Raw genomic sequence first — 47,340 nt, forward strand, 5'->3', positions numbered from 1 at the left:
CCTCTGACGCTGTCGCCAATTTCGTAGCTGCTGAAGCGACCGCCAGCGATGAGGTTCAGAGGTTCAGACAGCGATATCCGGGTTGCGCTATAGACACCGCTTTGCTTGATTTGGGTGCGAGTCGGTATCGAAACCATCGCATCGAAGTTGGGGCGTGGAAAGGCCGGGCTCAGGTCGTAGACATTGACCGGCGCGAAGCCAGCGTAGAAAGGCGCTATATCTTCTTGACTGGCCGTACGGCGCGAACTCGTTGCCCCCACCACCAGGTCATGTTGGCGCCCCAACAGCTCGAAGGGGCCGCTCGCCATCACGTCGAAGGTGTTTTGACGGCTACGGCCTTCAGAGGCGAGCGCTACTGGATAGGCTCCGTTGGGATTGGAGCCGAGCCCCGTGGCACGATCGGGTCGGCCGACTAAACCAAGAAGTTCGGCATTGAAATCGGTACGGTACTTGTTAGCGACGGCCCGGAAGTTCCAGCCGTTGTCGAAGCGGTGCGCGATCTCGGCGAATGCCGTCTTGAGCCTATTGTCCCAATGGCTCCAATCCTGCGCGTAGTTCTTGGAGCGTGAATACACCGCCTGCGTGCTGTCGCTGAACCATAGCGGCAAACCTCCCCAGGTCGAGCCCTGCGGCGTGATGTTCTGGTAGTCATAGCCCATGCTCACCGTCGTGTTTGATGTCAGGTCTGCCTGGACGATCCCGTACAACGCTTTCCTCTCGGGCTTATAGCCGTCGATGTAAGAGTGCCCGTCTTGGTACGTCCCTACCATGCGCGCGCGAATGCGGCCGTCCTGTGTCAATGGAGTCGATACGTCAGCCATTCCCCGGCGGGTATCCCAGCTCCCTGCACCGAGCGAGGCGGACGCCGAGAAGTCACGAGTCGGCCTTTTGCGCACGAGGTTGACTGCAGCCGAGGGATTGCCGGTGCCGGTCAGCAAACCGGAGCCGCCGCGCACTACCTCGACACGGTCATAGAACGCGGTGTCGATTGAACCGATGCCACTCCCATTGACAATGTTGCCAACGACGGTGGGTATGCCGTCATACTGAACGCTATTGATCAAAAAACCGCGTGAGTAGAAGCTCGTCCGTTCGCTGTCGGACTGGTACGACACGACACCGGTGGTGTTTTCCAGCACGCCCTGCGCCGTATTCAATTGCTGGTCATCCATGCGCTGGCGTGTCACCACTGTGACCGATTGCGGTGTTTCTTCAAGCGACAGTGGCAAATTCGTTGCAGTTGTCGTCTGGCCCGTGGTGTAGGAGCCAGTACCCTCGGTGGTCGCCGTAACCATGCGGCTCGTTACAGTGACGTCCGGCAACGGTATCTCTTCTTGAGACGACCCCGATGCGTTGGTTTGGATCTGCTCTGGAAGGGCGGCGAATGCCCCCTGCGCGCTCATGAGAAAAGCCACCGCCGAGCCGAGCACGGCGCAGGATGTATTCCTGATGTTTCCCTTTAACGGCCCGCCCTTACGAAGGTAGTCGTAGGGCTTGGCGCATATATCCAGTGTCTGAAGAGAGTCGCCTGTAGTTGAGATGGCGGACATAAACAATACTCATTTGTATTTAGATGCCTTATTTGACCTTGGCGTGCAGAGAATTGATTGCGAAGCTAAGCCAGATTGTTTTGCGATTGGGCCAATCGCAAGGCTTCCAGCGAACTGACTGTCATGAGAGCGTCCTGGCGCGCATGTGACAGCACACATGCTGCAACCAATGGGGCCCCGCGCTGGGCGCAGCCGACGATCCCAGTCAATGGATTCGGATGGAGTCAGGGGAGTGTTTCGTCGGGGAGAATGATTGCGGACACGGGAGTAAGCTCTGCGCCATTCGCGCGATCAGAGAGGTATCGCGCTGGAGGCTTGCCTACTGCCTTGCGGAACATGGTGACGAACCCACTGGCGTTTTCATAGCCCAAGTCCAACGCCACCGCTTGTACGCTCTGGCCCTTGGTCAAAAGTTGAAGCGCAAGGATCACATGCAACTGGCGACGCCAGCGCCCGAAGCTCATCCCAAGTTCCTGTAGCAGAAGACGGCTCATGCTTCGCTCGCTCATGCCCACGCGAGTTGCCCAATCGGCCTTCGAGGTTTTGTCCGTTGGGTCATCCAGCATCATTTGCGCGAGGCGGCGCAATCGGAGATCGCGCGGCATGGGTAGATGCAAGTGCTCTACCGGCGCCGCCACCAACTCATCGAGCAACGTGGCAATCAGCCGGTCTTCTCGGCCCCCCAAAGCGTACAGCTCAGGAACACCGGCCACCTTCAGTAGCAACTCGCGGAGCAATGGAGTTACCGAAATGGTGCAGCAGGTTTTCGGCAGATCTGGTGAGGCGTCGGGCTCGACGAACAAACAATAGCATTCGGTTTCACCAGCTCCACGCGCCGAGTGGGGCAAGTCGCCCGGAATCCATATGGCGCACTGCGGCGGCACTATCCAGACACCATCTTCAATTTCACAGTTGAGGATGCCGCGCGCGGAGTAGATTAGCTGCGCCTTACGGTGCCGATGCTGGGCATTTTCCCAGTCCTTTGTTACCGACGTGGCACTCAGTGCGACAACTGGGCGCGGGACGCAGTCCAGGTCCCTAGACACAGTGAACCCGGCGATTGAAATCTTTGACATGACGTTTACAGCTATGTAGAAAGTACGGGGCTGGCCCAATTGGAAAATATTATTCCAAAATTACCCAGTACTGCACATCAATCCCGTAGTTGTATTGCGACCAAGAGCCGGCCGTTCTTGTCGCTTGGTGAAGGGCCTCTGGCGTGTTGGCGCCGATGCAGAAACAAGCCACCTTTGACTCATGTGCCGACGACCCCGTGAGCCACGCGAGTGGCTCTATCCCCACACGCCTGTTGGGTGCGGGGGCGGAACAAGTGGCGCAGCGCGGTGGCTCACTCCGGTCTCGGCGGCAGCAAGCCTGACCGCCGGCATCAGTCTGGTCCGGCCCGAGGCACGACCAATCAGCCTTCGCGGAAGGCGGCTGCCTCAACCCGGTGTCTTCCCCGACTTGGTAGACGCCGCGGGCTTCACCAGCCGCGAGATCTCACCACCGCACGCGCTGAAGTTGCGGGCGTATTCCTCGGGGTTGTCGAACAGCACCTGGGCTTGCATCAGGCGGTCGAGTTCCTGTTTTGCGTAGAGCAGGATGGCCGCGCTGCTGCTGCCCGAGGCCCAGGGATAGTCCAGCTCGCGGAACTGGCGCGCGATGTCGCGGTGAATGCGCACATGCATCTGCTCGTGTCTCATCACGTGCGCATAGGCACAACTGCCCGGCGGGATCTCGCTGGCCACGCGCAGCACCGGTTTGATGTAATCCAGCCGCACGACGACGCCCTGGCAACTGGTCTGCGGCATCACCGCCAGCTTGGTCTCGACAACGACGTGGCCGAGTTGCGTACCGCTGCGGCCGGCGCCCGCGCCGATCTTCGTCAGTTCGGCGGCCGGTTTGGCGTTGCCCACTTCCGGGTCGGCGAACCAAGCCGCAGTGAAACGCACCGCCTTGTCGCAGGGAGGCAGGTTGGCGGACTGCGCCTGGAAACAGGCGCTGACCAGCAGCAGAGCGAGGAGGCTTTTCATCGTAACCTTCTGGTTATCGGCAAGACGCGCTCGTCCTGAAGCGGTGGCCGCAAGGCGGCTAGCCTGACCGGGGGCGGACGAGCATGCCCGGCGCCGGCTGGTCGCCAGTTGGCGTTTTTTCAGCCTCCGATCGCATTGCCTGAAATCGTATTCGACCTGATTTGGCATCTACGCAATGACTCGCAGAGTGCTCGGCATCGTTGTGACCAGATACCCTGAAGCTCGCTGATAGAGGAGCCGCGCTGTCGCCCAAACGCGATGCGCGACGCTGTAAACCGGATGGCAAATGGAGCGAAGCCTAAGGCGCTTGACTTGTCATGCGAACTCAGGGCTTGCTGCTGCCAGTGAATGCAAACATTCGGCGAGTGTTTTCTCAAACCGCCAGCGGCAGTTCTTGACCGATAGTACCCATTCGTGACCCACATGCGAACGGCTGCAATCGCTGCTAAACGGACTTCGAACCGACCCACGAAACTACCCAGTACCCAGATCAACGCCCAAGGGCGAGTACGTGCTCGATGAAGCCGTGACAAGGGTGGGTTTTGTGGGCCAACACGTCCGTCTTGACCAATACGCCGAGCGGTCCCACACCTTGCGGTCTCCACGATAAAACGGCCAGATCCCTGCGCCGTATAAACGGCAAAACAAGGCTCGCTGGCACGCAGACCAGCATGTCGCTTTCCGCCAGCATGGCGTAGATGATTTCCGTCGAGCGGCTCGACACTCGGCACAGTTCCGGCACCCCGCCCAGATCGTCAAAAAGGCTATCAACCTGTTGAGGCCCCAGCCCCGTGAGTGGCGGGGCCAGCCAGCGTTGTGACAGCAGTTCAGCGCCCGTGACGGTGGCCTGTTGCGCCAACGGGTGCTCAGGGCGGCAGGCGATGACGAATTCATCCTGCAGCGCGGCGTGGAACTCGAACCCCTGCGGCAGCGGGGTCGGCTCGCGGCAGATCGCCAGGTCCAGGGTTCCTTCCTGGATGCTCTCCAGCAGGTTGTCGATGGTGACTTCGTGAACATCGATGGCGGCGCTGGGGTGCAGGGCGCAGTACGACGGGATGGCCACAGTCAGCAACCCGTTGATGCCCGCCGCAATGCTTCCGATGCGGATCAGCGCGGACGCGGCCCCTTGCTGCATCAGCGCCGCATTGCCAGCAGCCGCTTGCAGGGGCACCAGCGAAGCGCGCAGCAGCGGCAGAACCGCCTCACCCAGGCGGGTCAAGCGCATGCCCTTGGAGTGCCTTTCAAAAAGCGGGCCGCCCAGGGAGCTTTCCAGCTCCGCCAGCGCATGGGTCGCTGCGGGTTGGCTCAAGCCAATGGCAGAGGCCGCCCGGTGCAGGCTTTGCAGGTCGGCAATCGCGATCGCCAACTGCAGGTGCTTGAGGCGCACGCGCCCCAGGATGCGATTGAACAGGACGGAGGGCGTCAGGTCTGGCATGAAGTATTCAAAATTTGAATCATGTTGAAAAAGAAGCATTGGCCCTGTCGTGACTGCTGTGCAACGATCACTGGCCTTGGGGTAGACGCAAGCCTGCCCTGGGGCCATTCAACTAACGAATCTTATTCCCGCACTGTGTGCAAACCAGTGCGCAGGAACTCAGGAGACAAAACCCATGCCGTCATTGCAGCGCCCCACTTTGGGCGAGATCACCTCGCGCCCGTCCCGTTTTCTCATCGCCCCGGTGATGGCGGCCATCCTCGCCATGGGCCAGGCCAACGCGGCCGATACCCTGGACACCGCGTGCAAGACCACGGCCGAGTGCCAGGCGCAGGTGGCCAAGATTCAGGGGGTGGTCAAAGGGGACGCCACCAGCGCCTTGGCAAAGTCGCAAGACACGTTCTACTGGTTTGGTCGCATCAACATGGCGTCGACCGTGGTGAATGCCGAGCAGGGCATCATCCCCAAGGCCCAGGCGGGTCGCATCGCGCGCGGCGTCGAGCTGTCGATCACCCAGGCCACCACGCCCGGTGGCAAGCGGCCCACCGATGTGCTGCAGGTCGAGAAAATCATCACGGATGCCGTGGGCCCCGAGGCGACGCTGATCCACACCGGGCGCAGCCGCCAGGACATCCATTCCACCTTGAATGCCGCGCAGTTGCGTCTGGAAATGCTGGACTTTGCCGATGCGCTGGACCAGGTGCGCGCGCGGCTCATCACCACGGCGCAGGCACACACCGCCACCTATGTGCCTGCTTACACCAATGGCGTGCAGGCCATGCCCATCAGCTACGGGCACTACCTGATGGCCTGGGCCGATTCGTTCGCTCGCGATTCGGCGCGCATTCGCGAGGCCTATGCCCGCATCAACCTCAGCCCCATGGGCACGGCGGTGCTGTCCAACTCCAGCTGGGGCATCAACCGGGAGCGCCTGGCGCAGTTGCTGGGGTTCGACGGGCTCATCGTGAACTCGCTGGATGCGGGGCAGATCAGCACCTACGACATTCCCATCGAGGCCACGTCCATCGCCAGCTCCACCGCCATCCGCGTGGGCGCGTTCATGCAGGATGTGCACACCCAGTACCACCAGACCCGGCCCTGGTTGCTGTTGGCCAGCTCCAAAACGTACACCAGCAGTGCCATGCCCCAGAAGGCCAACCCCGGCATCATCCAGAACACGCGGGCCAAGGCCAGCGACGTGGTGGCCTCGGCCCAGGCGTCGCTGTGGCGGGCGCATAACGTCACGCCCGGCATGATTGACTACAAGAACACCTGGAGCCCGGCCAGCGCCAAGACCTTTGTGCAGGGCGTGGAGATGCTGCAGCAGTTTGCCGATGTGCTGGACTCATTGCGCATCGACCCGGCACGTGCGCTGGACGAACTTGAATCCGAGTGGACCACCTCGATGGAGCTGGCCGAGGCGCTGCAGCGCAGCCATGGTGTGCCGTTCCGGGTGGGTCACCACTTTGCGTCGGATGTTGTGGTGTTTGCCAAGGAGCGCAACATCCGGCCGAAAGACTTTCCTTACGCCGAAGCCGTGCGCATCTACCGCGAAGCGGGCAAGAAATACGACCTCAAGGACCAACGCCTGCCGCTGGGTGAAGCCGCATTCCGCCGGGCTTTGTCGCCCGCAGACATGGTGACCACCCGCACCGGCACAGGCGGGCCGCAGCCGCAGGAGGTCACGCGCATGGCGACCGTTGCCAAAGACATCCTGGCCAAAGACCGCGTGTGGTCGGGCGAGGCGCGGCAGCGGCTGCTGGCGGCTGAGGCTGCGTTGAATGCGGCGTTTGAGGGTGTGAAGTCGCTGCCCTGAGCGGGCGCCTCGGAGGCAAAAGAGGGGCGCAGCGAGCGCCGCCCTTGAAGCTTGGGATCGCAAAGTGCTCGAGCGGCTGAGCCGCCCGCCGATACTTCAACCGACTGTTACTTGGGGGTTAGTGGGTCACTTCTACGCGGAAATCAACAGTCAGTCCTGCCTTCTCGCGGACTCAGCTGCCATCTCCGCTAGGAATGGGCCCTCTTGAGTCCTTGGGCGCTCTATCAGGAAATCGTCACGGTTCTTCCCGGCAATCCAGGCGGGCGCCCTACCTCGTCCTGTCCAGGTCGCGCCGCTCTTTTCGTCCCGATACTTTTGGGCGACCTTTTTGACGATGGGCTTCCAAGGGAAGACTTGCTGGGCAGTGAATCCAAACTCAGCCACCAGATCGTGTACTTTCCTCAGCGCGTCCTCAGATGCCTCTTTCCGGGCCTCTGAAATCGCGGCATCCAGCTGCGTTCGTTGTGCCAAAAGGTCCTTCAGTGTTGTTGTCATCGCTTTGAGTTTTTCGCGGAATCCCGCCTGTGGCTGAATTATCCAGACTCCACCGCTATGGGCTGTCTTCGATGGCAAGTTCAACGCCGAGGCTGTTAGCGGCAGCGTCAAACTGAACAAACTGCCGATGCAGTATTGGGGAGCCGGATGCACTTGCAGGTTAGCGGAAAATTCGGCGCATCTCACTGCAGTAGCCTTGGCCGGCTCCTAGCGCTTGGCTGGGCACGCGATCGGATTAAGCAGTCGCTTGCCTATTTTCAATCAGGTGGTCCCGGCGACCACCTGGGCGACGATCGATGTGATCGCTTCAGCCTGAGAGCGCATGTCTTGCATTCGAGGGTTCGTTGCTGCCGTTGCAATTGCAAGCTTCAGCGAGGGAACAAAGAGCGCAATCTGCCCGCCGTATCCCCACGCCCACACTACATATCTTCCCTCCAGTGTTCCCGTGAACCACAGCAGTCCGTAACCGACGCTGGTTATTGGGGGATTGGGCCAGACCCCTGTGACTTCTGTGCGGGAACTCGCCGCTACCCAAGCAGAAGGCACCACCCTGGTGTTGAGCCACTTGCCACCGTTGGCCATCACCCACGCCAACTTCGCGAGGTCGCGGGTCCGCAGGCTCAGACCCTTGTACGACATGGCGCGACCGCCCTTGTCGCGATCCCATAAGAAACTCTCGACACCCAATGGAGCGAACAGATCCCGCTTTGCAATGTCTTCTATGGGCATGCCATGGGCACGCTCAAGAATCGGGCTCAGCAGCGAGACTGCTGCATCGTTGTATGACCAAGTATTGGGCCCTCTGCCATCGTTGGGCAGACTGAACACGAATTGCACGGGATCTGGGGATGTCGTCAGATCGTTGTACTGCTTCTTGAACTCGTAGGCGATACCTGTGGTACCAGCCAGTATTCGGCCGAGGGTGACTTTGGATGCAGCTGAGCCTGGGTATCTTCTTGCCTGATCGGGCAAAAGTTCGCCCACCGTTTGGGCAAAACCCTTGAGCTTTCCTTGCTCGATCGCCTGACCGATCAGCAAAGAGCAAATGCTCTTGGTGACCGAGTTGATGGGGAGGAGATCGGTGGGTTTGGCTCCCCCAAAGTAGCGCTCGCCGACAAGCACGCCGTTTCGTACAACCAATAAACTTCGCAAGGCTCCGATGGTTGATCCATTTGCGAACGCTAGTTCCAGAGCGGCGGACGATATTCCTTGGCTTTTTGGACTAGCCGTCTTCCATTGGGAGGATTCTCGGGCTAAGGCGCGTACCGACAGTATCAGAGCAGGGCCGCCAAAAATCACGCTCCTTCGAGAACTCGTCATTGGATTGCACCCTTGGTATTTTGCTGTTGCGTGAAAGTAAGTTGCCTGTTCACGCATAGGGTCAAAGAGTCGCGCTTTGGTTCCACTCAGTGAATTCCATGAGAGATCGCTTGCGTCTATTGCTGATGAGCTTGATCCTAACGATCTAAGACGGTTTTAGGCCAGAAGCGGTCGTACGGACGCCTCAAGGCGCTCTTTTGCTCAGCACAAATTTATAGAAGTGTTCCGCAACGAGCAGCGCAACAAGAAACGTTGGAATCGTGAGGAGTGCGGCCCATAAGACCGAGTCCAACAGTAAGTAAGGGCTGGAGCAAATAGCCACTATCAGTAGATAGCTGCTCAACCGAATAAACTTTTCCGTCATGTGCCTGAGTCCTGAAAATTACCCAGTTGTCTGGTATTTCAAACGCGCCTTGCAGACTACCGGTGAAGCGAATCCTGCAAGGTCCGCTTCGGGCCCGCTAGCGCCCCTCAACGTGGGGCAGAATTCGGCCACAACCAGCCATTCGCCTCAACCGTTCAATTCACGCCCATCATGAGCAGCATCGGCATTATTTTCCGCGAAGACAAAGAGCTGACGACGCTGTCGCCGGATTGGACGCCTGTACCACTGGGACCCAGGCATTTGGTCGATGCGGCGGTAGAGCGCGCCCTTGCCGGCGAACCATCAGAACTGTCGCTTCGCCTCACCATTGAAAGCCAGGATGAAAGTCCGGACCCTAGAACAATCTCGGCGGCAGGTATTTGGGGCCCTCGCGAGAGTGCGGTTATCAGAGTGATTTGTCGGGAGCTTTCAGCCCGCTTCTATGATGCTGAAGCTGGCGAATTCATCGACATTTGAGTTTCGCTTTTCGGCCGAATTCTGACGATCATTAAGGTCGGCAAGCCGCGTAGATGAAGCAGTCACGCGGCATAGCGGAGATGTTTGGATGCACGGTATGGCTAGCGAGCCGCCCTTCCAACAGAAAGCCGCTTTTCTCTAACGCACGAGCTGAGGGTCGATTCTCGACATCGCAAGTCGCTTCTACGCGGAAGATTCCTGGAAGTTGAAGCGCGAATGTTGTAAACGCCTTGATCGCTTCCACCATCAGACCTTGTCCCCATTGGCTGCGCGTGAGGACATAGCCAATGTTGACGATGTGGTCGCGAGATCTTGCATCAAGCATGCCAATTAGTTGACCACTTTCCTTTAACGTGATGATGTACGCAAGCGATGAGCCAGTCGCCCATTGAGCGACACAGTGAGTGATGAAGTTGCGGGTGGTCTGCAAAGAGGCATGCGGCTGCCAAACCATGTAACGAGCAACATCTGCATCTTGGGTATAAGACGCGAACATTTCCTCGGCGTCTGAGAGGTGCGGCGCGCGCAGCCTCAGGCGCGGGGTTTCAAATGAATCGGAAAATACCGGGACTGTTTGTTCCATTAGAGATACGCTGGAAATGTCTGGTTCTGGCCGATAGTACCCACTCGTGCCCAAGATGCGAACGGCAGCAACCGCTGCAGAACCGACCTCCGACGTGGCAGCTTCAGGCTGGTTAGAGTCCTTCGCATACTGGTTGCGGATAGGTACTATCGGCCACTGGCAGCCCGTCTGAAGCCAACGCTCGCCTGCCATAAGACGGGCCGACTGGACGCTCACCTTTCTTAGTCATGAAGACTGACATTCGGAACGATCATTACTCATCCGCGAACTACGGCGTCTACATGACGCATAGCTTCATTTCAATCCTCAAGCCTGAAGTAGACCTTTCGGATCGCGCGAATAGCGGGGCACTGCCAACCCATGTTCACGAGTATCTCCACTACCTCCAAAACATTTCAACGACTGCTGGATTGACCATCAATCTTTTAATGCATGCAATCATGGCAGCAGTCGTCAATGGCTACCGGTTTTCGGGAGGACAAATCGGTGCGAGAAAAGACGATAAGATTTGGTCGGAACTTGTCAAAGACAGCTTTGACGCCATCAATTTCGTACGTGGAGACTCTTTAGGTCTCAAGGGACCGTGCGAGATCATTGCAACTGAGGAATTCCACTACCGTGGGATGCTTGGCAACCAGAGGGGCCTCAAGGTTACGATTCAGCAAAATTCTGAGTCAATGACAATTACAGTTGGGTCAGATCTGATCAACGAAGGCATCGCTTATGAGGTCGAGAAGACCATATGGAGCGAAGCTCAGTTAGTGAGCGTGGAGCCTGCAACACCGTACTTCCCCTACAAATTCTTTGGTGACTTGACGGATCATCTCGCAGGACGAAAGCTCACGAGCGAGGAGAAAATTTCTCTCGGCGTGATGGCACTGATGGGCCAGAGCCCGGGATACTCTCTCAGGGAAGGCTGCCGGAGCATAGTCAGCACAGAGGCATATAAAAAATTTGCAGCTGTGCAAGCACGATTGTTCTCAGATTTCGCTGGGAAAAAGGTCCCAGAGCTGATCGCAAATGCCGTCTTGTTCTATCAAAACTCCGAGTTCTTTATCCACCCATTCAGGGCTTATGCTTCAATCATCGTTGACGCCTGCAAAAAGCGCATCAAGGATCCGTTTCTCGAAAAGAGCTTCATCCATCTGAAAGAACCTAGTCAATTTTTGAGCCTGGTGAGCGATACCATGCCTCACCTGTTCATTCAGAAAAAACACGACGGTTCGTCGACGAGCGACTTGGTTGGTGCATTCGATTGGGAATACAGCCTTGATGGCAAGGCGAAAGACCGTCTGTACGTTCTTTGCTTAGCCATTAATTTTGTGGCTCAGCATTTCAATAAAACCACTCAAATCTCTTCAACAAGGGATCTCCGGCCGAAGCCCTGCCCATTTTCTGGCGGCTGCGAAGTTGAGTCAGCCCGTGGCAACTTGAGTATTTGCAAAACCCGGCCGTGGATGTATGCGAACGTCCTGTGGAACAAGGACAAAGGAAGTTGCTGGTATCAAGCAGCGATCTATGCGTTGACGCCAGAGCCCGGGAAACTCGCAACCGATGATCCTGCACCACGTTGACGTGGGCCGAACCGGCGGCTCGGGCATTCCACACTTTTCGCTCGGCCGAAGCTGATTGGCCAAAATGCTTCCAGACTAGGCTAAGGAAGCTCTGATGTCGCGGCGAGACCTGTTGCTCCTTGCGTTCGCTTGTTGGCGGACCGCCTCCGCAACTATTGAGGCTCGGCAATATGCTTGCGTCATGCGTGAGCTTTGTGGGTACTTAGATGGGGCCACGTTGGCTCCTTAGCAGCCGTCGGAGGCTCGTCCTCGATCGGCCGCACCCGCGACGAAGCAGGCCGCCGCTGTGACTGCCTCAGTCAGGTTGCAGCCGATCTCCTCAGAGACACCAACGACTAAAGATGTAAACAGCAGACATTGCAAGACGCTTGACCTGAGTTTGCCATCTGGGAGCAAAAACTGCTCTCGGACTACTGGGACGTCCAAGGTGCGCCCAATGACAACTCTAGCAATTGTCAGCTAGTGCAATTGCGGAAAAATCTACTTTGTGACAAAAGTCATCTTCAGATCAGGTCGCCCTTGGCAGTTTGCGCTTAACTTATATAACCGCCTTTCGACTTCAATCCGGGCATGAAGCTAAAATATTGAGCTTTCGCTAGTAGACGACACTTGAAGCCTTCTTTGCGTGCCAAAGCCGGATACTGCCATCGTCTGCTCTCAAGGCAACAATGACCAGTTTGGCTCCGGATGTTTCGTCATAGGATTTTGACGAGCGGTATTTCCAAAGCGTGATCGTCGTTACTAAATAGCGCTTCAAACCCGACAACGTTCCCTCAAGCCATGCCGGTATCGCCCATAGGATCTCGCCTCCGGACTGCTTGCGATGTTTATGATGGTCAGGATCAGGTTCCCATTTTCCCCAAACTTGGCTCTTCAGGACGAGGCTGCCACTGGCATCGTGCCACTCACCGAATACGGTCCCCTCGGTCAGCGACAGCTGCTTCGTTAGTTCTATTCCAAATCGTGGTCTAGATGCTGCATCGTAAGCGGCGAGTTCATCACCTTGATCGATACCAAGACTATTGTTATCTGGCGCCCAGACTAGTGGCTCGAATGGGCTCATCTGCCGAAATTGGCGATCATAGTACCCCCCGTCCCAAAACTCAGGCAACCAAAAATCGTGACGTGGAACTTTGGAAAATGACGCGCACCGTTGCACCGCGCCCTTCCGCTCAGACATTGCTGATGTGATGCTCACCGAAACGCCGTCCGGCGATGTCCATCGTCCATAAAGGGGAATGAGTTCGGCGGGGATATTGCAGATGATTCCAAGCTTTTTTAATACAACGTCCTCAGCCTGAAGCGATTCATTTGCTCCCTCGCGCGGTCCAAGAAAGTTTTCAAAAGCGCATCGAGGGGTTTCGTCCTTGCGGTCGGAAAGCCAAGACCCATCATCAAAGGTGATGTCATAACGGTCACGCCACTCGCGCCACTGATCACTTTCATAGTCATATGTTCGCGCTACGATGGGGTGGGAAGCGAGCAGTTTAGTGGCGGCACCAAACAATGCATGCTTTTGAACGTGCTCCCTGAAGTATTCGTACCGATCTTCATTATCACGGCGGTAACGGTCCTGGCCGGGGAAATAATTCATGTCCTTAGCATCAGGCCATTGCGCCACAATCTCGCTCGCAAGAAGGTCCACGACCGCTCCAGGCGCCAAGCCAAAGAGACGCGCCAAACCATCAATCTCGGTTTTTTTGAACTCATAGTCAAAGGAAAAGCCGGATGTAGCCTTCGCGTGCGCCGGCCATTGGTCTGTCCTTACCGTACCGTTCGGGGGGGCGTCGATTTGCGCGCGCAAAAGTGCAAGCGCGCTATCAGGGCCGTCTCGATTGCCGATATTCTCTAGACAGCGCGCTATATGCACCTTATGCATCACGTGGACATCGTCCCGCTGCGCGAGTGCTAGCAATTTGGGGCGCAAGAATGCAAGATTGCTACCGTGCCGCTTTGCAGCCCGAGCGATACCTATGAGGAGCCATTCCCGTGAGTTTTGGAAAGGTAGAGACCGATCAGTCGAGGCAAGCGCCTGCACCTCGTGAACGTCGAATCGATCGAACAGGAGATCCAGCTCCTCAAGCAAACCCAGGTCGACAGCGGTAGACAGGGAGCGTGACGCCGACCACCTGACATACGCGTCGTCATCACCTAAGAGATGCCAGAAAATGTCAGCCAAAAAATTGGGCTCATGCTGTGTAACTTCGAACTCGGTTCTATGCGGGCCTTCACCGATTTCATCAGCGAAACGCGAGGCCGTGCCAGACAAGAGTTGCTCGAAGGCTTCGAGTGCGGCAGCACTGGAAGCAATGTCACACAGCGATGTTCCCAGCTGCAGCCATTCATCTCCATCAAGTTCTACCTCGTCGATCGCAACCTTCTTTAGTATCTGCTCGAGTACAAAGCGCTTGTCGCCGGATAGTTCTGAAAGCTGGCGAATGCTTCGGGCTACATTGGAGTATTGATTTTCAAAAAGCTGCGCTCCCTTGTGCTCGAATAGTGAAGCAATCAAGCCCTTCACATGCGATCGTAAATGGGCAGTTTCACTTGACCATGCATCAATGCACTCAATGGTGAAGTCGATAGTTCGGTCCAACTCAAACTCAGTTGCCTCACAAATGGCGAATAGGAATTGCAGCCGTTTGTCGTAGGGGCAAACTCCTCGCACACCTGCCACGAACTTAAGACGAGAGCCGAATGAAAGGCGCTTATCCTCATTGATCATCCTGATCGCCTCGTCTATCGACGTAGCCGACGTCGGATCGCAGCGCTGAACAAGCGCTGCAATGGTTTCGTCGACTTGTTCTTTGGTAGGTTGAGCAGGCGTACGGGCGAGAAATTCGTTTGAAGAGCCATTGCGGTGGTTGAACTCGTCCTGCTTCTGTTGCGCAAGTCCCCTCGTTCGTTGAATCGCGGCCTTGTCCTTCCCGGTAAGCGTCCCTGGATAGCTATCTTCAGCCTTGAGGATGCTTTCCCAAAGCGTCGGCCAAGCGCCTCCCGCATGTTCGACGCGCAGTTTCCCAAGAACCACATCCATGATGACCCTACGATCAGCAGGATCGCAAACGCTTAAAAGATCAAAGATACCTTCGCCAACCTGCCAATCCCACCAACCGTGATCCTTACACAGTACGAGCAGCAGCGCTGATCTCAGTGGCGAGAGCTTCCCCCGTTTCGCCAGGTAGCAAACCAGTTGGGGCAGACCGTAGGACAGTTCAACAACATCCTGGTCCTTCCAGCGCACGAGCTTTGCGACGGCTGCAAGGCCAATTGAGTTCGCTGCCGAACGTCCGAATAGTGTCCAGCCGAACTTTCTAGGTTCGTCATGAGCGATTGCTTGGCAAAGGTTCATGAGGCGCTGCGCGGCCACGGGGGACAGTTCTCCACCCAGCTGAGCGCCGCCGTAGTGGAGCAGAGAGTAAATTTGTTGGAAGTCCTCTCCGCCCATTTGGTCGAGCTGTGAAAGGCCCTGGCGGTAGTATTCGCGGGCCTCGTCGACGCTCATAGCAAGCAGCGTTGCAGCGAGATCGGCATACCCTTCACCGCGGGAGCCTATGTTCTCATCTTTACGGATTTGCTCCGAGACGTGGCGTGCGAATTCTCCAGCCAGGCTGTGCAAAGCAGGCCTGCATGCTAGATGCTCCAGAATCCTGAGCTTCTGAGAGGACATGAAACGGTCGGAAGAAACAAGGTCGATGATGGCTCGAGCCTGCACCGGCGTGACATCAACTGCGTAGGAGAAAAGCAATTCCACGCACGCGAGGCCTAGTGTTCGCGATTGCGAATCTACCGCGGCCTCAGATCGCCAGTGAACGCTACTTCGAGTCTTCGACTGCCAGATGGAAATGAATGCGTCTATGGTGGCAGCGCTTATTGGCTGCTTTGAGAGAATTGCCTCTTGAATAGGCTGCATCAGCGCCAGTGCGAGTTCGATGGAGCCAACGATCCCGCCGCACTCAACAGAGTCGTATCGAGCCTCCTTCTTCAGCGCCTTGTGCTTCGTGCCGCCTCTTGTCGATGCTGTGGCAACGGTCTCCTCTGCGATGAATTTGGCCAGCTCCATCCTATTGCTGATGGACTTGGCGCGCTTCGTGATTTTCAACTCGCTGGGAAGGATATCGTGATATGCGAGTGGCTTCCCGCTAGACCAGGCGCGCACGCAAGCGCCAAGCAGAGGTTGCCAGACCGTCGCATTTCCATAGCGCTCGCTGTAGTCATAACCTGAGGGGCGCAACTTTGGGACACTACGTATGAGCGAGGCTCCGACCGACGGTGAGCACATCAGTAGCGCGGTGAAGGCAGCTTGGGTGATGTCTCCCGCGATGCTTCTATCCTCCTCTCCAAATGAGTGGACCTCGCGATCTTTCCTTTTATCTTGCGCAGGAAATGCCTTGAGTGACGCTGAAAGTGCCTTGGCTTGTGCTCGTGTGATGTATCGTGGCCGCTTCAGCAAGCTGATCTTCAGCGCGGCGGACTTGCACCGATCGCTCGCCGCGAACTCTACGAGCTTGGCGAGCGCCTCATCGCCGGTTGTCAACTTCAATTGATCGAGCAGCGAGAGAAGAGCTTCACTCACGGAAAGTGAGAAGCGAACAGTCCAGCGGGTGAGATTGCTATCGACCATATCGAGGTCGCCATGCAAGACGCTGGCGAACGACGCCGCTGCAAAGTCGGCTGTCTCAGGTCCAACACGGTCATGGGGCGGGTCATTCTTCGGTGACTGTGCATGCCAATTGATCCACCGGATCGTGCTTTCGCGCTGAATCATTGCTTCTTCAGCATCGCCCGCAAAGCTATGCGATATGGTGAGGCGCGCACTCCGTGCTCCTCTCCAGCCCGACCTATCGGCAAATAGTCGGCGCTGTGCGTCGGGATCCCCTAGCTTCACCGCTAGGGCAGGAGAGCGGCGGATGAACTCATCGCCTCGCATGTTTGCGGTTGTCACTTGCGCAAGACGCATCGCGAGATTAAGGACCCGGTCGAAGTCTCCTGCCGCTACGGAAAGGCGAAAGGCCGCTCGCAAGCGCATGAGCAACAATCGTCGACGGCCGAACTCAGACTGCACAACTGAAGGAAAGTTAGAGGAATCTGCCAGGGCGAAAGCGCGATCACTGTCATTAATGACGACGAGGAAGTGTGGAAGCGCCTCGGCAGCATAGGACGATGATGCCTGGCTTGCTAACAGTCTGTCGGCGATCGCTCTTTGTGCATCTACTCCACTTGAGTAGGTCTCACGGATGTATGTTTCGGTCGGCTCATCGCGGAATATGGCTCCATGAGGCGTAACCTCCAGCATGGGAGCTAGGTCCGATACTGCAGAATTCACCTGAGACACTGGCCAGCCCAAAGCACCCGCCAAGTCGTCAAGGGGAACGGGGGGCGGCAGTAGCGAGAGCGCCAAAAATAGCTCGCGAACCTCGATCTCAGGCCAGCCAGCGATGTGAAGGTCATTAACGATCTTCGAGCACTGCTGGGTAATAATTTCTTTGACCGTGATCGTCGTAGACAGTCTCGCTCCAGCAACGTTTGTGTCCCAAGTCCTCAGCAAGTAGTCGAGCACTCGCGCGTTTCGGCCTGACCGGGACAGTGCAGTTGCAAACTCTACCTCCGGGATGCTTGGCCTTCGCGTTTCCAAAAACTGACGCGCTTCGGTACCAGAGAACGGCAGCAGTTCGAAGGGCTCGACCCTCGCACGACCAATGACGGTGTCTTTGCGGTGTGTGCGGGCCGTGATCACCATCTTCATTCCGCAAATCGGCTCGTCGTCGAGCATCGATAGAAGTAGTTTGGGAAATGCCTCCTCATGACGAGAGTCTGCTTCTAGCTGGGCATTGTCGGCTGCATCGATAATGATAAGTAGCCCTTGCTTTTCCGACTGGGTGTAAACGGCAGTGACCGCTTGGTTGAACCTCTTTCGAGCAGCTTTCAGAATCCCACGGGTGTTCTTCTCCGTGGGAAGAAGTAGATCGCAAAGCCCCCTAGATGCGAGCTCGTTGACGATCTGAACGATGCCGACGCTCGGCAGATGGCGAGAGTGTTCAGCGGAACGGTAGGCGCCTCCGCCAAAGCAATCAAAGACAATGACCTCGAAGTCGTTGCTCAGGCGTGCGGCGATGCTCTGCACAAAAACCGTCTTTCCAACCCCCCCTTCGGCATGCACGAAAATTGGTACTGATAGCTGTGCGAGCTTCGCGCCGACGGTTTCCAGTGCTGTACGCTCAACCACCACCCCAATGTCGATTAAGCGCGTGTCTGCGGGAAACAAATCCTCGGGCTGGCAATCAAGCGCGTCGAGCACATCCTCACGCCGGATTAGGTTCTTTCCTTGACCACTGGGACCTGCCTTCTTCAAAACGAGGTCTTGCAAGTCGTGGAGGCGCAGTTTGGCTTGAGAGTCCGCACCCGCCGACCAATCCGTTAGCGTTCGACGGAGCGCGTTGCTCTGTCCTTCAAGGTTCTTCTCGGCCGCACGAAACGCTACTCTGGAGAACAGGCGCCTAGGATTTTGGACACCGCTTTTCGTACAGATTGCCGTGAGGTACTCTACTGCCCGCAGAACAGCGCCACGGCTTGTCTCAGGAACACCGCGCTGAAGAACTGCGAGTGCGTCCCATAGATCGGGGGCAAAGGAGGCGTTTGTTACGAAGATGAAGGTAGCCTTGGCATCGATCTCTTCAGAGGTGAAGTCATTTTCATAGCCCACGATCGTCGCGCAGAATTTCTCGATTGTTTTGCGGAGAAAGGAGGCGGTCACCTCATCGGGGCGCAGCTTGTACTTGAACTGCACTGTTTCAAGCCGATCGCTGTCGGCGAAGTTGTCGCCACCGCCGTAGTACAACACGAGATCTGCAACCTCCTCGGCCTTGTCGCCGGGCGTCGCCGTTTCGGTCGAGGAAAGACCTTCGACGGCTATCGCAAAGAGCTTGTCCCTGGGAAATATAAGTTGGAGAGCCCTTCGTGCGGTCCAACGCTCATGAAAAGTATGACCGGCCCGCGAAGCTCGAACGGTATCGATTTCATCACTGGTATTAACTGTCAGCATAAACCTCTACTGATAAAACCGAGTACATCAGGCACACATCCAATGATAGGCCTATTGAATTGACTAGATTTTTTAAATACTGGTCATCCTCAAAAGAGAGCCTCTATGTTGATCGCTGCGGATGTCTGCGATACAGCCATGATCAGACTTTCGGCGACTGAGCAGGACAGGCAGCAACCGCTGCGTAGCGGTCGCACGACTGTCCGTGCGTGTAGATAAATGAGAACGCCGATGACATGAAAGGCATAGCCAAAGTGCCCAAGCGTCGACGGTTGGATGCTGAAGAACGCGCCCTGATGATTGCCGCTTCTATCGCGAGCTACCGATCTGGTGAGCTTGGCGCTCAAGAGGAGCAGCGGAACTCCAGCTCAATCTTCCCCGGCCGTCGCCGTATTGTTTTGGTCACCAGGATCGTCACATCGTGACCAAGCATCGCAATCCATTCAAGCATCTTTGCTTCACTCGCACCGCGGAACTGCCCACGAACAATCTTCATGATGTCTGCTTGATCTATCCCAAGTAATTCTGCAGCTGCCTCATGGGTCAGATGTCGCGCCTTGATCGTCCAAGCGATATGTGCTGCCAACGAAGCCTTTCGCTGCAACGCCTCAGCGTCTTGGTATCCAAGGTCGGCATATACATTGGTGCTTCCCACTTCAACTGCGTCTGGCATTTCTGAGCCCTTGGTGCCTAATGATCCCAATCGCAGGTTCCAACGACACGGTGATTGTTCCCGCCATGAGCTCCCGACAAGGCCTGCCAGGGCGATGTGTCGGATTCCGCTAGCGCTTTCATTATGGAATGACTTTCCACTCACCGTCTCAGATGAAGCTCTTCAGGCTTCACGACGACAGATCGCCGCTTAAATTCGGTTCCAGAGCGTTCTGCAATGTAGGCACCGGGCTGACCCGCATTTTCAAATCGCCCAGAGAGCAGATTCGATGAAGGCACCACGAGTAGCCGTGTCCTAGTCTTCACCGTGACCGTAGGGGCGCTTGAACGCGGAACGCAGAAAGAAGTTGCGGAGCTAGGAGCAAGGGATGTACTGAAGATCTGCGAGATTAATGAGGCCTAGGGGGTCAATAGCCCTCAGCACGTGCCACTTCAATTACACGGGCCAGATGACCCTGCTCTATCGCCTGACGCGGTGTCCGGCCGCCCAAAGCGCCCGATGGTGTCTCCAAGAAGGCGAGTAGTGCCCAGCCCTCAGTCGTTCCCAAGGCTTTTGAAAGCTTGGGCAATGCATCCCATAGGGCAGCTTCAAACTGCCAACGAGGCAACTTGAATCCACGCCGGGCCTGGGTCAATCCGATCGCCCGCCCTTTGGTGACCCACGCATTGATCGTCACTGGGGTGGTACCGACCAGATCCGCAGCCATGTCTGTGCTGAGCATGTCATTGGCTTCCAAGCGAGCCGTCCGGGCGGCCAGGCTGCCAGCCAGAAGAGCCTTTGTCTGAGCAGCAGACGCGTAGGGCGACTGATGTTCAACTCCGCTTGGGCTGTTGCTTGTGCGGTGGCGAGTCGTTGAGGTTGAGTTTGTTTTCATGGGGACCTCATCAATGGCCCCTTGCGGCCGTCGATCTTGCTGCTGAAATACGAAGTGCAGGGCGAGTTCAAGGCAACAGTCTGCTTGAGCATGGCCACAAGACGTGAGAGCAAGGCGAAGACCTCGGCGCTCTGGCGAACTGCCGCTTCGAGAACCAACGGGCCAATATCCAAATCCATGAAGCCGATACTGGCTGTCCGACGGCTGAGCACATTGGCCAAGATCGGGAGTGCGTCGCGACGCTTCACGATGCCATCGACAGTTTGCAAGATCGGGAGGATGTCGGAGTGGCGTCGCATCACATCGGTTGGTTGTTTTCAGAAACTACGGGGTTAGGCGGACAACCCTGCATGGCAGCCGCGCAGTTTTTCCCTCAGCTCGTGTTGAACTACAGGGTTGGACAAGCCGGTAGTTCCTTCGCACGCGATCAAATTTTCTCGACAGGAGTCGGGCCACCCCTCCAAATCGTCATCAAGTGCCAGCCACTGCCGGGGCTTTCGGCGACGAGCATCCTCTTGAACTTGCACTCCCCGGGGCATGGTGCGAAACATGGACAGATTCCAAGGATCCACGCCATGGACACGCTTGTGGTACGTCCCACCAATGAACCGCGCACGCAGAGATGCCGGAAGCCGTTTGAGGGTTGCGCTGTATCCGGGGCGGATACACCAGGTGCTACTCAGCACCAGAGCGACTGTCGGGTACGGTTCAAGCACCGACTCCAGGATAGGAATCCATTCGAAAAGAGAGTGCCCTGCAGCCTCATACGGGCTCATGTAGATGCCCTTGCGGGGATGCCAGAGCACTTTTTCATGGTGAACAACACCATCCAGGTCCAGATACAGAGCGACATCCGCGCTGCGGGGAGTAGACGCAGGGAGATACGGGGCGTTCTGGCTAGAGGACATAGCCGTAGGCATTCTGCATGGTGTCAATTGGTCAGCGGTGATAGCAACTGGTCCAGACCTGACTCACGACCAGCTCACTCCCTGCCTATGCTTACGAGTAGGCACCGGATTGAGCTCGCAAGAGCAAGCTCTTCACGACTTCCAGGCCCTCCGGCTCATTGAGCACATCGATGGGTCTTCGACGTTCCAATGCTGGGACCACACCAGTAAGCCCACTGTCCAGCCCCACCTTTGCATCAAAACCGGTTTCGACCATGCCCCGTACGAGCACGGTGAGAGTGGAGATGTCATCTTCAAGGGCCATGGCTTACTCCGTGGAAATGGCGGGGATCAGTGCGAGCCAGCGATGGTGCAATTCTGGGGATTGAGCGTTAAATTCTGGCCGTCGCCAGTCGCTAGTTCGAACGGCGCTTGTCATTGATGAGCCCTACCGGCGATTTCAAGAACGACGCCTTCCTTTAGGTCACGGACTTCTTGGAGGATGCGTTTTCGGACATCTGGTGGCAGAACAGCGGTCATCGGGGACGCTTGCCTCAGTTCCTGCGCTCGATGGGTTCTCCCCAGTGCCTTACGCCACTTGCGATGCTCCAGGATGTCTTTCCACTCAACCCACAGGGTGGCCGATCGTTGATCCCCAGCATTCAGCCACTTTTGCAGGACTGCCTGTGCCTGCTGGAGCAACGCAGGGTCAGCACGAACGCATCGCACCGCTTCTTCATGCAGGGCGAGACTTTGTAGATCCTGGATCCGGTGGCGCGTGGGGTCCGCGGAAACGACGATTCGTGCCAACGGCGCATCACTGCTTGCCCCAGTCGCCGCAGTGTTTGAAGTGACTAATCGCATGGCGTCATCCGCCAACAACGCGAAGTCGCCCAGGATGCCCAAAGCGGATATGGCTTTCAAGTAGGTACCCATGGACGGCGTGGGATCTCCCGCTTCGACTGCTCGCAGCGTCCCGCGCGAGATTCCCACGCGGCTCGCCATCTCTACTGTGCTCAGACCGTAGGACTCTCGGAGGCGCCGGAGCTTGTTGCCCAATTGGAGGAGCAAGTGGAGTTGTAGCAATGAGTAGTTGCTTGGGACGAGCATCTGTTCGGTTTAAAAAAGTGGCATTTGTCGAGTCGATTTAGCCTGCAGCTCTCGTGTAGCAATTGCAAAGTCTTCAGGAGAGTTGGCTCGGAGCCAAGAGACTGCGGCTTTGCATTCGCGATGAATGTCACCGAGCGTGCAATCCGGTCGATGCGCAATGAACTTGAGTATGCTGTTCACAGCACGTTGGCGACGTAAAGGCATGCCATGCCCCTTGCGGTAGCTTCCACCGCGATCGCCAAGTTGTACAAGGCGATCTCGCAGCGCACCGGTTGTTATTCCAAGCTTCTTCGCCGCATCGGCCAGGGTCTCTGCATTCAAAATAATTTGGTTGATATCGGCAGGTAGGCCAGTCATGTCTTCGATCCATAGACTGCTCTGACCAAACGTATCCCATTGCGGTTCGGACCACGGCCTCGAGAGGCGTCGATGGCTTGACGCATCTTGCTCGTGTGCAAACAGAACAGACCACAACAGCAACCACTTCAGCGGGTGGTCCCCTCGACGACCCCTCAGCAGGTCGTGAATCCAAGTGCCTGCCGCCAGGCTGGATTCCGGAGATTGAGCGGTTCGCAACCACTCAGCCAGCTCGGATGCCGAAAACCAACCAGCCAATCTGCTTGTGTTCAAAGGATGCGACCAACTTGAAATGCCTTGTCGCCGCAGTTCATTCAAAGCAGACTGTCGGATTGCGTACAAGTCAAGATGCTCCTGGTGCGCGGCATATTGCGCGAGGCGGGACATTCTCTGGAGGACTTCAAGTTGAGTTGGTGTTGGCTCTGCGTGCAGGTATTCGCCAATCGATACGTTAGGGAGTATCCAGGTGAATGATCTATGTATCGCAGTTTTAAGGGGCTGGGCGTGATCTGAGCAGACCCATGATCCTGCGAGTTGATGGGGCCACCGCCATCTCGGCAATTGCAGGTTTGCTAGATCCTCATTCAGACATGATTCGCAGTAGCGTAAGTGAGAATTCGGAGAAAGGCCGCTCGCCGACATGCCAAGAGTGGTCGTCCACCCAGGTCCGTTTGCTGTCTCCGCGCGGTCAATAAAAATCGCTCGCCTAGCAGGTGTCAGAAAGGGTATGAATATGCCCACTGAGCATCGTGTTCGCAGAAGCTCTGGCAAGTTGCCCAGATTCCCATCGGTAGCATGCACAAAGTGTGGAATCCCCGTAGGTGCATCGCGCTCCTTGCAGGCATGTGCGGCACCAAATAGCAACATTCCAGTGTCACGGTGCGAACCGTTTCCACAATTTTTGTGAAAAGAAGATGCCCACGAATACAGCGACTCATCGCCTCTCCACGCAGGGATGAATGGGAGCTTCTGTTGGGCTTCTGTCTTCATGTTTAGACATCAGCTTGTTTTGCTGCAAGCGCGAGACTGCGTATTTGAGATTCTTGGAAGTTCTCGTCAAGAGACGGATGTGATGGGGTCTTCAGTGGGTCCTTCTTGCTTCGAGTGCTTTGCTTGGGCTTAATAGCCTTCTGGTTAGGCTTATCAGCCATTCCACGCGCAGTGTCTGGGGGCGTTGATATATTGATTTCGACTCCATTCCACAGACGCCTGAACGTCCCTGCAGGTATGTCAGAAAACATTTGCAATTTCTGCCAATCCTTTGCGACCATCGCTTCAATGCGAGGGCGGATGCTGTCAAACGTTTTGCTGTTGCGGTACACGAAATCGATCATCTCGGTATTGATCGCTTTTTGCGCGAACAGCGCGTGTTTTTGAACTTCGCGCCGAAGCCTGCACAGGTACCGTGGCACGCCAGCCGTCCGATTCCAGATGAAGTGATCCAGCGTGGGCTCAGCAATCCCGTTTGGGAGTGGTGAATATGGGGCATCTGGCTCATCAAGCAAGGTGGGTGTCCACAGTCCTGGCATCCAGTGATTGACCCATTCAGCATCTGTAGGTTCGGCAACCGGAAACATCGTGTGCCATCCACCCTCCGAGAAACGATCAGCGTCTTGCGAGAAACTTCGCAATTCGGTGAAGGCCAGAGGATTGCCGAGTACGACTGTAGGGATTCCCCAATTGAGGACCCTCAAGAAGAAGGTCTGGAACTCTCGTGCGAAAGCTGTATGGGCTAAATTTTTTTCCTGCGCTTCCTCCACTATAAGCAGCCCGCAGCAATGGAGGGAGAGTAGGTGCAAGAAAGCGACTGCCTTGCGTTCAACAGTCCAACTCTTGAATTGCTCACGATAGTTTGAACCTAGGGATGCGTCCAACGCAAGAAATGCCGATTCAAGGAAGCCGCCCCTCGAACCGTCCGATGGCATGTGTACCTTCAAGTAAACCAGTTGCTTAAGCTTGGCCCATTGGCATTCAGGTATCGCTCCATGTTCAATCACCGTTGGCAACAACGAGAGATATCGATCAAGTATTTGTGATTTGCCCATTCCAGTGATGGCTTCGAGAATGGCTCCCGAGGCAAATGAGGGAAACCAAGGAACAGACTTCTCCCTCGTGCCTTTGAATTCGGACGTATCGCGGAGGCGTTGCCGATTGGCCTCTATGCGCGGATTGCGTTGCATCAGGCCTTGGTAGAGTATGTTCTGGACGCTAGAGATGAACTCAATCCCGGCACTGCTTGGAACGACAATCGACTTAAATATGTCGACGAGTTCGTGGCGGCGAGCAAGTGGAATCTCAGAAACGTTTTCCTTGCTGATGGGCCGATTGCGCAAAGCCTTTGCGAGCTCTAACATGCCCAGTTTCGGTGGCATGTGCGCTAGCAGTGGATTGCTCTCTGCGTCTTTCAGAAAGGCGAGCAGTGGGTTTGAATCGATTGGAATTTTCCTGCTCCTGATTAGTCTTCGAGTAGTTGGCGCATAACGTCTTCGACTTCCGACGACGGGATTGCCCGAGTGCTCACACTGCTCAGAACAATTGGTGCAGCAGGGGCTTGACCGACCAGTTTCATCCTTTCTGTCTTTGACAGCTTTGGTACTCCACTTTGTGCAGATCGCTCAAGCGAAGTGTTCGCCCGTATGTCACGCTTGAGCTGCGATTTGGTCGGCTTGGCTCCAATGGACTTGATCTCCGCCTTGCGTTCTGTGTTCGCCTTTGACGTGGCTTGTTTGATCTCAGCGGCGCGTTGCAGCCCACGGTTTTGTTCGGCAGCTTTACTGAGAAACGCCACCAGTCGATCGTCTCGGGTAATGGAAAGCCAGTCGAGCAGCGTCATGTGCTGCAGATCGGGGTCTCCACTTTTAAGGTGAAGTAGCTGTAGTGATCCGCCGAGATTGCACCAGCACTGTGAAAGATCCGACGGATTGATGTGAGCCTCAATGTGCTTCCGCTTTCCTCCGAGTGTTCCCAGGGTCCCGGAGCGTTGGAGCCAGTCGTTTATGTAGACCAGTTCAGGTATGAGACGCTTAGCTGCATAAAAGGGGTCGTACAGATGTATTCCCTCTGGCCCAAGAGATCCAGAAATTCGCGGCAGGCAACGCACTTTGAGTGCCGTAAGGTCTTGTGCTGTTGAGCTCAAGTAACCGTTTGCTAGAAGCCACTCGACGGCGCCTCGTCGTGTAGGTTCAACACCGTCACGTCTCATTGCCACCAGGGGTAGCCTGATTACCTCTTCGTTGTTGTGACGCAGAATGCGCTTGATCTCGAGTGGTAAAAACTCTTGGAAGTTGAGCCGAGCAAGTTCCGCACGCGCTGGCTCCCCGCGACGTGGACGACGGCCCATCGTTGATCCAGGAAGAAGGTGGTCAAGATCCTTGTGTGCCCGGTTGAAGTTCGATTCGACAGGAGCCTTGTTGATTGACTGGTAAGCTGAACCGAAGCTCGCTCCTAACTCGATTTCTTCCAGCGTTTTCATCACGGCTTTGTTCTTTCCTTCGCCGTTGTCCATAACGTACTGGCGAAGAACAATAGACAGCCAGTCGCGTGGTTCAATCGTTATGCCATTTTTTGCGCAATAGAGAACCTTGTCTTCTGCAGCATGCAAAATTGCGAGTAGCGCTGTAGTTGAGCTTGCGTGCTCGAATCCCACATACGAACCGAAGATGTAGTCGATCCCAAATCCGGCTCCGATAACCTCCGTCCGTATCGGCGAGCTGAGCGGCTTGAGTCGCGATGCGGAAGAGACTAATGTTTGATCTGTGGGCGTGCTGTCGAGGTACCCCTCTCCGTTCATTGAGTTATGCCGATCCTTAATCTTTCCTTGGCGCCTCATGTACTCTTGCCGGACATGAGTCTCGCCTCGATGGATTTGCCTTGCGGTGAGCGCGTCTGTAGCTCGAGTGCCCCAGTACTCGAATTGGGCTGGGTTGTAGTTTTGAGCTTCTGGGCCAAGCGTGACTACCGCATTGCTTCCTTCCCACTTGATTGAAGTTGCGAACCAATCGTTGAGCGTGTTATGGAAGGCCACCTGAGTTGATACTCCCGGCTTTTTGTACTTACGCCACCCCATTGCAAAGATTTTGCGGACATCTTCTGAGCAGTTGACGCCTGCCAAGCGATTCTCGCTATCGCCAAACTCACGAGGTCTGCCAGTCTTTTTGTTGCTGTGCTTTTCTTTTCCAGGGCCACCAGAATGTGGATACCACGGAAGCAGCGAGTTGCGCAGACCGAGCCCGAGGATGAACGCATTTAATGCCCTCTGCACCTTGGCGCAACTCTTGTGACCAAGCTCTTTGGCACGCATCGTCGGCCATCCTGAGAACTTCGGGTCCAGAATAATCTGAGCTACTGTGCGATGGTGGACAAAGGGTCTGATGAGCTGATATGCGTCTCTTCTATGCTTAAGCCATTTACGTAGATCCCGGCGAGTTTTTCTAAGTAAGTCGGTAGACGAATTGCTATGAAGTTGTTTGTTTGATAAGAGCCAGTGGCTGGGAGTTTCGAATTTCGCTACGGCGAATTCGCCGTCAGCGATCTGTGCCTCAAGAGATGAGAGTCTGCGGAAGACAGGTTTTTTGATGTAATTTTTTTGAAATCCGGCAGAATTTTTTTCTGGGAAGAATGAGATGGCGACTACATCTTCAAACGGGTCCATATGTATGACACGCGCGTACAACATCGGTTGTTTTGTCGGTAGTCGTGTCAAAAGTGCGCAGCCGAGATGGAGTTCACTCATTGGATGCCCCAAAGAAGGTTGCGCGCAGGTTTCGAAGATAGTCTTGACTGGCGCGTCGTATCATCTTTGTTGTCTCAACGGGTATCGTTAGGTCGATATCGATCGACTGTAGCCATATACCCAACCGCCACAGTCGAAAGGGGTCGCGATCGACTACGGATGCTTCTCGGGCGGCCTCTGCGACAGCGTCGCGGATGGGGCGCTCAAGTGCATAGTTATTGAAACTTGCGACATAGTCGGCAAGTTGCCGTGAACCTCTATAAAGACGTAATTCGCTGGTTAGCGGCCGTAGCCATCTCAAGTTTTCAACAAACTTCGGATGAATGGACTCGCCTGTTTCATGATGATGATGAGCCCCGACTGCATGGCAATAAGCTCGATCTAGCTCAATGCGTTCTTGGGCACGGGCACTGTTGGCTGCGATTGCTCCGGGCTTGCAACTTATACCCGCGAGAGGCTTCTGCCGCACCGTGCCGTTCAGCATCAGATCGATAGAGCCAATGTAGGGGACGGTTGTGCCGACAAAGCACCCGTGATCAATACCCAAGTGTTTTGCAATGTCGATCAGTCCTTGTGTAGTGCGCTGACCCTGGTCCAGATGTTGGGCTGGATGCGGATGTTCATACGGCCACATGGGTAAGCACTCGCGTAGTCCCTGTGCACCCAGGTATGCACAAATCAGCGCAGTGTGAAACTCGAGCGAGGATAGAAAATGGTGATTTCTTTGATGGATGGAGACAGAGTCAAAGATTTGGTAGCTGACGGGCGATGAGAAGTTTCTTCGGATTCGAATCCATGGTTGGTAGTGTTCGTCATATCCTTGTCCAGCTCCGGCGCGAATCGCAGTACTGACCTTGCCGAGTTGCCGCAGTGAGTATTGCGACAATGCTTTCCCGACCGGTTGTGTATCCTCTTCCAACAAATACAAATACGGCGCGCTGTACCCTGCCTCCCTCGCGAGCGCACTGGCATTTCTTGATGTAGACGGCATACCGTCTCCCTCCTTGCTCAAGGATGAAGTTAAAGCCTCACGCACAAAGCGTTTGGACAATTCGTAGGAGCTGAGGGCGGGCGGGGTCGACTGGATTCGACGTGCAAAATCCGTAGACTATGTTGAGTCCACTTGCTCGCGCTTGCATTTGTGATGCGAAGCGGATGCTTGACTCGGGATGCGTCTGGCCTGAGAATTCAATTGCTTAGGTTTTGGTTTTGGCCAAGACTTTTCCGGCGAGCCCTCGTGCTCGCCGTTTTTATTTGTGCGTCATATCGCCTCCCTTTTCGGTGAGCCTTGATAGACGGGTCGCACTTTCTTGGAGCGACTCCAGGTAAGCCAGCAATCCAGCTCGCTGAGCCCCATCCAGCCATTGGGCCGTGGTGAGCAGCTGTGACACGAGGCGTGTCTCTTCTTCGGACTCGGTCAGTTGCCATACGGAGCGGATGCACCGATCATGCTTGGCAGCCCAAGCGAGCGCCTCCGTGTCCCCTGGATTTAACTGAAGCAACACGGACAACTGGCCCAGAACACGGTCAGTGAAAGGAGGTCGGCGTCCCTTCTCAACGCCACAGAAAAAAGCTTGGTCGATCCCAACGGTCAGCGCTACTGCTTTTTGGCTGGTCGAACATCTTTCGCGGGCCTGCAATAAGCGACCGGGAAAGAGGAGAAGCTGATTTACTTGTTCCATTTCATTTTTGGACGGACGGTAGTCCATCGCACAGATGCTATCGGTCTGTATTGGAGGGCACAACAAGTACGATTTGCCAAATTTCTACTCTAGTCCTCCTATGAAAGATACGTTCGAATTGTCATTAATTGACTTTTGCGCGCTCTCTAAGACCCCTCTGAAGCGCAACCGAGCAGGGAAATCCCGGGGTCCAGCGGACGCACTACGGACCGTTTGTTGGTATAGGTATCTGGCGTCTGAAACGCCGGGGATCTCTGCTTATGCTTTGGGAAAGCTTGCCGAGCCGAGCGCGTACAAAGTTGATGTAAGTGACAAAAATCGAATTCACATGCATTCAAACAAATGGATTCGATACTCGAGGGGCACGGCGGTACCTCAAAGTGCACTCGTCGCGCGCTCAGACGAGAAATTTCCAGGCTCAGCAGCATTGATCAACCACCCTGTGTGGTTGTTGATAGACCGGCAGTATTCTTCGCTGGGTCAACTCGCAAGAGTTAAAACCTCCTTTGCGCCCAAGGTACAGCTTGAAATTGATGCGGCTAGATCGCCTTCTCAGTGGACGTCGCCCGACTTTGCAATCCTGTATGTCAGGAAACTGGTTATTTTGGAGCCGCTTGATGCATTAGGCGCGATCGCCTACCTACTATGGCAGGCAAAGTTGCGCGTTGACACTTCTGCTCAGGCGGGCTGGGTACGCTGCCTGTATGGCGCGATGCTGGTCCATGGCGCCGATCTTCGGTCCCTTGGTATTGCATTGCCCATGCTCGAACTGTTTAAGCAGAATTTGCTGGACTCAGTAAGGCACGACGGCAACCGGTTGGATTACCCTTCAAATCTTTATTTGGTTAGTATTGAATTACTCGATCGCTTTTATGTGGAGTGTCGGTCAGAGTATGGAGGGAGTCAGCGTGAATTTCTATATGATGCTTGCGTCATAAGGCATGGATATGCACCTGCTGTTATTACTTGGGCGATCTCAGTGCCACTAGACGAGTGCAGTTCGGTTGCCAGCATCGAAGCATGTGAAACGCATCAGAGAATTTTTTCGTGGGCGCTATCTGCTCTGTCCAAAAAGGAGCGTGTGATGGATTTATCGGCTGACACGATAATTGATCTATTTCCTCTTGTTTTTGAAATGGGCACTAATTCGCAGCGAGCCGATTCTTGATATGTGTTGGGAGTTGCTCCCACGCGAAAGCATATGCCATCAAGTTTACTCTATGGTTCATAAAATGGTAGCCTTCGAGGGCAAGCTTCAAATAGCCAATTGGACCGCCACTGCGAAATATGACGGAAAAATCTGATGGATTGATGATTTGCATCCAGTCCAGGAATTTCTGAATTAATGAATTTGGGTTTGTTTTTAATTCATTGGCAATCATTCTTATTGAAATTCTCCTGCACCGAAGCTTCATTTCCGGTGCATCACCATTAAGTAATCTTTTTAGAATATCATTGAGAACTTTGAATGCGTATGCATGGTTGTGGAGAGAGTTGCTGCTTATCGGGGAAGGTGCCGTGCGGCAAGTGGGACAGGTCTGAAAAGCGCCGTCCCATCTGAAGGGTTCGGCTTTACACTTACACCCTTCCCAAAGTTCCAAGCCGTGAGTGTCACAATGACGCTCGTTCGCTAACTGATGAGCTAATCGTTGATAAACATGCCCGTGCGTTCTCAGGTCGTCGATAACGCATTGTTGGCAGAGCCGTGGTCTTTCCGAAACGTATCCTACGTAGCCGGTCGTTCGAAGCTTGGTCTGGCTCACGGTTCGATTGCCTGAGATCAGGTTGTGACGGATCTCTTCTTCAAGTTGACTGCTATATAGGCATGTGAATACTGGAAAGAGGGTGTGCTCTTGAAGTAAGGTTGTTGGGGCGATGGCGTCATCCAGCACGATGCTGCAGAAGTCGCGTGCTCTGTACCCCAGAAAAAGATGATTGGTGCTTGGAGGTCGCCCGACGACAGCCCTCGGTCCAGAACGCATGGAAGCGAATCTTCCCATTCGAACCGATGCTTCGTAGAGGGAGTACAACGTGGCCCCTCTGGGGAAAGACGGAATCACTTCAAAAGTAACGAGATTTGAAAATATGTTTACTGCTTAACAGTGCCAAGGCCTCGCACCCCGAGAATTTTTTCATTCTTTATGAGCAGCTTGCGCTATTAAAAGGCGTTCTTTTCATAGAGAGCACTTTTAAAAGTTTGTTCAGCGCTACCCTGAGGATTGGTTTTGTGTATTTTGCGGGTCTGGCGCATGGCGGACGGGACAGGGTCAAGCCCGCGCCAGCCGATCAACGAGGAAATCCACCAGCACCCGCACGCGCAGCGGCATGTGCCGGTTGGCGGGGTACAGCAGCGAAAACGGGCGGGAGGCACCGGCATGTGCGGGCAGCACCTCCTGCAAGGCACCGCTGTGCAGGTCGGCTTCCACAATGAACCGGTAGGTCTGCAGCAGCCCTGCGCCGGCACGCGCCAGGGTCACGGGGCCCAGGATGTCATCGGCGCAGCGCAGGCGGCCTTGGGTGGGCACCTCCACATCGCGCCCGGCCGCGTCGCGCAGTATCCACGCAACCGCCTGCCCGCTGCTGGGCAGCACGAACTGGATGCATTCGTGCGCCGCCAGGTCGGCCGCTTCGTGTGGCGTGCCGCAACGCGCCAGATACGCCGGGGCGGCGACCACCACCAGGGCGGCGTCTTCCAGCTTGCGTGCCACCAGCCCCGAGTCGATGGGCGCGCGACCGCGCACGGCCAGGTCAAAGCCTTCCTCGGTGAAGTCCACGTTGCGGTTGCTCAACTGCAGCTCCAGCTCCACGCCGGGGTAGGCCTGCGCAAATGCGGGCAGCAGGGGCAGGATGCGGCAGTGCCCATAGGAGGTGGGCAGGCTGAAGCGGACGAGGCCCGCCGGGCTTTGTTGCTGGCCTGACAGCTCGCGTTCTGCCTCGGCCAGCTGCCCCAGCGCCTGGCGGCATTGCTCGTAGTAGCGCTTGCCGGCGTCGGTCAGCCGCACCTGGCGTGTCGTGCGCTGGAACAGGCGCACGCCCAGGCGCGCCTCCATGCGTGCCACGGATCGGCTCACCGCCGCCGCCGTCAGCCCGGCCGCCTGGGCGGCGGCCGTGAAGCTTTGCCACTGGGCGGTCAGGCAGAACAGCTCGATGCTGCCCAGCTTCAGGTCGTCAAATTGGCGCGCCATGTCTTGTTTATTACTTCATGTAATCAGTGAAATTACTGGTGCCTAGTTTATTGCTGTTTGCATCGCCAATACCATCGCTTCACCTTTCCACCACGCCCCCAAGGCCTCCCCATGAAGCTGTACTTTTCCCCCGCCGCCTGCTCCTTGTCGCCCCACATCCTGCTGCTGGAATGTGGCTTGCCGTTTGCGCTGGAGAAGGTCGATACCGCGCGCCACCAGACGGCCGATGGGCAGGATTTCTATGCGATCAACCCCAAAGGCCAGGTGCCCGTGCTGGAGCTGGACGACGGCTCCCGCCTCACCGAAGGCCCGGTCATTGCGCAATACATCGCCGACCAGGCCCGGGCCACGCAACTGATGCCGGCCGCCGGCACGCGGGCGCGCTACCGGGTGATGGAGTGGCAGAACTACGTCAGCACCGAGCTGCACAAGTCCTTCACGCCCCTGTTCCACGCCGGGCTGGATGACAACGCCAAGGCCGCGCTGGCCGCCCTGCTGCGCAAGAAGATGGAGTGGCTGGACGCGCAACTGCAGGACGGCAACTACCTGACGGGCGAGCACTTCACGGCGGCCGACGCCTACCTTTTTGTGGTGCTGGGCTGGGCCAAGTTCGTGAAGCTGGACATCAGCGACCTGGCCCATCTGCAGGCGTTCATGCGCCGTGTGGCCGCGCGCCCCGCGGTACAGGCCGCGATGCGGGCCGAAGGGTTGCTGGGCTGAGACGCCGTTCATTCATCCATCCACAAGGAACACGCCATGCCTTACATCAACATCAAAGTGACCCGCGAAGGTGTCAGCAGTGCGCAAAAGGCCGCACTGATCCAGGGTGCGACCGATTTGCTGGTGCGCGTTCTGAACAAGGAGCCCGCCACCACCTTTGTCGTGATCGACGAGGTCGAAACCGACAACTGGGGGGTGGCCGGTGAGACGGTGACCGTGCGCCGCCAGCGCGCTCGCGCCGCCACCGACGGGAGCGCGCCATGAGTGATCCGCGCTTCGACGCAGTCGCCGCCGTGCTGCAGGAGTATTTCGACGGCCTGTGCCACAGCGATACCCAGCGCCTGCGCCGCGTGTTCCACCCGCAGGCGGTCTATGCCTGCGCCACGGCCGAGCCTGCGGTGATCCTGCGCATGGAGGAATATTTCCCCATCGTGGACGAGCGCCCCTCGCCCGCGAGCCGGGGCGAGACGGTGCAGGAGCGCATCCTGTCGATTGAATTTGCCGGGCCGGTGACCGCCCTGGCCAAGGTCGAATGCGCCATCCTGCCCAAGCACTTCACCGACCTGCTGAACCTGATCCATGTGGATGGGCGCTGGCAGATCATTGCCAAGGTGTTTCACTACGAGCTGGATCGCCGAGGCGGCGGCGTGAACAAGTCGGCGAGCGGGGCTCAATCCGGATGACGCTCATTTTTTGATAGTCGTTAGCGCTTATCTGTTAAGCGCCAGCGGCCATTTTTCACATTTTTCCAGCGGTAGCCATCGCCGGAGTGGGCGCACATCACAGGTTGGTCGCCGCCACCACTTCCGACATGTCGGTCAACCCCTGCAGCACCTTTTCGATGCCGTCCTGGCGCAGCGTCAGCATGCCCGCGGCCAGTGCCGAATGGCGGATGTCCGAGGCGGGGGCGCGGTGGCGGATGTGCTGGCGGATGGCCTCGTCACTCAGCATCAGCTCATGGATGCCCAGCCGGCCGTGGTAGCCGTGGCCGTCGCACTTCGTGCAGCCCACGTGCCGCCACAGGCGCAGCTCGCCCTGTGCGCCGCCATGCTGCTGGCGCCAGCGCGCCACCTGCGCCTCGCAGGCCTCGGGCGTGTTGCGGGTGCCACTGTCCAGGTACTGCGACGCCAGGCCCAGCAGCGTGTCGTGGTCGGCCACCCGCGGCTCGCGGCAGGCCGTGCACAGGCGGCGCACCAGGCGCTGGGCCAGGATGGCAAGCAGAGAATCCGAGAAGTTGAACGGGTCCAGGCCCATCTCGAGCAGCCGCGCAATGCTCTCGGGCGCCGAGTTGGTGTGCAGGGTGGACAGCACCAGGTGGCCGGTGAGTGAGGCCTCGATGGCGATGCGCGCGGTTTCCTCGTCGCGCATCTCGCCGATCATGATGACGTCCGGGTCGGCGCGCAGAAAGGTGCGCATGGCGGCTGCAAAAGTCCAGCCGATGCGCGGGTTCACCTGCACCTGGCGCAGGCCCTCCTGCGTGATCTCGATGGGGTCTTCGGCCGTCCAGATCTTGCGGCCGGCGGTGTTGATGTCGCGCACCACCGAGTGCAGCGTGGTCGTCTTGCCACAGCCCGTGGGGCCACACACCAGCACCAGGCCGTAACTCTTTTGCACCACCGCCCGCAGGGCCTGCAGGTTGGGCGGGCTCAGGCCGATGTTCTCCAGCGGCAGCGGCTTGGCACCGGCCAGCAGGCGCAGCACCACGTCTTCCAGCCCGCGCGAGGTGGGCACGGTGACCACACGCAGCTCCACCGGCGGGCCGCCGAAGCGGGCGAAGTCGATCTTGCCGTCCTGGGGCTTGCGGTGCTCGGAGATGTCCATGCCCGCCATGATCTTGATGCGCGCCACCATCGCGAAGCGGTAGCGTGCCGGCAGCTCCAGGTAGGGCGTGAGGTCGCCGTCGATGCGCAGGCGGATGCGCACGTTCTGCGGCGCGGGCTCGGTCTCGATGTGGATGTCGGAGGCGCGGTGGTGGATGGCTTCGTCGATCACCGAGTTGATGAGCCGCACCAGGGTGTTGTCCGACTCGCTGATCACGTCGGCCTGCTCGGAGTCCGCGTCCGGGGCCGTGCTGCCGAGGTTGGCCGCCAGCTCGCGAGAGGTGGCGCGTGCGGCGGTGGCCGCGTCGGCGCCGCCACCGGGCTGGGTGCGGTAGGCGCGGTGGATGGCGGGCATCAGCGTGCCGGGTGCGGCCTGCAGCGGAAGGAGCCGGCGCTGTGTGAGAAACCGCAGTTCGTCCAGCAGCACGCGGTCACAGGGATCGGCCATGAGCAACACCAGCGCGTCTTCGCGGGCGATCAGCGGCAGCACGGATTCACGCTCTGCCACTGCGCGTGGCACCAGGGCCAGGGCCGTCGCTTCTGGCGCAATATCGCCCGGGTGTACGGTGTACTCGCCCAGCCACGCGGCAATGACCTGGCGCAGCTGCTCCTGGGTGAGGACGCCGCCTTCCACCAGGATCTGCCCGATCAGCCGGTGTTGCCCGGCGCCGCGCTCCTGCAATTGCTTCTTGAGGCCGTCTTCCAGAGCCGAGGGGGACAGCATGCCCGCATGGACCAGCGCCTCCCCCAGGTGGCGCGCCTTGCCGACGGTGGGGTGGGGGGTGGAGAGCTGTCTCCACAAAGATTCCGCGTTGGCGGGGCGGAAACCGTGGGGCGGGGGGGCGGTGGAGGCTGCGGTGTCGGGCATCAATGGTCAGAGGCGGGCATCGTCAAAGGCTGAAGTCATAGTCCACCGTGATAGGCGCGTGGTCCGAGAACTTTTCACTTTTGTAGATGGATTCAGCACGTGCCAGCGCTGCGAGCGCGGGGGTGGCCAGGTGGTAGTCCAGCCGCCACCCCACGTTGTTGGCATACGCCTGCCCCCGGTTGCTCCACCATGTGTAGGCGGTGTCCGTGGCGGTAGGTTGTAACTGGCGGTAAACGTCTATGATGCCGCCGCCTTCATCAGTTGTGTGCAACAACTTTGTCATCCAGGCCCGCTCTTCGGGCAAAAAACCACTGTTTTTCTGGTTGCTGCGCCAGTTTTTGAGGTCAATTTGCTGGTGCGCAATGTTGATGTCGCCGCACAGGATGAAGTCGCGTTCGCCCTTGACTTTCATCAGATGGGGATGGAACTCGGCCAGAAACCGGAACTTGGCCTGCTGGCGCTCCTCGCCCGACGAGCCGCTCGGAAAGTACGCGCTGATGATCGACAGCTTGCGGGCCGGCGTGTCGAAACGCAGCTCCACATAGCGGCCTTCTGTATCGAACTCTTCAGAGCCATAGCCAATGACTACATCCGAAGGCTCGTGCCGCGTGTAGACGCCCACGCCGGAATAGCCTTTTTTCTGGGCATAGTGGAAGTGGCCTTGCAGGCCGGCCATGCGCTCGAAGCGGTTGGCCATGTCGGCCGCCTGGGCCTTCACTTCCTGCACACAAATACAATCCGGCCGCGTGGCTGCCATCCAGCTTTCCACGCCTTTGCTGGTGGCCGAGCGGATGCCATTGAGATTGAGGCTGGTTAACTTGAACAAGGAATTCCCCATGGTGGATGTTGGCGCGCAAACCTCTGGACAGGGCCAGCTGGCGCAGGATTTTGTACGTTTTGCCGTCGAATCGGGCGTGCTGCGGTTCGGTGAATTCAAGACCAAGGCGGGGCGCCTGAGCCCCTACTTCTTCAATGCAGGGTTGTTCGACGACGGCCGCAAGATGGGACGGCTGGCGGAATTCTATGCAAAAGCACTGCTGGCCAGTGGCATCGAATTCGACATGGTTTTTGGCCCGGCCTACAAGGGCATTCCCCTGGCGGCCACGGTCGCGGTGGAGCTGGCCCGGCTGGGGCGCAACGTGCCTTTTGCCTACAACCGCAAGGAGGCCAAGGACCATGGCGAGGGCGGCACGCTGGTGGGTGCCCCCTTGAAAGGCCGGGTGCTGATCGTGGATGACGTCATGTCGGCAGGGACCGCTGCCCGCGAATCCATTGCGATCATCCGCGCCGCCGGTGCCGCGCCGCATGCGGTTGCAATTGCGCTGGACCGCCAGGAAAAAGCCACAGAGAATGGCCAGGACGTGGACCATAGCGCGGTGCAGTACGTGCGCGATCAGCTGGGCATGCAGGTGTGTGCCATCGCCCGGCTGGCAGACTTATTGCTGTATCTCTCGCAAAACGGGGAAGAGGGGATGCGCTCGCATCACGAAAAAGTGCTGGCCTACCGCCAGCGGTACGGCGTCAACGAAGGGTAGATGATTTGAGCAAGTCGGCGTGGATCATGGGCGGGTTGGTGCTGCTCACCCTGGGCGTGGAGCTGGCCTCGGCGCAGCCTCAGGAAGCGTCTGGCGGCATCTACACGTGTGTGGACCGCAACGGGCGCCGGCTGACGGCCGACCGGCCTATTCCGGAATGCCTGGACCGGGAGCAGCGCGAACTCAGCCCCTCGGGCATCACACGCCGCCAGATCGGACCCTCGCTCACGGAGCTGGAGCGTGCCGCCCAGGACGCCCAGAACCGCAAGGATGCCGAGGAGCGCGCCCGCATTGTCGAAGAGCGCCGGCGTGAACGCGTTCTCGTCGCGCGCTACCCCGACAAGGCGTCCCACGATGTGGAGCGCACGGCGGCCATCCAGATGGTGGATGACGTGACGGCTACAGCAGAAAAGCGAATCACCGAGCTGAAGGCGGAGCGCAAGAAGCTCGATGTGGAGATGGAGTTCTACAAGAAGGACCCCAACAAGGCGCCCATGACGCTGCGCCGCAAGATCGCTGAGATTGACGACAGCCTTGCCGAGCAGCAGCGCTTCATCACGGGACAGGACCAGGAAAAGCGCCGCGTGCACCAGCGCTTTGACGTTGAACTGGCCCAGCTGCGCAAGCTGTGGGACCCTCAGCGCGTGTCTCCCGCAGCGGCTGCGAAACCCTCTGCCAGCGCGGTGCCTCCTGCGTCGGGAGCTCGATAGACGAGGTTGGGGGGCTGATCTGCCCAGAGCCCGCGCTGCGAAAATCACTTAAAGAACCGACTTCAGGATAAAAAAACAAAGGGGCCTCGCGGACCCCTTTGTTCTTTGCGCCTGTGTTTACAGGTCTTGAAGTCGGCCCGCCAGCTTGGCACGCAGCAGGTCATTGACCTGTTGCGGGTTCGCCTTGCCCTTGCTGGCCTTCATCGCCTGGCCCACCAGTGCATTGAACGCCTTGTCCTTGCCCGCGCGGAACTGGGCCACGTTGTCGGGGTTGGCGGCAATCACCTCGTCGATGATTTTCTCCAGCGCGCCGGAGTCGTTCATCTGCTTGAGGCCTTTGGACTCAATGAGGGTATCCACGTCTGCAGCTTCACCTTCCCACAATGCATCAAACACCTGCTTCGCTGCATTGTTGGAAATCGTGCCATCGGCGATCCGGCCAATCAGCGCAGCCAGTTGCACCGAAGTGACCGGTGCTTTCTCGATGCCGATCTCTCCCAGGTTCATGCGCCGTGACACCTCGCCCATGATCCAGTTGCTGGCCAGCTTGGGCTGACCGCAGGCCTTGGCTGCTGCTTCGAAATAGGCCGCCATCGCCTTGCTCTGTGTAAGTGTGGTGGCGTCGTATTCGGGCAGACCATAGTCCGCCACAAAACGCGCGGCCATAGTGCGGGGCAATTCGGCCATCAGCGCACGTTGTTCCTGCACCCATTGCTCTGAAATGTGTAGCGGAGGCAGATCCGGATCAGGGAAGTAGCGGTAATCCGCCGCGTCTTCCTTGGTCCGCATGGCGCGTGTTTCGCCCGTATCCGGGTCGAAAAGCACGGTGGCCTGCTGGATGGCGTGGCCGTCCTCGATCTGGTCGATCTGCCAGCGGATCTCGTAGTCGATGGCCTGCTGCATGAACTTGAACGAGTTCAGGTTCTTGATCTCGCGGCGCGTGCCCAGCGGGCCGCCGGGCTTGCGGACGGACACGTTGGCGTCACAGCGGAAGCTGCCTTCCTGCATGTTGCCGTCGCAGATGCCGATCCAGGTCACGATCTTGTGCAACTCTTTCGCATAGGCCACGGCTTCGTCGGACGAGCGCATGTCGGGCTCGGTCACGATCTCCAGCAGCGGCGTGCCGGCGCGGTTCAGGTCAATGCCGCTTTGGCCGATGAAGTCTTCGTGCAGGGACTTGCCCGCATCTTCTTCGAGATGGGCGCGGACCAGGCGCACGGTTTTCTTTTCGTCGCCGAGAAAAAACTCCACCTCGCCGCCCTGCACCACCGGGATCTCGAACTGGCTGATCTGGTAGCCCTTGGGCAGGTCGGGGTAGAAGTAGTTTTTACGGGCAAAAATACTCACTGGCGCAATGTGGGAGCCCAGAGCCAGTCCTAATTTGATAGCGCAGGCCACTGCTTCGCGGTTCATCACGGGCAGCGTGCCGGGCAGGGCCAGGTCCACCGCGCAGGCCTGCGTGTTGGGCTCGGCGCCAAAGGCGGTGGGCGCGCGGCTGAAGATCTTGCTCTGCGTGGCAAGCTGGGTGTGGGTTTCGAAGCCGATAACGACTTCATAACCGTGGATCAATTTGCTGGTCGTCGTCATGTCACAGACCTCCGGGTTGGCGGAGGTGGAAATCGGTGGCTTGCTGCAGGCGGTGCGCAGCGTTCAGAAGGCGGGCTTCCTGGAAGTAGTTGCCAATCAGCTGCAGCCCCACGGGCAAACCCCCTTCGCCAAAACCTGCAGGCGCGCTCATGCCGGGCAGGCCGGCCAGCGAGCCGGGCAGGGTGAAGATGTCGGCCAGGTAGTCGGCCAGCGGGTCGGCGCCATGCTCGCCCAGCTTCCAGGCCACGGTGGGGGCCACGGGGCCGGCGATGAGGTCGCAGCTCTTGAACGCGTTCTGGAAGTCGTCGGCGATCATGCGGCGGATCTTCTGCGCCTGCAGGTAATAGGCGTCGTAGTAGCCGTGACTCAGCACATAGGCGCCGATCATGATGCGGCGCTTGACCTCGTCGCCAAAGCCTTCGGCGCGGGTCTTCTTGTACATGTCCACCAGGTCGGTGTAGTCCTTGGCGCGGTGGCCGAACTTCACGCCGTCGAAGCGGCTGAGGTTGGACGAGGCTTCGGCGGGGGCAATGATGTAGTACACGGGGATGGACAGCTCGGTGCGCGGCAGGCTGATGGGCACGAGCTTGGCGCCGAGCTTTTCGTATTCCTTCAGGGCGGCGTCCACGGCGGCGCGCACATCGGGCGCCAGGCCTTCGCCAAAGAACTCGGCGGGGATGCCGATGCGCAGGCCGTCAATGCTGTCGTTGAGCTTCGCGCTGAAGTTCTCGGCAGGCACATCGAGCGACGTGGAGTCGCGGTCCGGGTCGGGGCCGCACATGGCAGACAGCAGCAGCGCGCAGTCTTCGGCCGAGCGGGCCATGGGGCCGGCCTGGTCGAGGCTGGACGCAAAGGCGATCATGCCGTAGCGGCTGGCGCGGCCATAGGTGGGCTTGATGCCGGTGATGCCACAAAACGATGCGGGCTGGCGGATGGAGCCGCCAGTGTCGGTGCCGGTGACGGCCGGGGCCAGGCGCGCGGCCACGGCCACGGCGCTGCCACCCGACGAGCCGCCGGGGATGCGGCTGGTGTCCCAGGGGTTGCGCACGGGGGCCGGGGCGCCAAAGCCCACAGGGGCGACGGCGGAGTTCTCGTTGGACGAACCCATCGCGAACTCGTCGCAGTTGAGCTTGCCCAGCGTCACGGCGCCCGCATCGGCCAGCTTGGTGACGACGGTGGCATCAAAGGGCGACTGGTAGCCCGCGAGCATCTTGGAGCCCGCCGTGCTGGGGAAGTCGCGCGTGACGAAGATGTCCTTGTGGGCAATCGGCACGCCTTCCAGTGCGCCCGCCGTGCCAGCGGCAAGGTGCGCATCGGCGGCCTGGGCCTGGGCCAGGGTGGCGTCTTCGTTCAGGGCCACATAGGCGCCCAGATTCTGGTGCGCTTTGGCGCGGGCCAGGAAATGCTGGGCGGCTTCGACGGCAGAAAATTGCTTGTTGCGCAGGCCGGTGGCCAATTCGGAAACGCCCAGGTCGTGCAGGGCTTTGGTCGTTGTTGTGCTCATGCGCGTCTCACTCGATCACTTTGGGGACGAGGAACAGGCCGCGCTCTACAGCGGGTGCGCTCTTCTGGTTGGCTTCACGCTGGTTGGGCTCGCTGGCCACGTCCTCGCGCAGCCGCAAAGCCACGTCCTGGATGGCAGCGACGGGGTGCGCCAGGGGCGTGATGCCCGAGGTATCCACAGCCCGCATCTGTTCCACGATGTCAAAGAAGCCATTGAGCTGGGTCAGCATGCGCTCACTTTCGGAGGGTGTCAGCTCAAGCCGTGCCAAATTGGCGATGCGGCCGATGTCCTGGGGGGTCAGTGCCATAGGGAGGAGAATCTAGAGAAACCAGAAGTAAAGCTGTGATCCGGGCCGCGCCGGAGGGAGTTATTCACAGGGGATGGGGTATTATCCCGGCTTTGCCGCAATACCCCCTTCACTGCCGGTTTTTGTGCGAAAAAAGCGATTTTTGACCCCCACCCACACCCTGACACACCTGGCGATGGCAGGCCGACGTGCATGCCGTGCCTGAGAGGATTTTTGAATGTTCGGAGCTTTCCGTCGGTATTTCTCCACCGACCTTGCCATTGACCTTGGCACCGCCAACACCCTCATTTTCGCCCGCGACAAGGGCATTGTGCTTGACGAACCTTCCGTCGTCGCCATCCGCCACGAAGGCGGGCCGCACGGCAAGAAAGTCATTCAGGCGGTAGGCCGCGAAGCGAAAGCCATGCTGGGCAAGGTGCCCGGCAATATCGAGGCCATCCGGCCCATGAAGGACGGCGTGATTGCTGACTTCGTGATCACCGAACAGATGATCAAGCAGTTCATCAAGATGGTGCACCCGCGCACGCTGTTCACCCCCAGCCCGCGCATCATCATCTGCGTGCCCTGCGGCTCCACCCAGGTCGAGCGCCGCGCCATCAAGGACGCTGCAGAAGCCGCTGGCGCTACTGCCGTCTATCTGATCGAAGAACCTATGGCCGCCGGTATCGGCGCGGGCCTTCCGGTGTCCGAAGCCTCGGGCTCCATGGTCGTGGACATCGGCGGTGGCACCACCGAAGTCGGGGTGATTTCGCTGGGCGGCATGGTCTACAAGGGCAGCGTCCGCGTCGGTGGCGACAAGTTTGACGAAGCCATCATCAGCTACATCCGCCGCAACTACGGCATGCTGATCGGCGAACCTACGGCCGAGGCCATCAAGAAGAGCATTGGCTCGGCCTTCCCTGGTTCGGAAGTGCGCGAGATGGAGGTCAAGGGCCGCAACCTGTCCGAAGGCGTACCGCGCAGCTTCACCATTTCCAGCAACGAAGTGCTGGAGGCGCTGACCGACCCGCTTAACCAGATCGTCTCTGCCGTGAAGAACGCGCTGGAGCAGACCCCGCCCGAGCTGGGCGCCGACATCGCCGACCGCGGCATGATGCTGACCGGCGGCGGCGCGCTGTTGCGCGACCTGGATCGCCTGCTGGCCGAAGAAACCGGCCTGCCGGTGCTGGTGGCGGAAGACCCGCTGACCTGCGTGGTGCGCGGCTGCGGCATTGCGCTGGAGCGCATGGACCGCCTGGGTAGCATTTTCACGAGCGAGTAAGCCTGCGGGCCTGTATGCTGCAGGCACTTTTTCGCTCTGAACTGCATGACCGCACCTGCTCCATTGCTTCTGTCTGAGCACATGCCCGTGGAGTTGCCTCCACGCGGCAGATCCTGACCGCTTCGCACGATGCCACTGGGTACTCTTGAGCGCAGCGCTCCCCCTTTCTTCAAACAGGGCCCTTCGGCCCTGTCGCGTTTGGCCGTCTACAGCGCACTGGCGCTGTTTCTCATGGTGGCCGATGCGCGCTTTCAGCTCACCGGGCCTTTTCGGCAGGCGGTGGCCACCGTGCTCTATCCGGTGCAATGGCTGATGCTCAAGCCCGTGGAGTTTGCGAGCCACGGCGCGGACTATTTCCAGTCGCTGCAGACCGCCCAGGAAGGGCTGGATGCCGCGCGCCAGAAGATGACCCTGATGGGCCAGCGCGCCAACCAGGCGGAACAACTGGCCCTGGAAAACGGGCGGCTGCGACAGCTCTTGGCGCTGCGCGACCGCCTGGAAACCCCGGCGCAGGCCGCAGAGGTGATCTATGACACGGCCGACCCCTATACGCGCCGCGTGGTGATCGACCGCGGGCAGATGGGCGGCGTGATGTTGGGTGCCCCGGTGATGGACGAGGCGGGCGTGCTGGGCCAGGTCACGCGGGTTTTTCCGCTCGTGAGCGAAGTCACTTTGCTGGTGGACCGCGACCAGGCCATTCCCGTGCTGAACGTTCGCACGGGCGCGCGCGGGGTGGCCTATGGCGATCCCGTGGCCGGACACGGCGGCGGCATGGAGCTGCGCTTCATGCCTGCGAATGCCGACGTTCGCGAGGATGACCTGCTGACGACCAGCGGCGTGGACGGTTTGTACCCCTCGGGCCTGCCCGTGGCACGGGTGCTGCGGGTGGAGCGCCGGGCCGACTCCGCCTTCGCCAGGGTCTACTGCACGCCCCTGGCCCAGGTGCAAGGGGCACGCCACGTGGTGGTCCTCCAGCCCTTGGCCGAGAACGCGCTGCCGCGGCCGGAGCCCGCGCACCCGACGCCCGCGAAACGCGGAGGGCGCCGGGGATGACGAAGTACGTGTCAAGGAGGCGGTGGCTGGACCACGGCCTGCGAAAGGGTGAACCCCTTTCGAAAGGGAGCGCGCGATGATCATGCCGCGCGGCGAGCCGCTGCTGCTTCCGGTCAACCCGGTATTTATTGTCGCCAGCCTGGCTGTGGGGCTGGCCATCAACATGCTGCCACTGGGCCGCATCGTCTGGACGCCTGATGTGCTGATGGTGCTGCTGGTCTTCTGGGGCGTGCACCAGCCACTGCGCATCGGCATGGGCGTGGCCTTCCTGCTGGGCCTGTGCATGGATGTGAGCCAGTCGGCGCTGCTGGGCCAGCATGCGCTGTCCTACACCGTGCTGTCGTTTGGCGCGATTGCCATCCACCGCCGCCTGCTGTGGTTCAGTGTGCCGTCGCAGGCCTTGCAGGTGTTGCCCCTGTTTGCCCTTGCCCACGCCATCGAGCTCTTGCTGCGGATGGCGTCCGGGGGCATATTCCCGGGACTGTGGAGTTTTCTCGCGCCAATGCTGGAGGCCCTGCTGTGGCCTCTGGCCAGTTGGGTGCTGCTGGCCCCGCAGCGACGCCCGCCCGACCGCGACCAGAACCGGCCTTTGTAGCCCATGCCTTCCTTGATGCCAGCGCGTTTTGCCAACGGTCCGTATTTGCCCGTGGACGGTAAGCACGGGACTGCGTGTGCCCGAATGGGGGGTAGGGCGTGACCGAGGTGCGCAGCAGCGAAGCCGATGCGTCGCGCTTTCGGATGCGGGCGTTGGTCATCGGCGCACTGGTGTTTTTTGCGTTCTGCCTCATCGCTGCCCGGCTGGTGTATCTGCAGGTGGTCCGGCACGAAGACCTGGCGGCGCAGGCGGAGAGCAACCGGACGGCCGTCGTGCCCATCGTGCCCAACCGGGGGCTCATCCTGGACCGCAACGGCGTGGTGCTGGCCACCAACTATTCGGCCTACACGCTGGAGATCACGCCTTCGCGCGCGGGGGTGCTGGACGAAACCATCGATGAGCTGTCCAAGGTGGTGGAGATCCAGAGCCGTGACCGCCGCCGCTTCAAGCGGCTCATGGAAGAGTCGCGCAACTTCGAGTCCCTGCCCATCCGCACGCGCCTGACCGACCAGGAGGTTGCGCGTTTTACCGCCCAGCGCTACCGCTTCCCGGGTGTGGACATCAAGGCGCGCCTGTTCCGCAACTATCCCATGGGCGATGTGGCCAGCCATGCCATCGGCTACATCGGCCGCATCAACCAGACCGAGAAGGCGCGCATCCAGGATTCCGAGGACGAAGCCAACTACCGGGGTACGGAATACATCGGCAAGCTGGGCATCGAGCAGAGTTTCGAGTCCGCCCTGCATGGCGCCACCGGCGTCGAGCAGATGGAAACGTCGGCGGGCGGGCGGGCGGTGCGCAAGCTCTCCAGCCACGCGGCCACGCCTGGTGACAGCGTGATGTTGTCCATCGACATCAAGCTGCAAAAGCTCATTGAAGACATGTACGGCAACCGCCGGGGTGCGCTGGTGGCCATCGACCCGCGCAACGGCGAGATCCTGGCTTTGGTCAGCAAGCCCACATTCGATCCCAATCTTTTTGTCGAGGGGATTGACGTGGAGAACTGGACGGCGCTCAACGAATCCATCGACAAGCCTCTGCTCAACCGCGCCATGCGCGGCACCTACCCGCCAGGCTCCACCTACAAGCCCTTCATGGCGCTGGCTGCGCTGCAGCTGGGCAAGCGCTCGCCCAGCCTGGTGGTCAACGATCCGGGCTTCTACACCTTCGGCGGCCACACCTTCCGCAGCCATGAAGGTGGGCTGGGCGGGGTGGACATGCACCGCGCCATTCAGCAATCGAGCAACACCTACTTTTACTCGCTGGCGGTGGAGATGGGTGTGGATGCCATCCATGACTTCATGAAGCCGCTGGGCCTTGGGCAGGCCACGGGCATCGACCTCAATGGCGAGGTGCGGGGCACCTTGCCCAGCACCGAGTGGAAGCGCAATGCCTACAAGCGTCCCGAAATGAAGCGCTGGTTTCCTGGCGAAACCGTGTCGCTGGGCATTGGCCAGGGCTACAACAACTTCACCATGCTGCAGCTGGCGCTGGCGCAGGCCACGCTGGCCAACGGGGGCACCCGTTACCGGCCGCACATGGCCAAGGCCGTGAAGAATGCGGTTACGGGGGCCATCACCGAGATCCAGCAGCCCCCTGGCGTAGACCTGGGTTTTCTGCCCAAGAACGTGGACATCGTGCGCAACGCCATGGTCGCCGTGAACAAGGGCGGCACCGGCACGCGCGTGTTTGCCGGGGCGCCGTACACGGCCGGTGGCAAGACCGGCACCGCCCAAGCGGTGACCATGGGGCAGAACGTCAAATACAACGCGAAGTCCCTCGAAGAACACCAACGCGACCATTCGCTGTTTACCGCCTTTGCCCCGGCCGAAAACCCCAGCATTGTGCTCGCGGCGATTGTGGAAAACGCCGGCTTCGGCGCGGCCCATGCCGCCCCCATCGCGCGCCGGGTGTTTGACTACTGGCTGCTGGGCGAATACCCCAACGAGGAAGATCTGGCAGCCGTGCAGAAAGGCCTGGCCTCCGCGCCGATTGGCAAGCCACGCAAGGCGAGCGAAGTGCAGATGATCGCTCCCTAAGCCATTGGTTCAAAAAAGATAGCTGGTAGCGCAATACAGATAAGCGTCAGGGCCTATTTTTAGTAAGATTTTCGTTCTCAACCGGTCTCCGTCCCGCTCCGTCCCGCTCCGTCCCGCTCCGTCCCGCTCCGTCCCGCTCCGTCAGGCCCGTTGCACGGTGCCGGTCCGCCCAGTGGGCTGGATCTGGCTGAACACCAGGGCTGCCACGATCAGCGCGGCACCACCGAGCCCTGCCCAACCCAGCCTTTCGCCCAGCAGCGCCCAGGCCGTCAGCGCTGCGAACACAGGTTCCAGCCCGAACACGATGGCGCTGCGCATGGCGTCCACGCGCTGCTGGCCCCAGGCCTGCAGCGTCACCACCACCACGCTGGCGAGCAGGCCCAGATAGAGCAGCGCCAGCAAGGCATCCACAGGCAGGTCTGCCGTGGAGCGCAGCCAGTCCATGCCACCGCCCTGCGCCAGCAGCAGCGCGGTGGAGGCCAGCGCCATCACCGTGGCTTGTGCGGCGGCCATGCGCGTGGCCCGCAGCGGCTGCGCCGCCGTGCGGCGCGCGCATTCCTCCAGCGCCAGGATGTATAGCGCGTAGAACACGGTGCTGGCCAGCGTCAGCGTATCGCCCAGGTTCCAGGGCTCGTTCTCATGGAACATCAGCGCCATGCCTGTACACGCCAGGGCGCACGCCGCCCACAGCCGCCAGCCGTAGCGCCGGCCCAGGAAGGCCATGGCGATCAGGGGCACCACCAGCACGTTGAGCCCGGTGACAAACGCGTTGCGGTTGCTGCTGGTGCGCGCCAGCCCTTCGATCTGCAGCCAGAACGCCAGGAACAGCAGCAGGCCCAGTGCGCAACCCCAGCGCCGTTCGTGCCGCAGCATGCCGCGCCACAGCGGCGCCAGCACCACCAGCGCGATCACAAAACGCAGCCAGATGATCTGCAGCGCATCGAGCTGCGCCGAGAGCAGTTTCATCGCCGGGAACGTGGTGCCCCACACCACTGTGACAACCAGCAGGGCCATCAGGCCCCAACGTTCAGTACGCATCGGAAGAATTCCCCAAACCAATAAGAACCTGTTCAAAGTCTTTTTGGAGTTGCACAAGTGCCTTGCCGGGATGGGATGCAAGGCGCGGGGCGCAGCCAATAGCCCGTGCTATTG

General features: G+C 58.7%; 40 protein-coding genes (1 of these 40 cut by a window edge). 13 read left to right on the plus strand and 27 right to left on the minus strand.

Going from position 1 to position 47,340, the window contains the following annotated elements; all coding sequences use genetic code 11:
* The 4 genes from ASE52_RS19065 to ASE52_RS19080 form a co-directional block, all read right to left on the minus strand.
* On the minus strand, window positions 1–1,550 hold the 5' portion of the coding sequence (locus ASE52_RS19065) for a TonB-dependent siderophore receptor (protein ID WP_057228340.1). 757 nt of this gene lie to the left of the window's left edge; 1,550 of the gene's 2,307 nt are visible here — the first part of the coding sequence; the start codon lies at window positions 1,548–1,550; the stop codon falls past the left edge of the window.
* Window positions 1,551–1,774: 224 nt separating this feature from the next.
* Window positions 1,775–2,626 (minus strand): helix-turn-helix transcriptional regulator, encoded by an 852-nt coding sequence (locus ASE52_RS19070; RefSeq protein ID WP_057228342.1) that lies wholly within the window; start codon window positions 2,624–2,626, stop codon window positions 1,775–1,777.
* A 366-nt stretch (window positions 2,627–2,992) separates the two neighbouring features.
* Entirely contained in the window at window positions 2,993–3,583 is a 591-nt protein-coding gene (locus ASE52_RS19075; protein WP_057228344.1) for a hypothetical protein, read from the minus strand.
* A 490-nt stretch (window positions 3,584–4,073) separates the two neighbouring features.
* On the minus strand, window positions 4,074–5,018 hold the full coding sequence (locus ASE52_RS19080; protein WP_035198567.1) for a LysR family transcriptional regulator: 945 nt from the start codon (window positions 5,016–5,018) through the stop codon (window positions 4,074–4,076).
* 175 nt (window positions 5,019–5,193) lie between these two features.
* On the opposite strand from ASE52_RS19080, the gene ASE52_RS19085 reads away from it, so the two are divergent.
* Entirely contained in the window at window positions 5,194–6,834 is a 1,641-nt protein-coding gene (locus tag ASE52_RS19085) for an argininosuccinate lyase (RefSeq protein WP_010466619.1), read from the plus strand.
* A 150-nt stretch (window positions 6,835–6,984) separates the two neighbouring features.
* Here the strand turns inward: ASE52_RS19085 and ASE52_RS19090 are convergent, their stop codons facing one another.
* Both ASE52_RS19090 and ASE52_RS19095 read right to left on the minus strand, forming a co-directional pair.
* A complete protein-coding gene (locus ASE52_RS19090) occupies window positions 6,985–7,329 on the minus strand; it encodes an H-NS histone family protein (RefSeq protein WP_057228346.1) in 345 nt (114 codons plus the stop codon).
* A 261-nt stretch (window positions 7,330–7,590) separates the two neighbouring features.
* Entirely contained in the window at window positions 7,591–8,706 is a 1,116-nt protein-coding gene (locus ASE52_RS19095) for a serine hydrolase (protein ID WP_081474704.1), read from the minus strand.
* Between the two features lie 478 nt (window positions 8,707–9,184).
* Between ASE52_RS19095 and ASE52_RS25785 the strand changes: the two genes are divergently transcribed.
* On the plus strand, window positions 9,185–9,490 hold the full coding sequence (locus tag ASE52_RS25785) for a hypothetical protein (protein WP_139019238.1): 306 nt from the start codon (window positions 9,185–9,187) through the stop codon (window positions 9,488–9,490).
* A 31-nt stretch (window positions 9,491–9,521) separates the two neighbouring features.
* Here ASE52_RS25785 and ASE52_RS19105 read toward each other — a convergent pair whose 3' ends face one another.
* Window positions 9,522–10,073, minus strand: coding sequence for a GNAT family N-acetyltransferase (locus ASE52_RS19105; protein WP_010466610.1), 552 nt, complete (start codon window positions 10,071–10,073; stop codon window positions 9,522–9,524).
* A gap of 227 nt (window positions 10,074–10,300) precedes the next feature.
* Here ASE52_RS19105 and ASE52_RS19110 point away from each other — a divergent pair, with 227 nt between their 5' ends.
* On the plus strand, window positions 10,301–11,647 hold the full coding sequence (locus ASE52_RS19110) for a hypothetical protein (RefSeq protein ID WP_057228349.1): 1,347 nt from the start codon (window positions 10,301–10,303) through the stop codon (window positions 11,645–11,647).
* Window positions 11,648–12,242: 595 nt separating this feature from the next.
* Here the strand turns inward: ASE52_RS19110 and ASE52_RS19115 are convergent.
* From ASE52_RS19115 to ASE52_RS25800, 12 genes are all read right to left on the minus strand, one after another.
* Window positions 12,243–18,689: an ATP-binding protein gene (locus ASE52_RS19115; RefSeq protein ID WP_057228351.1), complete on the minus strand. Its 6,447-nt coding sequence runs from the start codon at window positions 18,687–18,689 to the stop codon at window positions 12,243–12,245.
* Window positions 18,690–19,032: 343 nt separating this feature from the next.
* Entirely contained in the window at window positions 19,033–19,362 is a 330-nt protein-coding gene (locus ASE52_RS19120) for a helix-turn-helix transcriptional regulator (protein ID WP_056057419.1), read from the minus strand.
* A gap of 406 nt (window positions 19,363–19,768) precedes the next feature.
* Window positions 19,769–20,236 (minus strand): hypothetical protein, encoded by a 468-nt coding sequence (locus tag ASE52_RS25305; protein WP_082522308.1) that lies wholly within the window; start codon window positions 20,234–20,236, stop codon window positions 19,769–19,771.
* Entirely contained in the window at window positions 20,233–20,535 is a 303-nt protein-coding gene (locus ASE52_RS19125) for a hypothetical protein (RefSeq protein WP_056057422.1), read from the minus strand. Before ASE52_RS19125 ends, ASE52_RS25305 begins: the two co-directional genes overlap by 4 nt.
* A 33-nt stretch (window positions 20,536–20,568) precedes the next feature.
* Window positions 20,569–21,156: an HAD domain-containing protein gene (locus tag ASE52_RS25310; RefSeq protein ID WP_347230962.1), complete on the minus strand. Its 588-nt coding sequence runs from the start codon at window positions 21,154–21,156 to the stop codon at window positions 20,569–20,571.
* Window positions 21,157–21,235: 79 nt separating this feature from the next.
* Window positions 21,236–21,448 (minus strand): DUF2384 domain-containing protein, encoded by a 213-nt coding sequence (locus ASE52_RS19130; RefSeq protein WP_056057423.1) that lies wholly within the window; start codon window positions 21,446–21,448, stop codon window positions 21,236–21,238.
* A 110-nt stretch (window positions 21,449–21,558) separates the two neighbouring features.
* The gene (locus tag ASE52_RS19135) at window positions 21,559–22,233 is read right to left on the minus strand and encodes a helix-turn-helix transcriptional regulator (RefSeq protein WP_056057426.1); all 675 of its coding nucleotides are present in this window, start codon (window positions 22,231–22,233) and stop codon (window positions 21,559–21,561) included.
* A gap of 9 nt (window positions 22,234–22,242) precedes the next feature.
* The gene (locus ASE52_RS26350; protein ID WP_241777054.1) at window positions 22,243–22,590 is read right to left on the minus strand and encodes a hypothetical protein; all 348 of its coding nucleotides are present in this window, start codon (window positions 22,588–22,590) and stop codon (window positions 22,243–22,245) included.
* 992 nt (window positions 22,591–23,582) lie between these two features.
* On the minus strand, window positions 23,583–24,944 hold the full coding sequence (locus ASE52_RS19140) for a hypothetical protein (protein ID WP_140426274.1): 1,362 nt from the start codon (window positions 24,942–24,944) through the stop codon (window positions 23,583–23,585).
* 101 nt (window positions 24,945–25,045) lie between these two features.
* Window positions 25,046–27,322, minus strand: a complete 2,277-nt coding sequence (locus ASE52_RS25790) for a hypothetical protein (protein ID WP_140426275.1) — start codon at window positions 27,320–27,322, stop codon at window positions 25,046–25,048.
* Window positions 27,315–28,313, minus strand: a complete 999-nt coding sequence (locus ASE52_RS25795) for a hypothetical protein (RefSeq protein ID WP_140426276.1) — start codon at window positions 28,311–28,313, stop codon at window positions 27,315–27,317. The genes ASE52_RS25790 and ASE52_RS25795 overlap by 8 nt, the downstream gene beginning before the upstream one ends.
* A gap of 259 nt (window positions 28,314–28,572) precedes the next feature.
* Window positions 28,573–29,031 carry a helix-turn-helix domain-containing protein gene (locus tag ASE52_RS25800; protein WP_140426277.1) on the minus strand — a complete coding sequence of 153 codons (459 nt, stop codon included), beginning with the start codon at window positions 29,029–29,031 and terminating at the stop codon, window positions 28,573–28,575.
* A 73-nt stretch (window positions 29,032–29,104) separates the two neighbouring features.
* On the opposite strand from ASE52_RS25800, the gene ASE52_RS25805 reads away from it, so the two are divergent.
* Window positions 29,105–30,172 (plus strand): hypothetical protein, encoded by a 1,068-nt coding sequence (locus ASE52_RS25805; RefSeq protein ID WP_140426278.1) that lies wholly within the window; start codon window positions 29,105–29,107, stop codon window positions 30,170–30,172.
* On the opposite strand, the gene ASE52_RS25810 is transcribed toward ASE52_RS25805, so the two are convergent.
* Both ASE52_RS25810 and ASE52_RS19150 read right to left on the minus strand, forming a co-directional pair.
* Window positions 30,147–31,004: a hypothetical protein gene (locus ASE52_RS25810; protein ID WP_347230963.1), complete on the minus strand. Its 858-nt coding sequence runs from the start codon at window positions 31,002–31,004 to the stop codon at window positions 30,147–30,149. The genes ASE52_RS25805 and ASE52_RS25810 overlap by 26 nt on opposite strands.
* A gap of 267 nt (window positions 31,005–31,271) precedes the next feature.
* Entirely contained in the window at window positions 31,272–32,189 is a 918-nt protein-coding gene (locus tag ASE52_RS19150) for a LysR family transcriptional regulator (protein WP_057228355.1), read from the minus strand.
* A gap of 111 nt (window positions 32,190–32,300) precedes the next feature.
* Between ASE52_RS19150 and gstA the strand changes: the two genes are divergently transcribed.
* The 3 genes from gstA to ASE52_RS19165 are packed head-to-tail and all read left to right on the plus strand — an operon-like array spanning window position 32,301 to window position 33,592.
* Window positions 32,301–32,909 carry a glutathione transferase GstA gene (gstA, locus tag ASE52_RS19155; protein ID WP_057228357.1) on the plus strand — a complete coding sequence of 203 codons (609 nt, stop codon included), beginning with the start codon at window positions 32,301–32,303 and terminating at the stop codon, window positions 32,907–32,909.
* A gap of 36 nt (window positions 32,910–32,945) precedes the next feature.
* On the plus strand, window positions 32,946–33,173 hold the full coding sequence (locus tag ASE52_RS19160) for a 4-oxalocrotonate tautomerase family protein (RefSeq protein ID WP_010467040.1): 228 nt from the start codon (window positions 32,946–32,948) through the stop codon (window positions 33,171–33,173).
* Window positions 33,170–33,592: a nuclear transport factor 2 family protein gene (locus tag ASE52_RS19165; RefSeq protein ID WP_057228359.1), complete on the plus strand. Its 423-nt coding sequence runs from the start codon at window positions 33,170–33,172 to the stop codon at window positions 33,590–33,592. Before ASE52_RS19160 ends, ASE52_RS19165 begins: the two co-directional genes overlap by 4 nt.
* Window positions 33,593–33,689: 97 nt before the next feature.
* Here the strand turns inward: ASE52_RS19165 and ASE52_RS19170 are convergent, their stop codons facing one another.
* Window positions 33,690–35,597 carry a GspE/PulE family protein gene (locus tag ASE52_RS19170; protein WP_057228361.1) on the minus strand — a complete coding sequence of 636 codons (1,908 nt, stop codon included), beginning with the start codon at window positions 35,595–35,597 and terminating at the stop codon, window positions 33,690–33,692.
* Between the two features lie 22 nt (window positions 35,598–35,619).
* Window positions 35,620–36,423 (minus strand): exodeoxyribonuclease III, encoded by an 804-nt coding sequence (locus tag ASE52_RS19175; protein ID WP_057228363.1) that lies wholly within the window; start codon window positions 36,421–36,423, stop codon window positions 35,620–35,622.
* 10 nt (window positions 36,424–36,433) lie between these two features.
* Between ASE52_RS19175 and pyrE the strand changes: the two genes are divergently transcribed.
* Both pyrE and ASE52_RS19185 read left to right on the plus strand, forming a co-directional pair.
* Window positions 36,434–37,132 carry an orotate phosphoribosyltransferase gene (gene pyrE / locus ASE52_RS19180; protein WP_057228595.1) on the plus strand — a complete coding sequence of 233 codons (699 nt, stop codon included), beginning with the start codon at window positions 36,434–36,436 and terminating at the stop codon, window positions 37,130–37,132.
* 5 nt (window positions 37,133–37,137) lie between these two features.
* On the plus strand, window positions 37,138–37,842 hold the full coding sequence (locus ASE52_RS19185; protein ID WP_140426280.1) for a DUF4124 domain-containing protein: 705 nt from the start codon (window positions 37,138–37,140) through the stop codon (window positions 37,840–37,842).
* 117 nt (window positions 37,843–37,959) lie between these two features.
* On the opposite strand, the gene gatB is transcribed toward ASE52_RS19185, so the two are convergent.
* Genes gatB through gatC form a run of 3 tightly spaced genes read right to left on the minus strand, consistent with a single transcriptional unit; the run spans window position 37,960 to window position 41,240 of the window.
* The gene (gene gatB, locus ASE52_RS19190; RefSeq protein ID WP_057228368.1) at window positions 37,960–39,429 is read right to left on the minus strand and encodes an Asp-tRNA(Asn)/Glu-tRNA(Gln) amidotransferase subunit GatB; all 1,470 of its coding nucleotides are present in this window, start codon (window positions 39,427–39,429) and stop codon (window positions 37,960–37,962) included.
* A 1-nt stretch (window position 39,430) separates the two neighbouring features.
* Complete coding sequence (gene gatA, locus ASE52_RS19195) at window positions 39,431–40,933, minus strand: Asp-tRNA(Asn)/Glu-tRNA(Gln) amidotransferase subunit GatA (RefSeq protein WP_057228369.1); 1,503 nt, start codon at window positions 40,931–40,933, stop codon at window positions 39,431–39,433.
* A 7-nt stretch (window positions 40,934–40,940) separates the two neighbouring features.
* Window positions 40,941–41,240 carry an Asp-tRNA(Asn)/Glu-tRNA(Gln) amidotransferase subunit GatC gene (gene gatC / locus ASE52_RS19200; protein ID WP_010467054.1) on the minus strand — a complete coding sequence of 100 codons (300 nt, stop codon included), beginning with the start codon at window positions 41,238–41,240 and terminating at the stop codon, window positions 40,941–40,943.
* 217 nt (window positions 41,241–41,457) lie between these two features.
* On the opposite strand from gatC, the gene ASE52_RS19205 reads away from it, so the two are divergent.
* The 4 genes from ASE52_RS19205 to mrdA all read left to right on the plus strand — a co-directional run bounded on the left by ASE52_RS19205 (window position 41,458) and on the right by mrdA (window position 46,188).
* Window positions 41,458–42,501 carry a rod shape-determining protein gene (locus ASE52_RS19205; RefSeq protein ID WP_010467056.1) on the plus strand — a complete coding sequence of 348 codons (1,044 nt, stop codon included), beginning with the start codon at window positions 41,458–41,460 and terminating at the stop codon, window positions 42,499–42,501.
* 129 nt (window positions 42,502–42,630) lie between these two features.
* On the plus strand, window positions 42,631–43,554 hold the full coding sequence (mreC, locus tag ASE52_RS19210; RefSeq protein WP_057228371.1) for a rod shape-determining protein MreC: 924 nt from the start codon (window positions 42,631–42,633) through the stop codon (window positions 43,552–43,554).
* Window positions 43,555–43,630: 76 nt separating this feature from the next.
* Window positions 43,631–44,149 carry a rod shape-determining protein MreD gene (mreD, locus tag ASE52_RS19215; protein WP_057228373.1) on the plus strand — a complete coding sequence of 173 codons (519 nt, stop codon included), beginning with the start codon at window positions 43,631–43,633 and terminating at the stop codon, window positions 44,147–44,149.
* Between the two features lie 98 nt (window positions 44,150–44,247).
* Window positions 44,248–46,188 carry a penicillin-binding protein 2 gene (mrdA, locus tag ASE52_RS19220; protein WP_057228375.1) on the plus strand — a complete coding sequence of 647 codons (1,941 nt, stop codon included), beginning with the start codon at window positions 44,248–44,250 and terminating at the stop codon, window positions 46,186–46,188.
* Between the two features lie 141 nt (window positions 46,189–46,329).
* On the opposite strand, the gene ASE52_RS19225 is transcribed toward mrdA, so the two are convergent.
* Window positions 46,330–47,226 (minus strand): DMT family transporter, encoded by an 897-nt coding sequence (locus ASE52_RS19225; protein WP_057228377.1) that lies wholly within the window; start codon window positions 47,224–47,226, stop codon window positions 46,330–46,332.
* Between the last annotated feature and the right edge of the window lie 114 nt (window positions 47,227–47,340).

It is taken from the genome of Acidovorax sp. Root275 (assembly GCF_001428965.1).
Taxonomy (GTDB): Bacteria; Pseudomonadota; Gammaproteobacteria; order Burkholderiales; family Burkholderiaceae_C; genus Acidovorax; species Acidovorax radicis.

What these genes read in the sequence shown, in the direction of transcription:
- ASE52_RS25795 (WP_140426276.1), bottom strand. Translation starts at nt 28,313, where the DNA reads ATGCCGTCTACATCAAGAAATGCCAGTGCGCTCGCGAGGGAGGCAGGG.
- gatC (WP_010467054.1), bottom strand. Translation starts at nt 41,240, where the DNA reads ATGGCACTGACCCCCCAGGACATCGGCCGCATCGCCAATTTGGCACGG.
- ASE52_RS19120 (WP_056057419.1), bottom strand. Translation starts at nt 19,362, where the DNA reads ATGCCAGACGCAGTTGAAGTGGGAAGCACCAATGTATATGCCGACCTT.
- ASE52_RS25810 (WP_347230963.1), bottom strand. Translation starts at nt 31,004, where the DNA reads ATGGGAAGATTCGCTTCCATGCGTTCTGGACCGAGGGCTGTCGTCGGG.
- ASE52_RS25310 (WP_347230962.1), bottom strand. Translation starts at nt 21,156, where the DNA reads ATGCCTACGGCTATGTCCTCTAGCCAGAACGCCCCGTATCTCCCTGCG.
- ASE52_RS19080 (WP_035198567.1), bottom strand. Translation starts at nt 5,018, where the DNA reads ATGCCAGACCTGACGCCCTCCGTCCTGTTCAATCGCATCCTGGGGCGC.
- ASE52_RS25790 (WP_140426275.1), bottom strand. Translation starts at nt 27,322, where the DNA reads ATGAGTGAACTCCATCTCGGCTGCGCACTTTTGACACGACTACCGACA.
- ASE52_RS19085 (WP_010466619.1), top strand. Translation starts at nt 5,194, where the DNA reads ATGCCGTCATTGCAGCGCCCCACTTTGGGCGAGATCACCTCGCGCCCG.
- ASE52_RS19225 (WP_057228377.1), bottom strand. Translation starts at nt 47,226, where the DNA reads ATGCGTACTGAACGTTGGGGCCTGATGGCCCTGCTGGTTGTCACAGTG.
- gatB (WP_057228368.1), bottom strand. Translation starts at nt 39,429, where the DNA reads ATGACGACGACCAGCAAATTGATCCACGGTTATGAAGTCGTTATCGGC.
- mreD (WP_057228373.1), top strand. Translation starts at nt 43,631, where the DNA reads ATGATCATGCCGCGCGGCGAGCCGCTGCTGCTTCCGGTCAACCCGGTA.
- ASE52_RS19070 (WP_057228342.1), bottom strand. Translation starts at nt 2,626, where the DNA reads ATGTCAAAGATTTCAATCGCCGGGTTCACTGTGTCTAGGGACCTGGAC.
- ASE52_RS19105 (WP_010466610.1), bottom strand. Translation starts at nt 10,073, where the DNA reads ATGGAACAAACAGTCCCGGTATTTTCCGATTCATTTGAAACCCCGCGC.
- pyrE (WP_057228595.1), top strand. Translation starts at nt 36,434, where the DNA reads ATGGTGGATGTTGGCGCGCAAACCTCTGGACAGGGCCAGCTGGCGCAG.
- ASE52_RS19125 (WP_056057422.1), bottom strand. Translation starts at nt 20,535, where the DNA reads ATGCGACGCCACTCCGACATCCTCCCGATCTTGCAAACTGTCGATGGC.
- ASE52_RS26350 (WP_241777054.1), bottom strand. Translation starts at nt 22,590, where the DNA reads ATGACTGGCCTACCTGCCGATATCAACCAAATTATTTTGAATGCAGAG.
- ASE52_RS19095 (WP_081474704.1), bottom strand. Translation starts at nt 8,706, where the DNA reads ATGCGTGAACAGGCAACTTACTTTCACGCAACAGCAAAATACCAAGGG.
- ASE52_RS19205 (WP_010467056.1), top strand. Translation starts at nt 41,458, where the DNA reads ATGTTCGGAGCTTTCCGTCGGTATTTCTCCACCGACCTTGCCATTGAC.
- ASE52_RS25785 (WP_139019238.1), top strand. Translation starts at nt 9,185, where the DNA reads ATGAGCAGCATCGGCATTATTTTCCGCGAAGACAAAGAGCTGACGACG.
- ASE52_RS19110 (WP_057228349.1), top strand. Translation starts at nt 10,301, where the DNA reads ATGAAGACTGACATTCGGAACGATCATTACTCATCCGCGAACTACGGC.
- gatA (WP_057228369.1), bottom strand. Translation starts at nt 40,933, where the DNA reads ATGAGCACAACAACGACCAAAGCCCTGCACGACCTGGGCGTTTCCGAA.
- ASE52_RS19160 (WP_010467040.1), top strand. Translation starts at nt 32,946, where the DNA reads ATGCCTTACATCAACATCAAAGTGACCCGCGAAGGTGTCAGCAGTGCG.
- ASE52_RS19135 (WP_056057426.1), bottom strand. Translation starts at nt 22,233, where the DNA reads ATGCTCGTCCCAAGCAACTACTCATTGCTACAACTCCACTTGCTCCTC.
- ASE52_RS19090 (WP_057228346.1), bottom strand. Translation starts at nt 7,329, where the DNA reads ATGACAACAACACTGAAGGACCTTTTGGCACAACGAACGCAGCTGGAT.
- ASE52_RS19075 (WP_057228344.1), bottom strand. Translation starts at nt 3,583, where the DNA reads ATGAAAAGCCTCCTCGCTCTGCTGCTGGTCAGCGCCTGTTTCCAGGCG.
- gstA (WP_057228357.1), top strand. Translation starts at nt 32,301, where the DNA reads ATGAAGCTGTACTTTTCCCCCGCCGCCTGCTCCTTGTCGCCCCACATC.
- ASE52_RS19130 (WP_056057423.1), bottom strand. Translation starts at nt 21,448, where the DNA reads ATGGCCCTTGAAGATGACATCTCCACTCTCACCGTGCTCGTACGGGGC.
- ASE52_RS25800 (WP_140426277.1), bottom strand. Translation starts at nt 29,031, where the DNA reads ATGGACTACCGTCCGTCCAAAAATGAAATGGAACAAGTAAATCAGCTT.
- ASE52_RS25805 (WP_140426278.1), top strand. Translation starts at nt 29,105, where the DNA reads ATGAAAGATACGTTCGAATTGTCATTAATTGACTTTTGCGCGCTCTCT.
- mreC (WP_057228371.1), top strand. Translation starts at nt 42,631, where the DNA reads ATGCCACTGGGTACTCTTGAGCGCAGCGCTCCCCCTTTCTTCAAACAG.
- ASE52_RS19165 (WP_057228359.1), top strand. Translation starts at nt 33,170, where the DNA reads ATGAGTGATCCGCGCTTCGACGCAGTCGCCGCCGTGCTGCAGGAGTAT.
- ASE52_RS25305 (WP_082522308.1), bottom strand. Translation starts at nt 20,236, where the DNA reads ATGAAAACAAACTCAACCTCAACGACTCGCCACCGCACAAGCAACAGC.
- ASE52_RS19115 (WP_057228351.1), bottom strand. Translation starts at nt 18,689, where the DNA reads ATGCTGACAGTTAATACCAGTGATGAAATCGATACCGTTCGAGCTTCG.
- ASE52_RS19140 (WP_140426274.1), bottom strand. Translation starts at nt 24,944, where the DNA reads ATGTTAGAGCTCGCAAAGGCTTTGCGCAATCGGCCCATCAGCAAGGAA.
- ASE52_RS19150 (WP_057228355.1), bottom strand. Translation starts at nt 32,189, where the DNA reads ATGGCGCGCCAATTTGACGACCTGAAGCTGGGCAGCATCGAGCTGTTC.
- ASE52_RS19170 (WP_057228361.1), bottom strand. Translation starts at nt 35,597, where the DNA reads ATGCCCGACACCGCAGCCTCCACCGCCCCCCCGCCCCACGGTTTCCGC.